A 56,047-nucleotide genomic window follows, 5' to 3' on the forward strand; every position below is an offset into this window, starting at 1 on the left:
GGGTGCGGGACCGCCGCGAGTTGACCGTGCTCGGCTGGATGCGTCCGGCGTCGATCATCACCGACTCGATCGGCGCGATGTCGCCGTTGTCGACGTCGGCGAGGTCCCAACCCTGCGCCATCGTCGGCCCGCTGAACGCCGAGGTGTCCACCTGCACCGCGGTCGGCGTCACGCCGCTGCGCCGGATCTGCTCGACGAGGTCGCTGATCCGCGCCGATCCCCGGTACCAGGTGGGCACGTCGGGCGGCGCCGCCGATAACGCCGGATCGCCCGCTCCCACCAGCACGACGGGGCCCTGGGCGTTCTGGCTGCCCGCCACCACCCGGGTGCTGATCCGCGCCTGGCGGTCCAGCGTCAGCAACGCCGCGGCCGCCGTGAGCACCTTATTGGTGGACGCGGGCACCAGCGGCAGGTCGTCGGCCACCTGCCACAGCTCTTTCCCGGTGATGGCGTCGGTGACCCGGCCGCCGAGGCGGCCCAGGTTGGGGTCGCCCGCCACCGGCGCCAGCATGGCGGCCACACCGGGTCCGCTGGGCAGCTCGGCGGTGTCGCTCACCGGGACCATGCCCGGCTTCACCGTCGGCGCGTGCGGCGGCGGGATCGGGGCATGCGCGCTGTTGGCGCCGTGCCCGGCCGTGGTGAAAAACGCTGCCGCCACCACGACGGCGACGACAAACGCCAGCACGCCCAACCCGATGAACACTGGGGTGGATTTTTGCCAGCGAGTACGGGCCATGACTCTCCTGACTGTCTGCGACCCATTCTGCCGAATCGGCGCCGATGCGCTCGACTAGGGTGTAGCAGAGCAAAATTGGCCTGCCTAATCAGACAAGGAGCCGACGCGGTGGAATTCGACGTGACCATCGAGATTCAAAAAGGCCAGCGGAACAAGTACGAGGTCGACCACGAGACCGGTCGGCTACGTCTGGACCGCTACCTCTACACCGCGATGGCCTACCCGACCGACTACGGCTTCATCGAGGACACCCTCGGCGAGGACGGCGACCCGTTGGACGCGATGGTGCTGCTGCCGCAGTCGGTGTTCCCCGGCGTGATCGTGGAGGCTCGCCCGGTGGGGATGTTCCGGATGACCGACGAAAAGGGCGGCGACGACAAGGTTTTGTGCGTGCCGGCCGGCGACCACCGCTGGGACCACATCCAGGACATCGGCGACGTTCCCGAGTTCGAGCTGGACGTGATCAAGCACTTCTTCGTGCACTACAAGGACCTGGAGCCGGGCAAGTTCGTCAAGGCCGCGGACTGGGTCGGCCGCGAGGACGCCGAGGCGGAGATTCAGCGCTCGATCGAGCGGTTCAAGGCCCAGGGGCACTGACGCGCGGAGGCGCGCACTGATCACGCTCGGCGCGGGCGACGCGCCGATTGCGCAGGATGCTCCAGCCCAGGGCGGCCGCGATGAAGACCACCCCGACCGAGCCGGTGATCGCCTCGGGGATCTCGAACCGCGGCTCGATCGAGGCCAGCATGATCACCGCCAGCGCCCCGATCGCCCAGTGCGCGCCGTGTTCCAGGTACACGTACCGGCCCAGCGCTTCCTGACGAACCAGGTAGATGGTGATCGACCGGACGAACATCGAGCCCACCAGGCCCAGCCCGAGCGCGATGACGACGGGGTCCGAGGTGATGGCGAACGCCCCGGTGACACCGTCGAATGAGAAGGCGGCGTCGAGGACTTCCAGGTAGAGGAACAGCGTGAGGCCGGCCCAGCCGGTCGCGGGGCTGGGGGCGGTGCCGGCCTCGGGGTCGGACGGCCGAAAGGCTCGGCTCAATCCGTTCACCACCAGGTAGGTCACCATGCCCAGCAGCCCGGCGGTCAGCACCGTCGCCGCCTCGTCCCCCGAGTGCGTCAGCCGCGTGCCCACCGTGACCAGCGCCAGTCCGGTGACCACCAGCGACACCTGCCCCAGCCGGCCGATGCGTGCGAACGGGATCTCAATCCACTTGAGCCACTTGATGTCTCGGTCATAAAACAGGAAATCCAGGAACAGCATCAACAGGAAGATTCCGCCGAACGCCGCGATCTGCGGGTGAGCCGCGATGACGAGCTTTTCGTAGCTGGGCGACCCGTCCGGGAACTCCAGCGCGCCGTGCGGCGGTGGATGCAGCGCCAACGACATCGCCCGCACCGGGTCCAGGCCCGCGGTCGCCCACACGATGAGCAGCGGGAAGAGCAGCCGCATGCCGAACACGGCGACGAGGATCCCGATGGTCAGGAACATCCGCTGCCAGAAGCGGCTCATCCGCTTCAGGATCGAGGCGTTGATGATCGCGTTGTCGAACGACAACGACACCTCGAGGGCGGCCAGCACCAGCAGCAGGTAAAGACCCTTGAAGCCGCCGTAGGCGTATCCGAGGCCGAGTGCCGCCGCGGTGACCAACAGCGAGACCCCGAAGGTGCGCAAAGCGGACATGGATCCTTTCCGGCCGCCGCCCACACTAGCGAACCGGATCGTCGCGGCCGGCGTCCGCTGCGGGCCGCATAGAATTTTCAAATTGTGGCGAAACATCGGGGCAGTCGGCCGAAAGCGCCGCCGCCCCGATGACCGAGATCAGCGCCTCGCAGGGGCCGGTGGCGCGCGGCAGCATGGCCAGGGTCGGCACCGCCACCGCCGTGACCGCGCTATGCGGTTACGCGGTGATCTATTTGGCCGCTCGCGACCTGGCGCCGAGCGGCTTTTCGATATTCGGGGTGTTCTGGGGGGCGTTCGGGCTGGTCACCGGCGCCGCCAATGGCCTGCTGCAGGAGACCACCCGCGAGGTCCGCTCCACCCCCTATGTCAGCGACCTGGCCGCGCTGCCGGTGCCCGGCGAACCGCGCACCCACCCGATGCGGGTCGCCATGCTGGTGGGCGTGGCCGCGGCCGTCGTGATCGCCGGCAGTTCGCCGTTGTGGAGCGGGCGGGTGTTCGTCGAGGCGCGGCTGCTGTCGGTGGCGCTGCTGTCGGTCGGCCTCGCCGGATTCTGCGTGCACGCCACCCTGCTGGGCATGCTGGCCGGCACCAACCAGTGGACCCGCTACGGCGCGCTCATGGTGACCGACGCCGTCATCCGGGTGGCGGTGGCCGCGGCCACCGTGGCGCTCGGGTGGCGGTTGGTCGGCTTCCTGTGGGCGACGGTGGCGGGGGCGGTCGCCTGGCTGATCCTGCTGGTGGCCTCGCCGGCCACCAGGGCCACCGCCCGGCTGCTCACCCCGGGCGGGACGGCGACCTTCCTACGGGGCGCGGCACATTCGATCACCGCGGCCGGCGCCAGCGCCATCCTGGTGATGGGATTTCCGGTGCTGCTGAAGCTGACCAGCGCCGAGCTCGGCGCGCAGGGCGGGGTGATCATCCTGGCCGTCACGCTGACCCGCGCGCCGCTGCTGGTTCCGCTGACGGCCATGCAGGGCAACCTGATTGCGCATTTCGTCGACGAGCGCAGCGATCGGATTCGCGCGCTGCTCGCCCCGGCCGCGATCGTCGGGGCGATCGGCGCGGTCGGCGTGGCGGCCGCGGGCGTGCTGGGCCCCTGGCTGTTGCGGGTGGCCTTCGGGCCGCAGTACCACGCCAGCAGCGCGCTGCTGGCGTGGCTGACCGCGGCGGCGGTGGCGATCGCCATGCTGACGCTGACCGGGGCTGCCGCGGTGGCCGCCGCGCTGCACCGGGCCTACTCGCTGGGCTGGGTGAGCGCCACGGTCGCCTCGGGGCTGCTGCTGTTGCTGCCGTTGTCCCTGCAGACCCGGACCGTGGTCGGGTTGCTGTGCGGCCCGGTGGTGGGCATCGGCGTCCATCTGGTGGCGCTGTCGCGCGCCGCGCGCTCTACCGGCTGATTCGGCCTGCACCAGCGTGTACCTTGTGGGCTTAGATGGGTACTGAAACGCATTATTCGGTCGTCTGGGTCGTCATTCCCGCCTTCAACGAAGCAGCTGTCATCGGCGAGGTGGTGGCCGATGTGCGCTCGGTATTCGACAACGTCGTCTGCGTGGACGACGGCAGCGCCGACGACACCGGTGAGATCGCCCGGCGGGCCGGGGCTCACCTGGTGCGTCACCCGATCAACCTCGGGCAGGGCGCGGCAATCCAGACCGGCGTGGAGTACGCCCGCAGGCAGCCGGGCGCCCAGATCTTCGCCACGTTCGATGCCGACGGCCAGCACCGCGTCAAGGACCTGGCGACCATGGTCGACCGGTTGCGCGCCGGGGACGTCGACGTCGTGATCGGCACCCGGTTCGGCACGCAGCGGGGGGCCCGGCCGCCGCTGGTGAAACGGATCGTGCTGCAGACCGCCGCGCGGCTGAGCCGGCGCGGCCGCCGACTTGGCCTGACCGACACCAACAACGGGCTGCGGGTGTTCAACAAGAAGGTCGCCGACGGGCTGGACATCACCATGAGCGGCATGAGCCACGCCAACGAATTCGTCATGCTGATCGACGAAAACCATTGGCGCGTCGCCGAAGAGCCGATCGAGGTGCTCTACACCGAGTACTCGAGGTCCAAGGGGCAGCCCCTGCTCAACGGTGTCAACATCATTTTCGACGGATTCCTGCGAGGGAGGACTCCATGAACTGGATTCAGGTGCTGCTGATCGGGTCGATCGTCGCGCTGCTGGTCTATCTGCTGCGCTCGCGGCGCAATTCGCGGTCAAAGGCCTGGGTGAAGGTCGGCTACGTGGTGTTCGTGCTGGGCGGCATCTATGCGGTGCTGCGCCCCGACGACACCACGGTGGTGGCCCAGTGGTTCGGGGTGCGCCGCGGCACCGACCTGATGCTCTACGCGCTGATCATGGCGTTCTGCTTCACCACGCTCAGCACGTACATGCGGTTCAAGGACTTGGAGCTGCGCTACGCGCGGCTGGCCCGTGCGGTGGCTCTGGAATCCGCGCAGGCTCCCGAAACGACCTAGCGGGCCTGCGCCCGGCGGAAGTACTCCACCGTGCGGGCCACCCCGTCGGACAGCTCGACCTTCGGCTTCCACCCCAAAACCTCTGCGGCAGAAGCGATGTCGAGGCAGGACCGCTTGAGGTCACCCAGCCGCGGTGGCGCGAACTCCGGGTCGTCGGGCGCCCCGACGGCGGCCGCCACCGCCGAATGCAGTTGGCGGTCTGAGGTTTCGATGCCGGTGCCGACGTTGAAGCGCTGCCCGCCGCCGGCGTCACCGGAGGCCTTGACGAAGGCGTCCACGACGTCGTCGACGAAGACGTAGTCGCGGGTGTTGCCGCCGTCGCCGAAAACCTTGGTGGGCTTGCCCGACAGCAGCGCCTGGGCGAAGATCGCCACCACCCCGGCCTCACCGTGCGGATCCTGGCGCGGCCCATAGACATTGGCCGGCGCGATGTGCGAGCAGTCCAGGCCGTACAGGTGCCGGAAGGTGTTCAGGTAGATCTCGCCCGCCACCTTGCCCGCGGCATACGGCGACGCCGGGTCGGTCGGCACGCTCTCGGGAGTCGGGTAGCGCGGCGGGATGCCGTAGATGGACCCGCCCGAGGAGGTGTGCACGATCTTGCGCACCTGCGCCCGGCGAGCGGCCTCGGCCAGGCGCACGGTGCCGATCACGTTGACCGACGCGTCGAACTGCGGGTCGGCCACCGAGTGCCGCACGTCGATCTGGGCCGCCAGGTGGAACACCACCTCCGGGCGGTGCTCGTCGAGGATTGCCTGCAGGTCGGCGGTCACGATGTCGGCCTCGACGAAGACGTGGGCCGGGTTGTCGGCCAGATGCTCGAGGTTGGTCGCGCGGCCCGAGGCGAAGTTGTCCAGCCCCACCACCGCATGACCGTCGGCTAACAGACGGTCGACTAGCGTCGAGCCGATGAATCCGGCTGCCCCGGTAACCAGTGCACGCACCGGCCCACCATACATAGCGGTCGTGGCGGTCGCGCTCATCGCGGTGCAGCTGGCCGTGCGCGCGGTGCTGGCCTTCGGCGGCTACTTCTACTGGGACGACCTGATCCTCATCGGCAAGGCCGGCACCCACCACCTGCTGGCGCCCTCGTACCTGTTCGACGACCACGACGGGCACGTCATGCCCGGGGCATTTCTGCTCGCGGGCACCATCATCCGGCTCGCGCCACTGGACTGGACCTGGCCGGCGGTCAGCCTGCTGGTGCTGCAACTGCTGGCCTCGCTGGCGTTGTTGCGCGCGCTGCACGTCATCTTGGGCTGGCGGCCGGTGCTGCTGATCCCGTTGACGTTCGGGTTGTTCATCCCGTTGGCGGTGCCCGGCTTCGCGTGGTGGGCGGCCGCGCTGAATTCGTTGCCGATGCTGGCCGCGCTGGCCTGGGTGAGCGCCGACGCCGTCGCGCTGGTGCGCACCGGCAAACAGCGCTACGCGGTGACCGGCGTGCTGGTCTACCTCGGTGGGCTGTTGTTCTTCGAGAAGGCCGCGGTGATCCCGTTCGTCGCGTTCGCGGTGGCCGCGCTGCTGGGCCACGTGACCGGCGATCGCAGCCTGGGATCGGCGGTGGCGACGGTGTGGCGGGCCGGCCTGCGATTGTGGATCGCCGCGCTGGCGCTCACCGCCGCCTGGATCGCGCTCTATCTGGCCGTGGTCAATCAGCAGCGGTGGAGTTCGGACCTGTCGATGACGGGCCGGCTGCTGGCGCGGTCGATCACGCACGGCATCGTGCCGGGGCTGGCCGGCGGGCCGTGGCACTGGGACCGTTGGGCGCCCGCCTCGCCCTGGGCCACGCCCCCGCCGTCGGTGATGGCGCTGGGGTGGCTGGTGCTGGCCGCGACGCTGGCGGTGTCGCTGGTGCGCAAGGAGCGCATCGGGCCGGTGTGGGCGATCGCCGTCGGCTACGCCGTGGCCTGCCAGGTGCCGATCTATTTGATGCGGTCGTCAAAGCAAACCGCGCTCGAGCTGGCGCAGACGCTGCGCTACCTGCCCGATCTGGTCGTGGTGCTGGCGCTGCTGGCCGCGGTGGCGTTGTGCGCGCCCAACCGGCAGGCCGGGCCGCGCTGGCTCGACGCTTCACCGAAACGCGCCGCGGCGGTCGCGGTTTTGGCGGTGCTGTTCGTGGCCAGCAGCCTGTACTCGACGGCCACGTTCCTGACCAGCTGGCGCGACAACCCGGCCCAGCCCTATCTGCGCAACGCCCGGGCGTCGCTGGCCGCGGCCCACGCGGCCTCGGACGCGCCGCTGCTGGATCAGGAGGTCGACCCGTTCGTGTTGCAGCGGGTGGCCGCGCCGGAGAATCTGGCCAGCCACCTGTTCGCCCTGCTGCGGGACAGGCCCGAATTCGCGCCGGCCACAACACAATTGCGCATGTTCGACCCCTCGGGGCGGCTGATCAACGCGCGGGTCACCTGGGTCCGGGCCATCGCGCCCGGGCCGATGCCGCAGTGCGGCTACTTCGCCCAGCCGGACCGCCCGGCGCGCCTGGCCCTCGACGGCCCGCTGCTGCCCGCCGACTGGACCGTCGAACTGAACTACCTGGCCAACAGCGACGGCTCGATGACGTTGTCGATGACGCAGGGTCCCGAGGTCAAGGTTCCGGTGCATCCCGGACTCAACCGGGTCTTCGCGCGGCTGCCGGGCGCCGGCGACGCGATCACGGTGCGCGCCAACACGACCGCGCTGGCGTTGTGCCTCGCGTCGGGCCCGGTGGGGTTCGTCGCGCCGGCGTGAACGCGTCGGGTGAAAAAGATGGAGCCGCCTGGGGGAATCGAACCCCCGACCTATTCATTACGAGTGAATCGCTCTACCGACTGAGCTAAGGCGGCATACCCGCACGCCGGGCGGCACGAGTCTACGGCAGGCGGGCGGGCAGACCCAAGCCAGGCGGTTAGTCGCGCAGTTGCTGGCCGATGGTGGCGACCATGGCGTCGACGGCGAACTTGGGCTTGACGTTGATCGCCAGCGCCTCGCGGCACTCCAGCACCGCTTCGATGCAGCGCAGCAGCCGCGCGGGCGGGGCGTGGGCGGCCAGCGCGGCCACCCGCTCGGCCATGTCCGGGTGGTTGGCCCGCACCGCGGCTCCCCCTTGCAGGGCGGAGGCCATCAGCGCGTCGCGGAAGTAGGTCGCCAGGTCGATCAGCGCGCGGTCCAGCGCATCGCGCGAGGCCCGGGTCTGACGCGACTTCTGGCGTCGCTCAAGGTCCTTCATCGCCCCGGCCGCGCCGCGCATGGCGCCCGCGGTGCCCTTGCCGGTGCCGCCCGCGCCCAGGGCCGTGCGCAGCTCTTCGGTCTCGGCCTCGGCGCGGTCGGCGGTCAGCACAACGGCCTCGGCCTCGGCCGCCGCCACCAGCTCCTCGGCTGCGGCGTAGGCCCGCGACGGGGTCGCGGCGTCGCGCACCAGCGTCAACGACCGCTCCCGGCGCGCCCGGGCCTCGGGATCGGTGGCCAGCCGTCGCGCCCGGCCCACGTGCCCGCCGCTGACCGACGCCGCCCAGTTCGCCGTGTCGGGGGTCAGGCCGTCGCTGTCGACCAGCACCCGCGCGATCGCCTCGGCCGAGGGCGTCACCAGCGCCACATGCCGGCACCGGGAACGCAACGTGATCGCGATGTCCTCGGGATCCACCGACGGCGCGCACAGCAGGAACACCGTCGACGGCGGCGGTTCCTCGACCACCTTCAGCAGGGCGTTGGCGGCGCCCTCGGTCAGCCGGTCGGCATCTTCGATCACCACGATTTGCCAGTGCCCGGTGGCCGGGCGCCGCGCCGCGATCTGCACGATCGCGCGCATCTCGTCGACGCCGATGGACAGGCCCTCGGGGATCACCCGCCGCACGTCGGCGTGGGTGCCGGCCATGGTCGTCGTGCACGCGTGGCAGCGCCCACAGCCCGGCTCGCCGTCGTCAGAGGCCGACGTGCATTGCAGGGCGGCCGCGAAGCACAGCGCCGCCACCGAGCGCCCGGAGCCCGGCGGGCCGGTGATCAGCCACGCGTGTGTCATAGTCCCGGCGCCAGACCCACTGTGGTCGGCGTCACCACGGGCGGCTCGGGCGGCGGCCAGCAGCTCGGCCGTCACCGCGTCCTGGCCTACCAGCCGCGTAAACACCCCGGACATCACCGGTAACAGTAGTGGCGGTGCCGACAGATACCGAACGGCCACCGTACCGCGACCCTTCCGTTATCTTCGGCGCCGGTTGGGCATCGCGGGCAACCTGCCGAGATCGCTATTAAGTTTCCGAGAGGTCGCCGCCGCCCGATACGGTGGGTAAGTGACTACGGCGGCGGCACTACCGGGGCGGATCAGCGCATTCGTCCGCTGGGTGATGCGCACGCCGTGGCCGCTGTTCTCGCTCAGCATGCTGCAGGCCGACATCATCGGCGCCCTGTTCGTGCTCGGCTTCCTGCGCTACGCGCTGCCGCCCGAGGACCGCATCCAGTTACAGGACCTGCCGGTGCTGAACGTGGCGATCTTCGCCACCGCGCTGGTCGTCGTGTTCCTCACCGGTTTGGCCGTCACGCTGCGGCTGCTGCTGCCCGTGTTCCGGTGGCAGCGCCGCGACAACATGCTCGCCGAGGCCGACCCCGCCGCCACCGAACTGGCCCGCAGCCGCGCGCTGCGAATGCCGTTCTACCGCACCCTGATCAGCATCGTGGCCTGGGCCATCGGCAGCGTGGTGTTCATCATCGCCAGCTGGTCGGTGGCGCGGTACGCCGCACCCGTGGTGGCGGTGGCCACCGGGCTGGGCGCCGCGGCCACCTCGATCATCGGCTACCTGCAGTCCGAACGGGTGCTGCGGCCCGTGGCGGTGGCCGCCCTGCGCAGCGGGGTGCCCGAAAACGTCAAGGCGCCCGGCGTCATCCTGCGCCAGATCCTGACGTGGATGCTGTCCACCGCCGTGCCGGTGCTGGCGATCGTGCTGGCGGTGGTGGCCGACAAGACCTCGCTGCTGCACGCCACACCGGAGAAGCTGTTCACCCCAATCCTGTTGCTGGCGGTGGCGGCGCTGGGCATCGGCGGAGTCAGCACGCTGCTGGTGGCCATGTCGATCGCCGACCCGCTGCGCCAGCTGCGCTGGGCGCTTTCCGAAGTGCAGCGCGGAAACTACAACGCGCACATGCAGATCTACGACGCCAGCGAGCTCGGCCTGCTGCAGGCGGGCTTTAACGACATGGTGCGCGACCTGTCCGAGCGGCAGCGGCTGCGGGACCTGTTCGGCCGCTATGTCGGTGAGGACGTGGCCCGCCGGGCGCTGGAGCGCGGCACCGAGCTGGGCGGCCAGGAGCGCGACGTCGCGGTGCTGTTCGTCGACCTGGTCGGGTCCACCCAGCTGGCCTCCACCCGGCCACCCGCCGAGGTCGTCCACCTGCTCAACGAGTTCTTCCGGGTGGTGGTGGAAACCGTTGGCAAGCATGGCGGTTTCGTCAACAAGTTCCAGGGTGACGCCGCGCTGGCCATCTTCGGCGCGCCGATCGAACACCCCGACTCGCCCGGCGGAGCGCTGGCCGCGGCCCGGGAATTGCACGACGCGCTGCTGCCGGTGATCGGTTCGGCGGAGTTCGGCATCGGGGTGTCCTCCGGGCGGGCCATCGCCGGTCATATCGGCGCGCAGGCCCGCTTCGAGTACACGGTGATCGGCGACCCGGTCAACGAGGCCGCCCGGCTGACCGAACTGGCCAAGCTCGAGCCCGGCCACGTGCTCGCGTCGGCGATCGCGGTCAGCGGCGCGCTGGACGCCGAGGCGCTGTGCTGGGACGTCGGCGAGGTGGTCGAGCTGCGCGGCCGCCGCGCGCCCACCCAGCTGGCACGCCCGGTGCACCTGGCCGGAACGACCGACCCCGCGCCCACCCGGCCGCGGACCGAGGAGATGTCCGGCGAGGCCATCGGCCCGGGCTACTGAGAGCCGGGCTCAGCTGCGCTTGGCGGCCTTCTTCGCCGGCGCCTTCTTGGCCGGCGCTTTGCGGGTCGTCTTCTTGGCCGGACGCTTGGCCGGGCCACGAGCCCGGCGATCGGCCAGCAGTTCGGCGGCGCGCTCGTCGGTGATCGATGCGACGTCGTCACCCTTGCGCAGGCTGGCGTTGGTCTCACCGTCGGTGACGTACGGACCGAACCGGCCGTCCTTGATCACCATCGGCTTGCCCGTCGCCGGATCGGCGCCCAGCTCACGCAGCGGCGGCGCGGCGGCACCCTGCCGGCCGCGGCGCTTGGGCTCGGCGTAGATCTTCAGCGCTTCCTCGAGGGTGATGTCGAACATCTGCTCCTCGGTCGCCAGCGAGCGAGAATCGGTGCCGCGCTTGAGGTATGGGCCATACCGGCCGTTCTGCGCGGTGATCTCCTCGCCGGTGGCGGGGTCCACACCGACCACGCGCGGCAGCGACAGCAGCCGCAGCGCGTCCTCGAGCGTGACCGTCTGCAGGTCCATCGTGCGCAGCAGCGAACCGGTGCGGGGCTTGGGGCCGGTCGGCTTCTTGCCCTTCTTGGCCGGCGCGGCGCTGCCGTCGTCGTCGGGCGGCGGCTCCGGCAGGACCTCGGAAACGTAAGGGCCGTACCGGCCGTCCTTGGCGACGATCTCGTGTCCGGTTTCCGGGTCCACCCCCAGCACGCGGCCCTCCTGCGGCGTGGCGAACAGCTGCTCGGCCACCTCCAGCGTGAGCTCGTCGGGGGTCAGCGAGTCGTTGAGGTTGGCCCGCTGCGGCTTGGGCTCGCCGTCATCACCGGTCACCATGCGTTCCAGGTAAGGCCCGTTCTTGCCCACCCGGACGTAGACCGGCCGGCCCTGTTCGTCATCAAATAGCCTGATGGAGTTGACTTCTCGGGCGTCGATGCCTTCCAGGTTGACGCCGACGAGCTTCTTCAGGCCGCCGGAGCGGGCCACCGAGTCGGCCACCCCGTGCTCGCCGCCGAAGTAGAAGTTGTTGAGCCAGTCGGTGCGTCGCTCCTGCCCCGAGGCGATCGCGTCGAGCTCGTCTTCCATCGCCGCGGTGAAGTCGTAATCGACCAGGCGGCCGAAATGCTGTTCCAGCAAACCGGTTACGGCGAACGCCACCCAGGACGGCACCAGGGCGCTGCCCTTCTTGTGCACGTAGCCGCGGTCCTGGATGGTCTTGATGATCGACGAGTACGTCGACGGGCGGCCGATGCCAAGCTCTTCGAGCGCCTTGACCAGTGACGCCTCGGTGTAACGCGCCGGGGGATTGGTGGCGTGGCCGTCGGGGGTGAGTTCGATGGCGTCCAGCCGCTGGCCCTTGGTCAGCTGCGGCAGCCGGCTCTCGGCGTCGTCGGCCTCCCCGCCGGCCAATTCGTCCACCGTCTCCACGTAGGCCTTCAGGAAACCCGCGAAGGTGATGGTGCGACCGCTGGCCGAGAACGTGACGTCGCGGCCCGCCGACTGACCGTTGATCCGCAGGCTCAGCGTGGTGCCGCGGGCGTCGGCCATCTGCGAGGCCACCGTGCGCTGCCAGATCAGCTCGTAGATGCGGAATTCGTCGCCGTCGAGCTCGCGGCGCACCGCGTCCGGGGTCGCGAAGGTCTCGCCCGCGGGGCGGATCGCCTCGTGCGCCTCCTGGGCGTTCTTGACCTTGCGCGTGTACTGCCGCGGCGACGGGGACACGTATTCCGCGCCGTAGAGCTGGCGGGCCTGCGTGCGGGCGGCGTTGATCGCGGACTCCGACAGCGTGGTGGAGTCGGTACGCATATAGGTGATGTAGCCGTTTTCGTAGAGCCGCTGGGCGATGCTCATGGTGCGCTCGGAGGAGAACCGCAACTTGCGGCCGGCCTCCTGCTGCAGCGTCGAGGTCATGAACGGCGCGTAGGGGCGCCGCGTGTAGGGCTTCTCCTCCACCGACGCGACGGACAGCTGCGCCCCGCGCAGGCCCGCGGCCAGCTGCGTGGCGCTCGCCTCGTCGAGAACGGTCACCTCGTCGGCTTTGCGCAGCTGACCCAGCGAGTCGAAGTCGCGGCCGGAGGCCACGCGCAGGCCGTCGACGCCGGTCAAGCGGGCGGTGAAGGTGGGCGGCGAGGCCTGCGGGTCGGACACGCTCGCGTCGAGCTGGGCCACGATGTCCCAGTAGGAGGCGCTCCGGAACGCCATGCGGTCGCGTTCGCGCTGCACGATGATCCGGGTGGCCACCGACTGGACCCGGCCCGCCGACAGCTTGGGCGCGACCTTCTTCCACAGCACGGGGCTGACCTCGTAGCCGTACAGCCGGTCCAGGATGCGCCGGGTTTCCTGCGCGTCGACCAGATCGATGTCCAGGTCGCGCGGGTTTTCGGCGGCCTCGAGGATGGCCGGCTCGGTGATCTCGTGGAACACCATCCGCTTGACCGGGATGTTCGGCTTCAGGGTTTCCAGCAGGTGCCAGGCGATGGCTTCGCCCTCGCGGTCACCATCCGTGGCCAGGTAGAGCTCGTCGACCTCCTTGAGCAGGCCCTTGAGTTCGGTGACCGTGCTCTTCTTCTCGGGGCTGATGATGTACAGCGGTTCGAAGTCCGCGTCGACGTTGACCCCGAGGCGGGCCCAGGGCTCCGACTTGAACTTCGCCGGCACGTCGGCGGCGGCCCGGGGCAGGTCGCGGATGTGGCCGCGCGAGGACTCGACGATGTACCTGGAGCCCAGGTAGCCGGCCAGTTTGCGCGCCTTGGTGGGCGACTCGACAATCACGAGTCGCCGGCGGCTGCCATTCCCGCCGCTACTGGTGTCCTTTAGTTTCGGGTCAGCCAACTGCCCTTACGCTCCATCCGTGATTGGTCCCCCCTGCGAGACCACCTGCAGGAAGAATGACAGGTCGGCATCGAAAATTCCGGTGAAATTCAGGTACGCGACCGTTCCTTCGCCCTGCGGCACCTGACAATTTCGCACCCTTGGGCGGGCCTGCGCAAACTGACCTTCGCGAAAACGGCGGAATTTCGGCCGCCATCCGCCGGCTAGACGCGCGGCCAGCGGGCGGACGCGTCGGCGCCGTCGGGCGGTTCCCCCACGTTTTCTACCAGGCGCGATAGCCTGCGGCGTCCGCTGATCCGCAACGCCGGGCGCCCGCCGCGGGTGCCGATCAGGGTGGGCGCGATCCCCACGCGCATCAACGCCGACGCCAGCGGCGAGTGCGTGTCCGGCGCGTGCGGGTCCAATGCCAGCAGGTAATGCTCGCCCTCCGGGTTTCCGGCCGCCAGCGTCCACGCCCGCAGCTCGCGCGGGCCGGGCAGCCAGCGCGGCGGCACGGTCTTGACCGCCCCGCGCGTCCATTCGGCGGCCAGCGTGCTCAGCGAGGGGTCCACGGCGGTGCGTACCAACGGGGTGTCCTCGTCGGTACGGCCGATCTCGGCGATCAGGCCCGCCTCCCGGATCATCTCGGCCAGCGCCGAGGCCCGCCAGGGCTGGTCCACGACCACCGACAGCCGAGCACCCGCAACGGCGTTTTCACCGGTGGCACCGACGGTGACGATCTGCCCGGACGCCGCCAGCACCCCGGAAAGATCGGCGACCGCAGGCGGCACCGACTCCGCTGTAAAGAAGGAAAGCTGGCTCACGCCACCGACAGTAGGCCAGGGGGCCCGCCCGCGTCTTGAGGCAACCGGCGCGCCGCGGGGCGTCGACGGGCATGCACGCCTGGTTGCCGCAGTAAAAGAGGAAACCCCCCGGCTGAACCCGCTTTGGGCGGGTCTGCACGGGGGGTATCCGTTCAGGTCTGCTCTCGTTTAGACGGAGCGGACTCCGGTGGCCTGGGGGCCCTTAGGGCTATGGCCGATCTCGAACTCGACCTTCTGGTTCTCTTCGAGGGTGCGGAAGCCCGAACCCTGGATCTCCGTGTAGTGGACAAACACATCCGCGGAACCGTCTTCAGGGGCGATGAACCCGAAGCCCTTCTCCGCATTGAACCACTTCACAGTTCCCTGTGGCATCTCTCGATCTTTCCTTTTCTTCTGGGTGCGGGGCATCGCTTTTCGATGCCCCGGGCCTGGTACGACCGCCATACCTCGCTGAGTCGCCGGAACTTCACCCGACCGATTAACCTCGCAGGAACCGCGGCCGCAACGTCGATCCTGCGAAAGTTTGACACGAACACAGAAGCTGCGACCGCAAATAGTCAACCATGTTCATCGCGTCGGCGACAGACTTGTGTCATCCGCCGATTCGAAGGCCGATTCGCAGGCCGATTTCACAATCGGATCCCGGAGGAAGTGAGATGGCGAGTTTCGGCAGCGAACTGCTGGCCGCCGCACTCGCCGGAACCGCGGCCGACGAACATCCGCTGCGTCACGTCGCCGAACTGCCGGCGCGCAGCGGCCGGCCGCACGATTGGCCGGACTGGGCCGAGTCCGACGTCATCGGCGCGTTCGCCGAGCGCGGGATCAAATCACCGTGGTCGCATCAGTTCGCGGCCGCCGACCTGGCGTACTCGGGCCGCCACGTCGTGCTCAGCACCGGTACCGCCTCGGGAAAGTCACTGGCCTACCAGCTTCCGGTGCTCAACGCGCTGGCGACCGATCCGCGCGCCCGGGTTCTCTACCTGTCACCGACAAAAGCGTTGGGCCACGACCAATTGCGCGCCGCGCACGCGCTGACGGCGGCGGTTCCACGGTTGCACGATCCCGGTTTCGGGGTCGCCCCCACCGCGTACGACGGTGACAGCCCGACGGAGGTCCGCCGCTTCGCGCGGGAACGCTCGCGGTGGTTGTTCTCCAACCCCGACATGATCCACTTGTCGATCTTGCGCAACCACGCCCGCTGGGCCGTCCTGCTGCGTGGCCTGCGGTTCGTGGTGGTCGACGAATGCCATTACTACCGTGGGGTATTCGGCTCGAACGTGGCGATGGTGCTGCGCCGCCTGCTGCGGTTGTGTGCCCGCTATTCGTCGTCACCGACGGTGATCTTCGCCAGCGCCACAACGGATTCGCCGGGCGCGACGGCCGCCGAGCTGATCGGGCTGCCGGTCGAGGAGGTCACCGAGGACGGGTCACCGCAGGGCGCCAGGACCGTGGCGTTGTGGGAGCCCGCACTGCGGGCCGACCTGACCGGCGAGAACGGGGCGCCGGTGCGTCGGTCCGCCGGTGCCGAGGCGGCGCGGGTGATGGCCGACCTGATCGCCGAGGGCGCTCAGACGCTGACGTTCGTGCGGTCCCGCCGCGCAGCGGAACTGACCGCGCTCGGCGCGCAGGCGAGGCTGGATGACATCGCTCCGGAGCTGTCCCGCACGGTCGCGTCGTATCGGGCCGGCTACCTTGCCGAGGACCGCACCGCGCTGGAGCGCGCGCTGGCCGAGGGCCGGCTGCGGGGGCTGGCCACCACCAACGCGCTGGAGCTGGGCGTGGACATCGCCGGCCTCGACGCGGTGGTGCTGGCCGGTTTCCCCGGCACGGTCGCCTCGTTCTGGCAGCAGGCCGGCCGGTCCGGGCGGCGCGGCCAGGGTGCGCTGGTGGTGCTCGTCGCCCGGGACGATCCGCTGGATACCTATCTGGTGCACAACCCCGCGGCGCTGCTGGACAAGCCGGTCGAACGGGTCGTGATCGACCCGGGCAATCCGTACATCCTGGGTCCGCAGCTGCTGTGCGCGGCAACCGAACTTCCGCTGGACGAGGCCGAGGTGCGCACCCTCGGCGCCACCGAGGTGGCCGACGGCCTGGTCGATGACGGGCTGCTGCGCCGGCGCAGCGGAAAGTACTTTCCGGTGCCCGGCCTGGAACCTCATGGCGCGGTGGACATCCGGGGCTCGGCGGGCGGCCAGATCGTCATCCTGGAGGCCGACACCGGAAGGTTGCTGGGCAGCGCCGACACGGGTCGGGCGCCGGCCACCGTCCACCCCGGCGCGGTGTACCTGCACCAGGGCGACAGCTACGTGGTCGACTCGCTGGACACCGAGGAAGGCATCGCGTTCGTGCACGCCGAGGACCCCGGTTACGCGACGTACGCACGGGAGATCACCGACATCGCCGTCACCGGCACGGGCGAGCGCCTGACGTACGGGCCGGTCACCCTGGGCCTGGTGCCGGTACGCGTCACCCACCAGGTGGTGGGGTACCTGCGCCGCCGGCTCTCCGGGGAGGTGATCGACTTCATCGAACTCGACATGCCGGAGCACACCTTGGCCACCATGGCGGCGATGTACACCATCACCGAAGATGCGTTGCAGCGCAACGGTATTGAGGCGATCCGGATCCCGGGCGCCTTGCACGCCGCCGAACACGCGGCGATCGGGTTGCTGCCGCTGGTGGCCAGTTGCGATCGCGGCGACATCGGCGGCCTGTCCACGGCCGTCGGGCCCGATCCCCCTGGCCTGCCCAGCGTCTTCGTCTACGACGGCTATCCCGGCGGCGCGGGTTTCGCCGAACGGGGCTTTCACCAGGCCCGCATCTGGCTGGGCGCGACGGCCGCCGCCATCGAGGCGTGCGAGTGCCCCAGGGGATGCCCGTCGTGTGTGCAGTCCCCCAAGTGCGGCAACGGCAACGACCCCCTCGACAAGGCGGGCGCGGTGCTGGTGCTGAAGCTGGTTCTCGCGGAACTGGCGCGGGGGCCACGGAACGGCGAGCCCGGCGGGGGACGACCGCCCCCCGGGTGATGTGGCGAAGCCCGCACTCCCACTGATCCATGCCCTCACCGTAAAATCGGCCGCATGGCCCACGACTGGTTGCTCGTGGAGACGCTCGGGGGTGATCCCACCGTTGTGGCGCAGGGCCGCCAACTCAAGAATCTCGTCCCCATCACCACGTTCCTGCGCCGAAGTCCCTATCTGGCCGCGGTGCGCACCGCGATAGCGGAGTCGGTGCAGACCGGCCAGGCGCTGACCAGCATCACGCCCAAGCGAGACCGCATCATTCGCACCGAACCGGTGGTGATGTCGGACGGATTCATCCACGGCGTGCATGTCTGGACCGGCCCCGCCGACGCCGAACCACCCGAGCGGCCGGTCCCGGGGCCGTTGAAATGGGACCTGACGCTCGGCGTGGCCACCGATACCCGCGAATCGCTGATCAACAGCGGCAAGAACCCCGAGGTCGAGGTCACCTTCGGCAGGGCGTTCGCCGAGGACCTGCCGTCGCGGGAACTCAACCCGAACGAAACCAAAGTCCTGGCCATGGCGGTCAAAGCCAAGCCGGACCAAACCCTGTGCAGCACCTGGGATCTCACCGACTGGCGGGGAGAGTCGATCCGGATCGGTTTTGTCGCGCGCACGGTTCTGGAACCGGGGCCCGACGGCCGGGAGCATTTGGTGGCGAGGGCCATCAACTGGCAATCCGAACTCAAGGGCCCGGAGGTGTCGACCGACGATCTCGCGCAGCGAATCCTCAGCGGCCTGGCCCAGGCCGGGGTGCACCGCGCGCTGATCGACCTCAACACCTGGTCGCTGCTGAAATGGCTCGACGAGCCCTGCACCTTCTACGACTGGCGCAGCAGCGAGACGGGCAAGCCCCGGGTGCACCCCGACGACCAGGACCTGATGTCCACCATGACAAGGGAATTCAGCGGCGGTGCCACCAGCCGGGTGTTGCGGATGCCCGGGCACGACGGGGATTGGGTGCCGGTGCACGTCACCGTCAACCGGGTGGAACTGGAACCGGATACCTACGCCGGACTGGTCTCCCTGCGCCTGCCCACCGACGACGAGCTGGCCTCCGCGGGATTGTCGCCGACGCCGGACGCCGCGCCCTAGTCGGATCCCCCGGCCGCGGGCCCCGCCCGTGCGGCGGCCTTTGCCGCGCCGCCGAGCGCGACCGCCACCCGCGCAGTGACGACGACATCGAGACCGTCGACCACACAGCCGATGTCGTCGACTCGCATCCGGTGGGCCACCACGCTGGCGCCCGCGCACGCCGTGTCCGCTCCCGAGCTCAGCCTTGCCGCCGCGGCCAAGGCGGCCAGGTCGGCCACCGCCTGCGCGCGGTGGCGGGCCACCACCGCCGAGCCCAGGTACACACCCGCGCCGGTCGCCGTCAGCAACACCACGATCATCCAGGCCGCGACCAGCGTGGCCGAGCCTCGATCACCGCGACGGCTCGGCCGCCGAGACCGCACTGGCCGCAATGTCGATGGCGGGCAACACCTTCGAATGCGCGACGACCGTGACCACCAGGAATTCCCCGTCGCGCCGCAGGTCCACTCGCGCACCGGCCGGCGCGAGCCGACGAGCGGCAGCCGCGGCGGAGCGTTCGTCGCCACGGGCCGCCAACCGGGCGGCCTCGCGGGCGGCGTCGATGCAACGAACCTGCATCGACACCGCGGTGACACCGGCCAGGCACAGCACCAGCACCACAACCAGGGCGGCGATGCCCAGTGCCGCCTCGACCGTGCTGGCACCGGCACTTCCGGTCAGACCTTGGTATTGAGCGCGCGACCGATGATGTTGGTCAGCGCCGAGACGATGGAATCGCCGGTGACGACGGTGTACAGCACGGCGCCGAACGCGGCCGCCGCGATGGTGCCGATGGCGTATTCCACCGTCGACATGCCCGACTCGTCGGCGGCCAGCACGGCCAGCCGCGCGGAGATTTCGCGAAACAGGTTGAGTATCAATGACTTCCTCTCTTTTCATAGCAGACCCGATTGCAGAACCTGACCGGCCAGACCGGCCACCACCGGGACGATGCCCAGGCAGACGAACGCCGGCAGAAAGCACAGGCCCAACGGTCCGGCGATCAGTACGCCCGCCCGCTCGGCAGCCGCACTCGCCGCGTGCGCGGCGCCGTGGCGAGAGTCCTCGGCCAACTCGGCGACGCCACCGGCCAGCGCCGCACCCGAGGACGCCGAACGTCGGGCCAACCGCAGCAGCGCATCGATCTGCGGGTCGGTCGCATCCTGCGCGCCGGACGGAACGGACCATGCGACAGCGGGATCGGCGCCGAGCGCGAGCAGAGCGGCAGCGCGGCGCAGCACCCTGGCCAGATTCGGCGGCGCCGACGGGGCGGCGGCGGCCGCGGCGCTCGACACCGCCATGCCCGCCACCAGGCACACGGCCAGCACATCCAGACAGGAAGCGACGACCAGCGGATCCGGGCCGCGCGGCGACCCGGTGCTTCGCCGCAGCCGACCGCCGCGCAGCGGCACTCCGGCGCGACCGCGCACCAGGGTTGGCCCGGGTCCGATCCACAGCGCCGCCGCCAGCAGCACCGCCGCCAGATTCATGCGCCGCCACCCGATCGGTTCACGACGCCACCCGATCGGCGATGCGGTCCGACCACAGCAGACCCACGCAGGCCAGCGTCGAGCCGATGAGCAACAACCAGCCGCCCGCGCGCCCGCCCAGCAGGAAGCCCAGCGGCTCGGCCCCGATCAGCTGGCCCAACAGCACGCCGAGCGCGGGCAGCGCGGCCAGTATCGCCGCGGTCGCGCGGGCACCGGCCATGCTCGAGGTCACCCGGTCCGAGAACCGTTGCCGCTCAGCGATATCGCGTTGAGCGGCGCGCATCAGGGTGGCGATGCCCAACCCGTTGTCGCTGGCCAACCGCCAGCACAGTGCGAGCCGCTCCCAATGCCCGGGCAGCGCCGAGGCGCGGCCCGCCACGACCAGACCGGCCGCGACGTCGGCGCCCAGGCGGGCGCGCGCCGCCACCGACCGCAGCGACACCGCAACCGCGCCGGCGGTGTCGTCGGCGGCGACGCGGAACGCACGCACCGGATGCGAGCCGGCCCGCAATTCACCGACGAGCACCTCGAGCGCGGTCTGCAGCGCGCGGCCCTCGGCCGTCGCGCGCCGGATGCGCCGGCGGCGCCGATAGCGCAGCAGCGCGGTCGCCCCGACGACCGCGCTGCACAGCACGGTGGTCGGCGGCAGCGCAATGGCGACGGCGCAGCCGATACCCGCGGCGGCGCAGCCCGCCGCACGAAGCCCGGCCGCCGGGAACCGCCGGTGCCGGGACGTCGACAGCCGCCGTCGCGGCGAGGGCCCGGCGACGACGAGCGCCAGCGACAGCAGCAGCGCACCCGCGGCTGGGCCGTTCATGCCGGCATCCGGCTGCGCACCAGGCGCTGCAGCTGCGGGGCGGCATCGGTCATGCCCCGGTCCGCATGCCAAACGGTGACCGCCCGCACTTGGCCCTGATCTTGTTGCAGCGCAGCGATTTCGCCGAGTCGCCGCCGCCCGGCGGGGCCGCGCTCGACGTGCAGCAGCACCTGCACGGCGGCGGCGAGCTGGCTGTGCAGCGCGGCCCGGTCCAGGCCGCCGAGCGCGCCCAATGCCTCGAGCCGGGCGGGAACCTCACCGGGCTTGTTGGCGTGCACGGTGCCCGCGCCGCCGTCATGGCCGGTGTTCAGCGCGGCCAGCAGGTCCACCACTTCGGCACCCCTGACCTCGCCGACCACGATGCGGTCGGGCCGCATCCGCAGCGCCTGCCGGACCAGCTGGCGGACCGGAACCTCGCCGACGCCTTCGATGTTGGCGCAGCGTGCGACCAGCTTCACCAGATGGGGGTGCCGCGGCGCGAGCTCCGAGGCGTCCTCGACGCAGACGATCCGTTCGGCCGGCGACACCGCGCCCAGCATCGCGGCGAGCAGTGTCGTCTTTCCGGCGCCGGTGCCACCACTGACCAGGAACGCCAGCCGGGCGTCGATGATGTCGGTGACCAGCGCGGCCGCCGCCGGCTCGATCGCCCCGGCGGCGATCAGCGCCGCCAAATCCTGGCTGGCCGGCCGCAGGACACGCAGCGAAATGCAGGTGCCCCCGGCCGCCACCGGCGGCAGCACGGCGTGCAGCCGCACCGCGAACCCGCCGGCGCCGACGCCGGTCAATTCGCCGTCCACCCAGGGCTGCGCGTCGTCCAGGCGGCGGCCGGCGGCCAGCGCCAGCCGCTGCGCCAACCGCCGCACCGCCGCGTCGTCGGGGAAGCGAATCTCGGTGCGCCGCAGACCGGTGCCGTCGTCAACCCACACCGCATCCGGGGCGGTGACCAGGACGTCGGTCGTCCCGTCGGCGCAGAGCAGCGGATCGAGGATGCCGGCACCGGTGAGCTCGGTCTGCAACACCCGCAGATTGGCCAACACTTCGGTGTCTCCGAGCATCCCGCCGGACTCGGCCCGGATGGCCGCGGCCACCACCGCCGGTCCGAGCGGGCCGGGCTCGCCGGCCAGCCGCTCACGGACGCGGTCGATCAGCGAACCGCTCACGCCGCCTTGCCCTTCGGCACGCCGGCCGCCGGCAGCACGCCGAGCACCTGGCCGGCCGCCGCGGCGAGCGGTGAGCGTCGCCCCAACCGCAGGCCACCGCGGTCGGCCTGTTCGGCGAGTTGCGGCTGCGCTTTGACCGCGGCCAGCAATGGCAGCCCGGCGAGATCGGCGATCTCGGCCGCCCGCAGTCCTCCCGGCGACGGGCCCCGCACCACCAGGCCGACGTTGGGGTTGACGGACGCCAGCACCGGGGCCAGCGCCCCGGTCGCCGCGCACGCGCGCACGTCACAGCGGGTCACGACGACCACCAGGTCGGCCGCGCTCAGCGCCGCTTGAGTCGCGTCGCTGAGACGACGGGGAAGGTCGCAGATGACGCTGACCGACCCACGCCGGCCGGCGTCGACGACGGCGTGCACCGGCGCGGCCTCCAGCTCGTAGCCGCGGCGAGTGCCCGACAGCACGCTGACTCCGCGGTGGCGTGGCAGCGCATCACGCACCGCCGACCAGGTGAGCCGCCCGCCCTGCAACGCGAGGTCCGGCCAGCGCAACCCCGGAGTGGTCTCGCTGCCCAGCAACAAATCGAGGCCGCCACCCCACGGGTCGAGGTCCACCAGCAGCGCATCGCCGGCGGTCCGGGCCAGGGCGACCGCCAGCGAGGAGGCGCCCGCCCCACCGCAGCCGCCGATCACGGCGACCGCGTGGCCACGCGACCCGTCGTCGCGCATGGATTCGGCGGCGTCGGCCAGCGCGCCGACCAACTCCGCTTCCTGCCCGGGCAGCCGCAACACGTGCGCGGCCCCGACCTCGACGGCGGCCGCCCACGTCGCCGTGTCGGGTTCGGCCGGGGTCAGCACCGTCACGTAATCGCGACGCGGCAGCGCCCATCGCGCGCAGCGAGCGGCCGCCCCCGCGTCCAGCACGACGGCCGCGGCCGCGGCCCACGTCTTGCGGCTGACCGGAGACGCGTCGCCGGCGTGCACCACGCGAACGCCGGCGGCCGCGGCCACCCGATCCAACTCGGCGCGCAGGTCGGGGTCCGCCAGTACCGCCAACACTCCCGCCGAATCGGCCGCTCCGGAGACGCTGGTCATCCGACCACTGTGCGGGGCCGTGACCTTGGCACAACAGTCCCAAACGGGGATTTGTGGATAGAGACGCGAGTGTGCACAAACGCGTCGCGGGGCCATGCCGCCAGCGACGACGCACGCGCTTTCCCGCAACGCACGCAGAGCCGAGCCCGACGCCGCGAAGCGAGAAAACTGACCGTAGAAAAGGGACGACCCCCGCCAGGGGGGGAGGAGGCGAGGGTCGTCGTGCATCAGCCCCGGGGGGTCGGGCTGATACACCCTCGGCTCAAGGCCGAGTAATGCTTACTATACACATGACAAGCCGGAGTAACGCAAGAGATCATTTTCTGGAAAACCAGCTTGAGCCGCGTAAACACCGCTTCGCCCGCGTCCCGAACCCCCTGAGCGGCCATTTCCGGTGCGGGATGGCGGCCTTGCCGGACCACCGACCTATGCTGGTTCCGTGACCGTCTTCGACCCCACCGCGGAGCAGTCGGCCTCGGATCAATCGGCGTCAACCACCGCTTCTCATGCCCGCACGGCGGCCTTCTTCGACCTGGACAAGACGATCATCGCCAAGTCCAGCACCCTGGCTTTCAGCAAACCGTTTTTCAACCAGGGCCTGCTCAACCGCCGCGCCGTGCTCAAGTCGAGCTACGCGCAGTTCATCTATCTGCTCTCCGGTGCTGATCATGACCAGATGGATCGGATGCGCGCCCACATGACCAACATGTGCACCGGCTGGGACGTCGAACAGGTCAAGTCGATCGTCAACGAAACGCTGCACGACATCGTGACTCCGTTGGTCTTCGCCGAAGCCGCCGACCTGATCGCGGCCCACAAGTTGTGCGGGCGCGACGTCGTGGTGGTGTCGGCCTCCGGGGAAGAAATCGTCGCGCCCATCGCCCGCGCGCTCGGCGCCACCCACGCGATGGCGACCCGGATGGTCGTCGAGGACGGTCGGTACACCGGCGAGATCGCGTTCTACTGCTACGGCGAGGGCAAGGTCCAGGCGATCCGCGAGCTGGCCGCGCGCGAGGGCTACCCGCTGGAGCACTGCTACGCCTATTCCGACTCGATCACCGACCTGCCGATGCTCGAGGCCGTCGGCCATCCCAGCGTGGTCAATCCCGACCGCGGGTTGCGCAGGGAGGCCGTGGAGCGCGGTTGGCCGGTGATCTCGTTCTCCCGGCCGGTGTCGTTGCGTGACCGCATCCCCGCGCCCTCCGGTGCCGCTATCGCCACGACGGCCGCGGTGGGCATCAGCGCGCTGGCCGCCGGCGCGGTGACGTATTCGTTGTTGCGCCGCTACGCCTTTTAGCCCGTTTTAGCGACCCAGCAAACGGGCGCCTGGCGCCATGGGATTTCCTTCGCAATTGGGCCTTGCTGTGCTAGGGGTCTAGTAGTACAAAGGAACCACGGAAGCCCGGTAAGGCCAAGGTCGAGCCGGAAGAGAAGGTTCGTTCTCCCGACCCGGGCGCCCAGCACGGTGCTCGGCACCCACGCGGAGTCATAGCCGCGAAGATGGCAGAAGTGTTGCGGGCCTGCGAAATTGCGAAAATGCGGAAGGTATCGACGGCCCTTTGGGTGGGGTTGCAACCATAAGCGTCGCGAGATCGCCGAGGCCAACCCACGCAGCCCCGAGATGCACGCTTGGTAACCGAGCCCCGTGCTAGCGGGCGGCGGACCGAACATTCGGAACGTCGCCCGCTCTACCTTTTTGTGCCCGTTTTCCCGGCGTCGGCAACCGGTTCAGCTACTTGTTCGACATCGCGTCGGCGATCGACACCGCCTCCTGCGCACCGGCTTTCATCGCCCGGCAACACAGCACCAGCCACGCCCCCACCCCCTCGGGCGTGCCGTCGGCGAATCCTTGCGCGGCGTCGCGATACGCGGCGGGCTGACGCATCCAGCTGACCTCGGGCACGCCCAGCCCGTGCGGGTCCAGCCCGCTGGCGATGGTCACCAACCTCGACACCGCGCGGGCCACCACACCGTCGGAGCTGCCGAACGGCTTCAGCGTCAGCAGCTCGCCGTGGGCGACCGCGGCCAGCACCGGCGCCGGCACCTGGGTGCGCCCGTTCACCAACTCGGCCAACAACTCCAGTCGCGGCCCCACCCCGGCATCGGTGCGCGGGCGGCCGAGCCGCTCGTCGTCGACCTGCTCGGCCGCGGCCAGCACGTGCAGGCGGGCCAGCGCCTGCAGCGGCGCCCGCCGCCAGATGGCGACGACGGGCCCTTCGCCACCCTCGAGCGCCTGGGCCACCCGAAGCGCCCCCGCGAACACCGGGTCGCTGATCTGCCCCGCGTCGGCGAGGTCCTCCAGCCGGACCGGGCCGCCGTCCAACACCGACGACGCGCGCGCGGCCCGCAGCGCCGCCTCGGCGGCGGTCACCGGCCAACCGCGCAGGTTGGCGCGGTGCCGGTGGGCACGGCCCAACGCTTCGCGGGCGCGGTCACTGGCCTCGGCGACGCCGGGCAGGTCCATCAGGGGGGCCAGCGGATCTGCTGTCACAACCTCACAACCTATCCCCGCCGGATTCACCGCAGCCGCGGGATGGCGTCGAGCAACTGCTGGGTGTATTCGTGCTTGGGGTCGGTGAACAGTTCCTCGGTGGGCGCCTGCTCCACCACGCGGCCCGCCCGCATCACCAGGACGTCGTCGGCGATCTGCCGGATCACCGCCAGGTCATGGCTGATGAACAGATAGGCCAACCCCAGTTCGGCCTGCAGCTCGGCCAGCAGGTCGAGTATCTGCGCCTGCACTAAGACGTCGAGCGCCGACACCGCCTCGTCGCACACCAGCACGTCGGGCCGCAGCGCCAGCGCCCGGGCGATGGCCACCCGTTGCCGTTGGCCACCCGACAGCTCACGGGGCAACCGATCCAGCACCGACGACGGCAGCGCCACCTGGTCGACGAGGTCGTGCACCGCCTGGGCGCGTTGCCTGCGGTCGCCGACGCGGTGGATGCGCAGCGGTTCCTCGATCGCGCGAAACACCGAGTACATGGGATCCAGGCTGCTGTAAGGGTTTTGAAACACCGGCTGCACGCGGCGGCGGAAGGCCAGCTGCCGATCCCGGGGCATCGCGTCGTCGATCCGGGTGCCGTCGAAATCGACGGTGCCCGAGGTGGATTGGAGCAGGCCCAGCACCATGCGGGCCAGCGTCGATTTCCCCGAGCCCGATTCGCCGGCGATGGCCAGCGTGCTCGCGCGGCGCAGCCGAAACGACACCGCGTCGACCGCACGGAATTCGCTGCGCCGCCACGGCGCCCCGTGTGACTCCCGGTAGACCTTGGTGAGATCCGAGGCGACGAGGATGTCCTCGGTCGGGGTGGAGGCCGGCCGGCTCCGGCGCGTCAGCGACGGGGCCGCCGCCACCAGCCGCCGGGTGTACTCGTGTTGCGGCGCGCGCAGAATCGACTGTGCGGCACCGGATTCCACCACGACCCCGCGGTGGACGACGACCACGTGCTCGGCCCGTTCGGCGGCCAGCGCCAGATCGTGGGTGATCAGCAGCAGCGCGGTACCGAGTTCGGCGGTGAGCCGTTGCAGATGGTCGAGGACCTGGCGCTGCACCGTGACGTCGAGCGCGGACGTCGGCTCGTCGGCGATCAGCAGCCGCGGCCGGCCCGCCAGCCCGATCGCGATCAGCGCGCGTTGACACATGCCGCCGGACAGCTGATGCGGGTAGCGGCCCGCCTGCCGGGCCGGATCCGGCATGCCCACCGCGGCGAGCAATTCCACCGCCCGCCCCCGCGTTCCCCGATCACTCATGTTGGCGCGCAGGGCTTCCCGGATCTGGAACCCGACCTTCCACACCGGGTTGAGGTTGGTCATCGGGTCTTGCGGGATATAGCCGATGTGCCGGCCCCTGATCGAGCGCAGCGCTCGGCGATCGGCGGTCGAGATGTCGACGCCGTCGAACATGATGCGCCCGCCCGTGATTCGGCCTCCCGGCGGTAGCAGCCCGAGAATCGCGGCGGCGGTGGTGGATTTGCCCGATCCCGATTCGCCGACCACCGCGACGGTCTGGCCGGGCAGCACGCGCAGATCCACCCCGCACACCGCGGCGTGCTCACCGAAGCTGACCTCCAGGCCCTCGACCGACAGCAGCGGGGACGCCGCGCCGCTCACTTTGCGCCGCTCTCCCCCGCAAGCGGGAGGTGCCCCCGCCTCATCGCCGCGCTCTACATCGTCGCCGGCGGTCACGCCCGCCACGCCCTCGAGGCCGGATCGAGCGCGTCGCGCAGCGCGTCGCCCATCATCATGAATGCCAGCACGGTCATGGCCAGCGCGCCGGCGGGGTAGAACAGGATGGGTGAGCCGGCCCGCAGCCGGGTCTGAGCGAGGTTGATGTCGCCACCCCACGACACCACCGACGGCGGCAATCCGACGCCGAGGTAGGACAGCGTCGCCTCGGTGACGATGAACAGGCCCAGGGCAATCGTGGCCACCGCGATCACCGGCCCCAGCGCGTTGGGCAGCGCGTGCCGCAGCAGGATCTGAAACCTGCTCATTCCCAACGCTTTAGCGGCGAGCACGTAGTCGCTGCCCCGCACCGCCAGCACCGCACCGCGGGCGATCCTGGCCACCTGCGGCCAGCCGAACAACGCGAGGATGGCGATCACCGTCCACACCGTGCGGTGGTGCAACACCTGCATGAGGACGATGGCGGCCAGCAACAGCGGCAGGCCGAAGAAGACATCGGTGAGGCGGGAGACCACTGCGTCGATCCAGCCGCCGTAGAAACCGGCCAGCGCACCCAGCGCGCCGCCGACGACGAAGACCAGCAGCGTCGCGCCCAGCCCGACCGTCACCGAGGCGCGCGCCCCGTAGACGGTGCGTGCGTAGATGTCGTGGCCCTGCAGGTCGGTGCCGAACCAGTGCGCGGCCGACGGGCTGCGCAGGCTTTGGCTCGGGTCGGCGTAGCCGGGGTCGGCGTGAGTGAACAACGCGGGAAACAGCGCAACCGCAAGGATGAGGAGGATCAGCGCGGCGGCGATGACGAACTTCGGACGCCGGTGCAGTTTGCGCCAGGTCTCGCCCCAGAAGCCGGAGTGCTCAGCCATAGCGGATCCGAGGGTCCAGCGCCGCGTAGAGCAGGTCCACCATCAGATTGGTGATCAGATAGATGAGCACCAGCACGGTCACGATCGAGACCACCGTGGGAGCCTCCTGCCGGGTGACGGCTTGATAGAGCACGCCGCCGACGCCGTGAATGTTGAAGATGCCCTCGGTCACGATGGCGCCGCCCATCAGCGCCCCCAGGTCCGCGCCCAGGAAGGTCACCACCGGGATCAGCGAGTTGCGCAGGATGTGCACGGTCACCACCCGCGGCCGTGACAACCCCTTGGCGGTGGCGGTGCGCACATGGTCGGCGTGCGCGTTGGCGGCCACCGCGGATCGGGTCAACCGCACCACGTAGGCGAATGACACCGAGCCCAGCACGATTCCGGGTAGCAACAGCCGCGCGAAGGTCGCCCGCTCCCCGACCGTCACCGGCGCGATGCCCAACCGCACCCCGAACACGAACTGCGCCAGGAAGCCCAGCACGAAGATGGGGATCGCTATGATGACCAGACCGGTGATCAGCACGCCCGCGTCGAAGAGGCCGCCCTGGCGCAGCCCGGCGATCACCCCGAATCCGATGCCCAGCACCGCCTCGACGGCCAGGGCGATCACCGAGAGCCGCAGGGTGACCGGAAAGGCATGTGCGAGAACGTCTCTGACCGGAAGCCCGGAATAGGCGCGGCCCAGGTCGCCGTGCAGGACGCCGCCGAGGTAGCGCAGGTACTGCACGATGAACGGATCATCCAGGTGGTACCGGGCGCGCAGCGCCGCGGCCACGGCCGGCGTCAGCGGCCGGTCCCCCGCGATGGCGGCCAGCGGGTCGCCTGGCAGCAGGAACACCATGCCGTAGATCAGCAACGTGGCACCCAGGAAGACGGGCACGATGACGGCGATCCGACGTGCGATGTACCAGCCCATGTTCAAGCCTTGACGAGATTCTCGTAGTCGGGCAACCCGTTCCAGCTGACCTTGACGGCGCTGACCTGAGGCGACCATCCGAGCACGGCGATGTAATACCACAGCGGCACGGCGGGCATGTCGTGCAACAGGATTCGTTGCGCGACGTTGACCAGCGCGTCGGCCTGCCGCAGGTCGGCGGCCGCCTCGGCGGCGGCCAGGCCGGCGTCGAACTCGCGGCTGGAATAGCCGACGTCATTGGATCCCGCGCCGGTGGCGTACAGCGGGGCGAGGAACTCGATCATCGACGGGTAGTCACCGATCCAGCCGGCCCGGAACGCGGTGTCGATCGTGCGGTTGGTGATCTGGGTGCGGAATCCGGCGAACGTGGGCTGCGGCGCGCCGACGGCGTCGATGCCCAGCACGTTCTTGATGCTGTTGGCCACCGCGTCCACCCACTCCTGATGGCCGCTGTCGGCGTTGTAGGCGATGGCGTAGCGCCCGCTCCACGGCGAGATCGCGTCGGCTTGGGCCCAGAGTTGGCGTGCCCGTTCGGGATTGAAGTCCAACGCGTCGCTGCCGGCGATGTTGGGATCGAATCCCGGCAGCGAGCTGGCGGTGAAGTCGCGGGCCGGACTGCGGGTGTTGTTGAAGATCTGCCGACAGATCTGCGGGCGGTTGATGGCCGCCGACAACGCCAACCGGCGTAGCCGGCCTTCCTCACCGCCGAAGTGGGGCAACCGCAATGGCGTGTCGAGCGATTGACTGACGGCGACGGGCCCGCTGGCGGAGTTGCCGCCCAGGTCGCGCTGATAGATCGTCAACGCGCTGGACGGAATGGTGTCCAGGACATCGAGGTTGCCGGAGAGCAGGTCGGCGTAGGCGGTGTCCAGGTTGGCGTAGAACTCGAACCTGAGCCCCTTGTTGCGTGGCTTGCGGTTGCCGTGGTAACCGGGGTTGGGCCGCAAGTCGATTCGGACGTTGTGCTCCCATGCGGGCCCGCCTGGACCGTCGGCGAGTTGGTAGGGGCCGTTGCCGATTGGGTGCTGCCCGAACGCGCCCATGTCCCGAAAGGCCTTCTGCGGCAAGGGATAGAACGCGCTGTGGCCCAGCCGCAACTTGAAGTCGATGGTGGGGACCTTAAGCCGGACGGTGAACTCCCGGTCGTTGAGCACCCGCAGGCCGGACATGGTGGTGGCCGCCGGTTTTCCGTCACCGGCCGGGCCGGCGAGGGCATCGAAGCCGTCGATCGGGCTGAAGAAGCTTTGCTGCAGTTGGGCGTTGGTGCTCGACGCTCCATAGTTCCACGCGTCGACGAACGAATGGGCCGTCACCGGTGAGCCGTCGGTGAACGTCCAGCCGGGCTTGAGGACGATGCGGTAGTTGACGTTGTCGGTGGTGTCGACCGATTGGGCGACCTCCGGCGACGGGTTGCCGGCGGCGTCGTAGGACATCAACCCGGCGAAGAGCCGATCGAGGATCCGGCCGCCCAGGCTGTCGTTGGTCCCGGTGGGGATCAGTGGGTTCGGCGGTTCCCCGCCGTTGACCACCACCAGATCCGGGCTGAGCACGCCGCCACCGCATCCGGCCAGCGAGGCGACCACGAGCACCGCGACGATGACCGTGGCCAGCAAGGCCAACGCGGTCCGCATCGCACGCATGACACCCGACCCTAGGGCCTGAAGCCGTGCGGCGGTGAAGTGCCCGGGCCGGCCCGCACGACTTAAACTCGGGCGGTGACCGTCGCCTCCCTGGCCTCCGAGGGGGCCGCCTATGAGGCGGGCCGTCTGGTGGCGGCGCTCGGCATCCCCGCGATCGGTTTGCTCTGCCTGATCATCGGGCTGGTGACGCGCTCGCGCGGCCGCCGGCGGCCGCCGGCTTACCCGCAATACCCGCCGAGCTTCCCCGCCGGCCCCGGCTACCCCTACCCGCCGCCGGGTTACCCCGCGCCGCCCTATCCGGCTTATCCGGGCTACGCGCCGCGACCGCGGACGCCCAAGTCGGCCACCACCCTCATCACCATCGGCGCCGTGCTACTGGCGTTCGGGATCTTCGGGAACCTCGCCGTCACCGCCGCGAGGCTGGGTAAGTCGCACCGGGCCGACACGTCCCTGCGGGTTGGCGATTGCATCACCGAAAGCGACTATAAGGCACAGCGTTTCGATTCAACCCCGAGTCGCGGCTGCGCCGACCCGGCGGCGACCTATGAACTCGCCTTCAAGGGCGGCGCCTCGGACAGTTGCCCCGACGGCAAACGAGAACACTCCGTCTATGACCGCTTCACCACCGACACGAGGATCCTGTGTTTTGCCGTCAACCTGAAAGAGGGCCAGTGCTATTTGATGCTCAGTGATGGTGAAGCGATGACGATCAGGTTGGGCGACTGCGGCAGGTCGAACAGGGTGCAGGTCAGAGTGAGTCGGCGCATCGACGGCAGCACCGACAGAACCCAATGCGCGACGGACGAAAAGGGCGTCGGCTACCCCGTTCCCGCGCGGGTCTATTGCCTCGTCAGAGCCGATTGACCCCCGCTCAGACCGCGGTGATGGGATGCACCTGCAATTCGCAGGCGTCGATGGTGGCCGCCACCGTCAGCACCATTTCGGTGTCGGGTGGGTTGACGCGCAGGTCGGTGTAGGTAGGGCACGCGCCGCCACTGCCGTCCAGCGCCATCCCCTCAACGATGGCCTGCCCCTGCGCCGATATCGACAGCGGCACGGTGGGCGGGACGTCGGTGCCGGCCGGCAGCCCGCCCAAGTAGCCGCGCGGCGTGGGCCGCGCGTGAATCAGTGGGCCCCCCGCGCCCGAATCGACCCAGGCGTATCCGGTGAGCGTGCACGGTTCGGCGCCGCCGGCGAGGGTGAACAGCAGCGTCACCGCGCGATGACCCACCGCCCCTTCCGCCGGCGAGGCGGTCACGGCGACCTGCTCCGACCGGCACGGCGTGGCCTGGTCGCCGCTCTCCAGCGGCATGGCCGACGCGGGCCAACCCGGCACGGCGGCCACCGCGTAAATCGTTGCGGCCGTGGCAAAGCTGGCAAGTAGTCGGCGGCTGCCCCGCTCATGACCCGGCACAGGAGGTGATTATCCGGCACGGGCGCACTTTTGACCCCGGATTCGCGCGCACGGCTACCACTCGCACAGCTACGCCTCACCCGGCTAGGCTCGCACTCGGCCACCAGCGCACGGCCGCCGAACGGCGAAGTCTCGACTACAGGAGAGAACTTAGTGACCGCCACCAATTCCGCAGGCCCCTCGTCCTATCCGCCGCCGGCGCCGTTCGCCGAGCAGGCCAACGCGGGTGAGGAGCTGTACCGCGAAGCCGAGCAGGACCGGCTGGCGTTCTGGGCCAAGCAGGCCAATCGGCTGTCGTGGGAGACGCCGTTCACCGAGGTGCTGGACTGGTCGCAGGCGCCGTTCGCCAAGTGGTTCGCCGACGGCAAGCTCAACGTCGCCTACAACTGCGTGGACCGCCACGTCGAGGCCGGCCACGGGGATCGGGTCGCCATCCACTGGGAGGGCGAACCCGTCGGCGATCACCGCAGCCTGACCTACGCCGAACTGCACGCCGAGGTGTGCAAGGCCGCCAACGCGCTGACCGACCTCGGTCTGGTCGCCGGTGATCGGGTCGCGATCTACCTGCCGCTGATTCCCGAAGCGGTGATCGCAATGTTGGCCTGTGCGCGCCTGGGTTTGATGCACAGCGTGGTGTTCGCCGGCTTCACCGCCAAGGCGCTGGCGGCCCGCATCGCCGACGCTTCGGCCAAGCTGCTGATCACCAGCGACGGCCAGTTCCGCCGCGGCAAGCCGGCCCCGTTGAAAGACGCCGCCGACGAGGCCGTCGCGCCCGGTCCCGACGGGGACAGCCCCATCGAGCACGTACTTGTGGTGCGGCGCACCGGAATTGACGTGTCCTGGAACGACGACCGCGATCTGTGGTGGCACGACGTCGTCGGCGCCGCATCCGACGAGCACACCCCGGAGCCCTTCCACGCCGAGCAACCCCTGTTCCTGCTGTACACCTCGGGAACCACCGGCAAACCCAAGGGCATCGTGCACACCAGCGGCGGCTACCTGACCCATGCCGCCTACACCCACTACTACGTCTTCGACATCAAGGCCGAGACCGACGTGTTCTGGTGCACCGCCGACATCGGCTGGGTCACCGGGCACACCTACGGCGTGTACGGTCCGCTGGCCAACGGCGTCACCGAGGTCCTGTACGAGGGCACGCCCGACTCGCCCAGCCAGCACCGGCACTTCGAGATCATCGAAAAGTACAGCGTGACAATATATTACACCGCGCCCACGCTGATTCGCACGTTCATGAAGTGGGGCCGAGAGATCCCCGACGCGCACGACCTGTCCAGCCTGCGGCTGCTGGGTTCGGTCGGCGAACCGATAAATCCCGAAGCGTGGCGCTGGTATCGCAAGGTGATCGGAGCCGACCGCCTTCCCATCGTCGACACCTGGTGGCAGACCGAGACCGGCGCCACGATGATCTCGCCGCTGCCCGGAGTCGCTGCGGCCAAACCGGGTTCGGCGATGCGGGCGCTGCCGGGCATCTCGGCAAAGATCGTCGACGACCATGGCGAGCAATTGGTCCCGGGCATCCACCAGGGTGAGCACGTCACCGGCTACCTGGTGCTCGACCAGCCGTGGCCGTCCATGCTGCGCGGCATCTGGGGTGACCCCGAGCGGTACGTCGAGACCTACTGGTCCCGGTTCGCCGAGCACGGCTGGTATTTCGCCGGCGACAGCGCCTATTACGACCGCGACGGCGCCATCTGGGTGGTGGGCCGCATCGACGACGTCATGAACGTCTCGGGGCACCGGCTGTCCACGGCCGAGGTGGAGTCGGCGCTGGTCGGCCACGCCTCGGTCGCCGAGGCGGCGGTGGTCGGGGCGACCGACGCGACCACCGGCCAGGCCATCTGCGCGTTCGTCGTCCTGCGCTCCGATTCCCAAGTGCACGACGGGATCGTCGACGAATTGCGCGTCGAGGTGGCCCGGGAGATCTCACCGATCGCCCGCCCGCGCGAGGTCCACGTCGTACCCGAGCTACCCAAGACGCGCAGCGGCAAGATCATGCGCAGGCTGCTGCGGGACATCGCCGAAAACCGCGAACTGGGCGACACCTCGACGCTGCTCGATCCCGGCGTGTTCGACGCGATCAGGGCGGCGAAGTAGTCGCCGCGGTTCAGCCCGGCAGCGGGCTGAACCCCGCGCCGGGCCGGTGTTTGGAGTTGATGTCGGCCAGGATCGCGTTGAACGACTGGACCACGGCCGGCGTGTGCAGCGGAATGTACTTGATGACGCAGGTCGGCAGGTTGTCGCTGAAGGCCCCGTGGATCATGCCGACCAGCTGATTGTTGACGGTGACCGGCGCACCGGAGTCGCCCGGTTGACCACAGACCTGCATGACGATGGTGCCCGGCGCCTGGCCCATGCCCCAGGTGACGCCGCACGAATTGCCGGTCGTGCGGCCCTGTTTGCAGGCGATCTCGCCGAAGGCGGGGTCCGGCCCGATGCCGCTGATCAAGAAGCCGTTGAAGTTGGCCACCGGCGTCACCTTGGCGGGGTCGAACTTGATCACCGCGTAGTCGAGGTTGTCGTTGCCGGCGACCATGGTGCCCAGCACGCCGGCGTTTTCCGCGCCCTCGGCGGTGACCTGGGCGCCCGGGCCGCCGCAATGCGCGGAGGTGAAACCGATCAGCTCGCCGGCGGCGTCGCCGCCGATCGTGGTCAGGGTGCACATGGTGTCGCCGTTGATGACGATGCCGGCCCCGCCGCCGATCGGAATCCGGACGTCAGCGGCGGCGGCGCGGGCAGGCGAACCCAGCACAGCCGCGAGCAGGGCGACCATCGCCAGTAAGAAGCATCGGTGCGCCCTCCGCACGGCCCCACTCCCATCGGTCGGCCGGACATCGCGACCGGCTTGGCCGAGTCTAATCGGCAACCATGTGATGGTCGCTTTGCAAAGCGCGTCGCCCGCGCGGCGTCGCCGACCGCCTTCTGTGCGAAGCGAACTGGCCTCGGCACTCTCGAACCCCGCGCCGCAGTGCCCGGCCGGCCTCGTCTGGCTTCTCCTGTCCAGGCACCGCATGGCAACATGAACCGCGACGACAGCGAGCCGGGCAACGACGAAAGAGGACCGTCTGTGAGCAAAGCCGATGGCAAGAACGGTGTGCCCAGCACCCTGACCACCATTCCGTTGACCGACCCGCATGCCAAATCCGCCGAGCCGTCGATCGGTGACCTGATCAAAGACGCCACCACCCAGGTGTCCACGCTGGTGCGCGCCGAAGTCGAACTGGCGCGCGCCGAAATTACCCGGGACGTCAAAAAGGGGCTGACCGGGAGCGTCTTCTTCATCGCCGCGCTGGTGGTGCTGTTCTACTCCACCTTCTTTTTCTTCTTCTTCATCGCCGAGCTGCTCGACACCTGGCTGTGGCGCTGGGCGGCGTACCTCATCGTGTTCGGCGTGATGGTGGTGGTCGGCGCCCTGTTGGCGCTGCTGGGCTTCCTCAAGGTCCGCCGGATCCGTGGACCGCGCCAGACGATCGAATCGGTCAAGGAGACGCGCACCGCGCTCACCCCGGGCCACGACAAGGCCCCCGGCGGTGCCCGGCAGCTCCCCGAGTCGCAGGGCAAGCACGCGAAGGCCGCAAACGGCGCCGCCGCCGATCCATCGGGTTGGTAGATGGCGCCGCCCGATCCGTCGGTAACCCGCATCGACGGGCCGTGGCGCCATCACGATGTGCACGCCAACGGCATCCGCTTCCACGTCGTCGAGGCCTCAAGCGATGCCGACGCCCGGCCGGCGACGTCGCGCCCGCTGGTGATGCTGCTGCACGGTTTCGGATCGTTCTGGTGGTCGTGGCGTCATCAGCTGCGCGGGCTGCGCGGGGCGCGGGTGGTGGCCGTCGACCTGCGGGGTTATGGCGGCAGCGATAAGCCGCCCCGCGGCTACGACGGCTGGACGATGGCCGGCGACGCGGCCGGACTCATCCGGGCGCTGGGCCACGCCTCGGCGACTTTGGTGGGCCACGCCGACGGCGGGCTGGGCTGCTGGGCCACCGCCCTGCTGCATCCGCGGCTGGTGTCGGCGATCGCGCTGATCAGTTCGCCGCACCCGGCGGCGTTGCGGCGATCGACGTTGACGCGACGCGACCAGGGTTACGCGCTGTTGCCGACGCTGCTGCAATACCAGATACCGTTGTGGCCCGAGCGCCTGTTGACCCGCGACGACGCCGCCGAGATCGAGCGCCTGGTCCGCAGCCGCAGCTGCGCCAAATGGCTTGCCTCCGAAGACTTTTCCGAAACAATCGGCCACCTGCGCACGGCCATCCAGATCCCGGGGGCCGCGCACAGCGCACTGGAATATCAGCGCTGGGCCGTCCGCAGCCAGCTGCGCGACGAGGGCCGGCGCTTCATGAGATCGATGAGCCAGCAGCTCAGCGTTCCGCTGTTACACCTGCGCGGCGACGCCGATCCCTACGTGCTGGCCGACCCGGTCGACCGAACGCAGCGCTACGCACCTCAGGGACGCTACGTATCCATCTCCGGCGCAGGGCATTTCAGCCACGAAGAGGCGCCCGAGGAAATCAACAGGCACCTGACGAAGTTCCTCGAACAGGTGCACCCGACCCGGGCGAGGTGAGCGCGGTGGCTCAGCCGACGCAGGACCCGGTGCCCACCAGCTGGGTATCGCCGACCCGGGCAAGCTGACTGGCCACCTCGTCGGCGGTAAGCACGAACCCGGTGTCGGGGTCGTCGACCGCCGCGCCGAACACCACCCCGAGCACATGCCCGTCGAGATCGATCAGCGGCCCACCCGAATTACCTTGCTCCACACTGGCTCTGATCGTGTAGACGTCACGGGTGACCGGCGCCGGATCGCGGTAGATGTCGGGACCGCTCAGCTTGATCAGCTCGCGGATCCGGGCCGGGGTCGCGGTGAAGTTCCCACCACCGGGATACCCCAGGACCACGACGCTGGCGCCGGTCTTCGCGTCGCCCTGGGCGAAAGTCAACGGCGGCGGGGGCAGGTTGGGAACGGACAGGATCGCGATGTCGACCGCCGGATCGTAGGACACCACCGTGGCGTCCAGCGGATTGCCGCTGGCGTAGATCTGAACGCTGTTGGAACCGGCCACCACGTGCGCGTTGGTCATCACCCGGTCGGGCGCGATGACAAAACCACTGCCCTCCAACACTTTCTGGCAGCTGGGGGCCAGGCTGCGCACCTTGACCACGCTGGGCGCGGTGGCCTGCACCACCGGGTTGCCGGCCAGCTCGGGATCGGGCGAGGCGACCGGGATGACGGGGGTGCGGCTGAACGGCTCCAGCACCGCGGGCAGACCGGAGGTGTTCAGCAGCGCCGAAAGCCGCTTGGGCACCGTCTTGAGCCAGGGCGGCGCTACGTCGTTGACCTGAGCCAACACCCGCGAGCCGCGGACCGCCGCGGCCAGTTCCGGCTGGTCTTTGGACTGGGTCAACGGCGTGGCCAGCAACCACGCCGCGGTCAACACCACGACCAGCTGGACCGCCACCCCGATGACCGAGTCGACCGTTCGGATGGAACGGCTGCGGATCGCGCCCCGGACGGCGCGTCCCAGCACCACACCGGCGACCTCACCGATGACCACCAGCGCGAGGATCAGGAACAGTGCGGCAAACAATTTCGCGCGCGGGGCGGCGATGTGGCTGACCAGATGCGGCGCCAGCAGCACCCCCGCGATGGCGCCCAGCAACACCCCCACGAACGACAGCAACGAGCCCAACGCGCCCGACCGCCAGCCCGAGACCGCCGCGATGAACGCGACCGCCAGCACGGCGACATCCAGCCACTGCGATGGGGTCATCGAATTCACCGCAGCCCGCCCCCCTCGCCGACCAACGCCATCGCGGCGTCCAACTCCCGCTCGTCGGTGGTGTCCCACGGCTGGGCCCAGCCCGCGACGTCGAGCAGCGCAGAAATCACCTGGCCAGTGAATCCCCAGACCAGCATCTCGTTGAGCAGAAACGCCGGGCCGGCCCACCGGCGGCCGAGATCGCCGCGGTACACCATCAGCCGGTTTTCGGGGTTGACGAAGGCGCGCAACGGAACTCGCGCCACGATCGCGGTTTCGGCCTCGTTGACGACGGCCACCGGACCGGGATCAGGCGAATAGGCCAGCACCGGGACGACGTGGAACTGCGACGGCGCGATGAACATCTTCTCCATCGTCGCCAGGGGATAGAGTCGGCTGACGTCGATCCCCGTTTCCTCGCGGGCCTCGCGCAGCGCGGTGTCCACCGGGCCGTCGTCGGTGGGATCGGAGGCGCCGCCGGGAAACGCCGCCTGGCCGGCGTGGTGGCGCAGGGTCGAGGCCCGCACGGTGACCAGCAGGTCGGCGTCGTCGGGGAAACCACCATCGGGCGGGCCGGATTCCGAACCGGAGAACAACACCAGCACTGCGGCTTCCCGGCCGCCGCCGCGCAGGGCCGTCACCGCGGACGCGGCCTTGCTGGTGATCATCGCCAGCACATCGGCCGGCAGTCGGCGCCGGGCCGCATCGGGAACGTCATCGACATGGTCGAGCAGCGGACGCAGCCAGGACGGGCAGGCGTCAGGCCGCAACGGAACGGCCCCGCGCGCCGGGGCGGGGTCCCCATTCCGCAGGGGCGAACCCCCAGCACTCACGGCCCCTCCAGTCGGTTCAATTTTTCCGCTTATCCCCTGTCTTTGCCGATCGCGGCCGCGATCTCATCGGCAGTGGTGAAAGCTCGTGGCAGCGTCTGGGCAACGCTACCGTCCGGCCGCAGGACCACCGTCGCGGGCATCACATTAACCACCCGCAGCGCGGCCGCGACCCGGCGACGACCGTCCTGCAGGGTCGGCAGGCGCACCCCGAGCTCGGCCAGCCGCAGCAGGGCGGCCGTCTCGTTCTCGTCTTGATGCACCGTCACCACCGTCACGTCCGAACCGGCCCGACGTTGATACTCGGCCATCGCGGGCAGTTCGGCGGCGCACGGCGCGCACCAATACGCCCACAAGTTGAGGACCACCCGGCGTCCGGCCACCGCGCGGCCGACGTCGACAACCGAACCGTCGGCGGCGCACTCCGCCGTCACGCCGCGCAGCGCCTCGGGGCCGGGACCGTTTCCCGCGCCGGGGCACGGCGGCAGGTTGGCGCGCTGCCGCGGCCCCGCCAACGCGGCGGGCGTATCGGCGTCGCGGTGTTCCCGGTCGGCCACCGGCCGGTTGCCCGCGGGCGTGGCAGTCCTGTCGGAGTCGTCGCGCAGCTGGGCGACCAGCGCCGCGATCAGCGCCACCACCACCGCCAGGATCGCGATGTGCCAGCGGGCCCTGCGGGTCAGCGTCGGCCTCCAGGTAGGCATTGCGTCCCTGCGCGTCGGTCGCGGACCGGCTTACAGCCCGGCCAGGGCGAGCAGGTGCTCGGTCTCCGGCCCCTTCACCAGGGGCGCGGCCAGCGCCGCTTCGGTGGGCCCCAGGCCGAAGGAGGGGCAGTCTTTGGCGATCAGGCAGACGCCGCACGCCGGTTTGCGCGCGTGACACACGCGGCGGCCGTGAAAGATCACCCGGTGGCTCAGCATGGTCCACTCACCGCGTTCGATGAGCTCGCCCACGGCGTGCTCGATTTTGACCGGGTCCTTGTCGGCGGTCCAGCGCCACCTGTGCACCAGCCGCGCGAAATGGGTGTCGACGGTGATGCCGGGGATCCCGAAGGCGTTGCCCAGGATGACGTTGGCGGTCTTGCGTCCCACCCCCGGCAGCGTGACCAGTTCCGCCATGGTCGACGGCACCTCGCCGTCGAAGCGTTCGACCAGGGCCTGCCCCAAACCGATCAACGAGGAGGCCTTGTTGCGAAAGAAACCGGTCGGGCGGATCAGGTTCTCCAGTTCGGCACGGTCGGCTTGCGCGTAGTCCAGCGCCGAGCGGTACCGCTTGAACAGCGCCGGGGTGGTCAGGTTGACCCGCTTGTCCGTGCTCTGCGCCGACAGGATGGTGGCGACGGTCAGCTCCAGCGGCGTCGTGAAATCCAGCTCGCAGTGCGCATCCGGAAATGCTTGCGCCAGAGCACGATTCATCCGTCGCGCCCTTCGCACCAGGCCCACCCGGGTTTCCTGCGACCACCGTCGCGCATCGGCGCCGCCGGACGGGGCCGGAGCCGATTTCGAACGCCCGGACGACTTCGCCGCTGTCACCTACGACAGAGTACTGATTTCGTGATCTGGCCGAGACCCCGTGTTGATTCAAGGCCATGTTTACTCTTCGTGTGTCGTGGTTGCTGGTGGCCGGCGTTCCGGTGCTGCTGATGCTGGCGGCGCTCGGTCTTGGGCGGCTCGAATCGGAGCTCGCCCCCCACGCCACGGCGGTGGCCGACGTCGACGAATTCCTCGAGCTTGCCGGCGGAGTGGACATGCACACGCTGGCGTCCGAAGGCATGCCGGAGGCGTTGGAATACCTGCGTCGGCGCGAGCTCGCGCAGCTGCCCACGGCCCCGACGAGCGGGCGCACCGGCGGCCCGCGTCACGCCGCGCCGTCGTTCGCCGTCGGCTTCGTCGATCGCGACGAGATGACATTACCGACGCGGATACACGGCCATTCGCACGTCAATCCGCAGTTTAGGGCACCTCGACACGCCAATCGTGTGTAGCGTTGGCACGTTGGACACAACGGCGTACCTCTAGACTCGTCACGCGAGCAAGGGGTTAGCCTGCCCGTATCACATTAATTTTCTGGGAAAGTTGAAGAGGCAACGTGGACGAGATCCTGGCAAGGGCAGGAATCTTCCAAGGGGTTGAACCCGGCGCAGTCACAGCACTGACCAAGCAGCTGCAACCCGTCGACTTCCCCCGCGGACACACGGTCTTCGCCGAGGGGGAACCCGGTGATCGGCTGTACATCATCGTCTCGGGGAAGGTGAAGATCGGTCGCCGTTCCCCCGATGGACGCGAGAACCTGCTGACGATCATGGGCCCGTCGGACATGTTCGGCGAATTGTCGATCTTCGACCCGGGGCCTCGAACGTCCAGCGCCACCACCATCACCGAGGTGCGGGCGGTGTCGATGGACCGTGACGCGCTGCGGGCGTGGATCGCCGACCGCCCCGAGATCGCCGAACAGCTGCTGCGGGTGCTGGCCCGACGCCTGCGCCGCACCAACAACAACCTGGCTGACCTCATCTTCACCGACGTGCCCGGCCGGGTGGCCAAGCAACTGCTGCAGCTCGCCCAGCGGTTTGGCACCCAGGAGGGTGGCGCGATGCGGGTCACCCACGACCTGACGCAGGAAGAGATCGCGCAGCTGGTGGGGGCGTCCCGCGAGACGGTGAACAAGGCGCTGGCCGACTTCGCCCACCGCGGCTGGATCCGCCTGGAGGGCAAGAGCGTGCTGATCTCGGACTCCGAACGGCTCGCGCGCCGAGCCCGCTAATCCGCGCGGCGCTTCACCGTTCCCCGCCTCACCAGCCCCATGGGCACCGTCTGGGCACCATGCGGTTACTTCACAACGTGTTAGCGCCGGCGCTATCGCATTTCAGAAAAACTGTGCGCTCCCAGAGCCGGAACCGATGCGGCGGTAGTGACTGGCGGGGACGCCCTACGCCGACGACTCGGCGCGCAGGAAATTGAGCTGCACCTGCACCGACCATTCGGCGGCATCCCAGAGCTTCTCGTCGACATCGACATAGACGTGTTCGACGATGCGGCGGGCGCTGGCGTCCTCCCCCAGCTCCCGCAACGCAGAACGCACCTGATCGAGGCGCTCCCGCCGGTGCGCAAGATAGCCCTCGGCGACGCTCGCCAGGTCGGTCAGCTCGGGGCCGTGTCCGGGCAGTACTCCCCGTCGGCCCAGCCCGCGCAGGCGCCGCAGGGATTCCAGGTAGTCCGTCAGGCTGCCGTCCTCCTTGTCGAGAACGGCGGTCCCGCGGCCCAGCACGGTATCGGCGGTCAGCAAGGCATCGTCGAGCAGGAACGACAGCGAATCGGCGGTGTGGCCGGGCGTCGCCATGACCTTGATCTTGAGGCCGGCGGCGTCGATCACCTCGCCGTCGGTCAGCTCGCCGCCCAGGCCGCGCAGAAAACCGCTCCCCGCCGAGCGCACGGTCGCGCCGGTCAGCTCGACCAGCTTGTCGATGCCGTCGGTGTGATCGCTGTGCCGGTGGCTGATCAGGACCAGGGCGATACGGCCCAGCGCGGCGACCCGCGCGATGTGGTCGTCGTCGTCGGGCCCGGGATCCACGATGACCAGTTCGTCGCTGCGCGGGCCGCGCAACACCCAGGTGTTGGTACCCTCGAGCGTCAGCAGACCGGGGTTGTTTGCCAACAGGACCGACGCGGTGTCGGTGACCGCCCGCAGCTTGGCGTACGCGGGGTGGGTCAGCGACTCGGCGGCCTCGGTCACGGGCGTCAGCCGACCTCGACGATCAGCTCCACTTCCACCGGCGCATCCAGTGGCAGCTCGGAGACGCCGACCGCCGACCGCGCGTGCGCGCCATGCTCGCCGAACACCTCGCCGAGCAGTTCGGAGGCCCCGTTGATGACGCCGGGCTGGCCGTTGAACCCCGGGGCCGACGCCACGAACCCGACGACTTTCACCACCCGGGTCACCGCGTCGATGCCCACCAGCGAGTTGACGGCCGCCAGCGCATTGAGCGCGCAGATCCGCGCCAGCGCCTTGCCGTCGTCGGGGCTGACGTCGGCGCCGACCTTGCCGGTTCCCAACAGCTTTCCGGCCTGCATCGGCAACTGCCCGGAGGTGTAGATCAGGTTGCCGGTGCGCACCGCCGGGACGTAGGCGGCCAGCGGCGCGACCACCTCCGGAAGCTCGAGGCCGAGCTCCCCGAGCCGGGCCTTCCAGGAAGGCTGAGCGCTCATCGAGAAAGGCCTTACTTGGGGCGCTTCAGGTACGCGACGTGCTGCTCGCCGGTCGGCCCTTGCAGCACGGACACCAACTCCCAGCCGTCGGCACCCCACTGGTCGAGGATCTGTTTGGTGGCATGCGTCAGCAGCGGGACCGTGACGTACTCCCATGCGGTCGGTTGGCTCATGCCGCGAGCTTATCGGGTCGGGCTAGCATGCGAAGGTGGCAACCACATCGAGCGGCGGAGCTGCCGTCGGCTGGCCTGCGCGCTTGACGAAGGCCCGTTTACATTTCGTGACCGGCAAAGGCGGTACGGGCAAGTCGACCATCGCGGCGGCGCTGGCACTGACGCTCGCCGCCGGGGGCCGCAAGGTCTTGCTCGTGGAAGTCGAAGGCCGCCAAGGGATTGCGCAACTCTTCGACGTCCCGCCGCTGCCATACCAAGAGGTGAAGATCGCGACCGCCGAACGCGGCGGTCAGGTCAACGCCCTGGCGATCGACATCGAGGCCGCCTTCCTGGAATACCTCGACATGTTCTACAACCTGGGCATTGCGGGTCGCGCGATGCGCCGCATCGGCGCGATCGAGTTCGCGACGACGATCGCGCCCGGCCTGCGTGACGTGCTGCTGACCGGCAAGATCAAGGAGACGGTGATCCGCGTCGACAAGAACCGGCTGCCGGTTTACGACGCGATCGTCGTCGACGCCCCGCCGACCGGACGGATCGCGCGCTTCCTCGACGTCACCAAAGCCGTGTCCGATCTGGCCAAGGGCGGCCCGGTGCATTCGCAGGCCGACGGCGTGGTGAGGTTGCTGCACTCCGAGCAGACGGCCATTCACTTAGTCACTCTGTTGGAGGCGTTGCCGGTCCAGGAAACGCTGGAAGCCATCGAGGAGCTCGCCGAGATGCAGCTGCCGATCGGCAGCGTGATCGTGAACCGCAACATTCCGTCTTATCTGCAGCCTGCCGACCTGGCGAAGGCCGCCGAGGGTGACGTTGATGCGGACTCGGTGCGGGCCGGATTGGAAAAGTCCGGAATCAGCTTGAACGACAAGGACTTCGCAGGTCTGCTGACCGAGACCATCGAGCACGCGACGGTCGTCGCGACCCGCGCCGAGATCGCACAACAGCTCGAGGCGCTGAAGGTGGCGCGACTGGAACTACCGGCCATCTCCGACGGGGTCGACCTCGGTAGCCTCTACGAGCTGTCGGAATCACTTGCGCAGCAGGGGGTTCGATGAGCACCACGCCCAAACAGCTTGACATGGCCGCCATCCTGGCCGACACCACCAACCGTGTGGTGGTGTGCTGCGGCGCCGGCGGGGTGGGCAAGACCACCACCGCGGCCGCGATCGCGCTGCGCGCCGCCGAATACGGGCGCAACGTCTGCGTTTTGACGATCGATCCGGCCAGGCGGCTGGCCCAGGCGCTGGGGGTCAGCGACCTCGGCAACACGCCGCAACGCGTCCCGCTGGCGGCGGAGGTTCCCGGCGAGCTGCACGCGATGATGCTCGACATGCGCCGTACCTTCGACGAGATGGTGGTCCAGTACTCGGGACCCGGTCGCGCGCAGGCGATTCTGGACAACCAGTTTTATCAGACCGTCGCCAGTTCGCTTGCCGGCACGCAGGAGTACATGGCGATGGAGAAGCTGGGCCAGTTGCTGGCCGAGGATCGCTGGGATTTGGTGGTCGTGGATACGCCGCCGTCGCGCAACGCCCTGGACTTCCTGGACGCGCCGAAGCGACTGGGCAGCTTCATGGACAGCCGGCTGTGGCGGCTGCTGCTGGCGCCGGGCCGCGGCATCGGGCGGTTGGTCACCGGCGCAATGGGTTTGGCGATGAAGGCGATGTCGACGATCCTGGGTTCACAGATGCTCGGCGACGCCGCGGCGTTCGTGCAGTCGCTGGACGCCACGTTCGGCGGCTTCCGCGAGAAGGCCGATCGCACCTACGCGCTGCTGAAGCGGCGCGGGACGCAGTTCGTCGTGGTGTCGGCGGCCGAGCCCGACGCGCTGCGCGAGGCGGCGTTCTTTGTCGACCGCCTGTCGCAGGAAGGGATGCCGCTCGCCGGGCTGGTGTTGAACCGCACCCATCCGCCGTTGTGCTCGCTGCCGGCCGAGCGGGCAATCGATGGCAGCGAAATGCTGGACCAGGACGGCGATTCCGAGTCCGCGTCGCTGGCGTCGGCGGTGTTGAAGATTCACGCCGACCGTGCGCAGACCGCCAAGCGGGAGATCAGGCTGCTGTCGCGGTTCACCGGGGCCAACCCGCACGTGCCGGTGATCGGGGTTCCGTCGCTGCCGTTCGATGTTTCGGACTTGGAGGCGCTGCGGGCGCTCGCCGATCAGATCACTTCGGTCGGTGACGATGCGGGCCGGGCAACGGCCCGCTGAGGAACCGACCGGAGCCCGTCGTAACAGAAACGTAATGACGAATGGCGGGACGTCGGCCCTACCCGCGCCGATCGACCGGCGGCCCGTCGGGCCGGTGAAGATCAGCCGACGCTGCGGGTCCGCCTCTTGTCGAAGAAGTCCGCCCAGGAAACCACCTCGGGGTGCTGCTTGAGCAGGGCGCGGCGCTGCCGCTCGGTCATGCCGCCCCAGACCCCGAACTCGACCTTGTTGTCCAGCGCGTCTGCCCCGCATTCCTGCATCACCGGGCAATGACGGCAGATCACGGCCGCTTTACGCTGGGCCGCTCCGCGGACAAACAGTTCGTCGGGATCGGTGGTCCGGCAGAGCGCCTTCGAGACCCAAGCGATCCGTTCTTCGGCATCGACACTGCGGAGTACCCCTTGTGCGGCTGCAATGTTTGTCCTACGCGCCGCCGGCCGTATTGGTGACACGAACTGTTCCCTTTCCCTACCGGCCGCCCGTCACGGCCGCCCTCCTCGGGTGCAGATCCTGACCTAGCGATCTACGCCACACTATGTACGTCGGTGTTACCTGAATCTCACCGTGTGTCTAAGTTAGGTGGTCAGGTGCCAATTGCGCAACAGTCCGATAACGCTTTTTTTGGGACGGGCGTGCCGTCTCGTACCAAACGATAGGCGAAGAAGTGATCTTGCACACTCTGTTGCACGTCTGACCTGTGACGCAACTGCAAATTCAGACCCGCCGCCACCGGTCTCAAGATGACGCAAATTTTGGAAGAACGTGCAGCGTGGCGGCGTGACTGGGGGCCGCTACTGTAGTAGCCATGTCAGACCGCCCCCCGGCCGCGCTCACGATCCTCAAGCTTGCGGGGCTTTGTTTGTTGGCCAGCGTCGTCGCCACGGCTCTGCTGTTCCCGTTCGCCGGCGGAATAGGACTGGTGTCCAATCGCGCCTCGGAAGTGGTGGCCAACGGCTCGGCCCAGCTGCTCGAGGGCGAGGTGCCCGCCGTGTCGACGATGGTCGACGCCAAGGGCAACACCATCGCCTGGCTGTATTCGCAGCGCCGGTTCGAGGTGCCCAGCGACAAGATCGCCAACACGATGAAGCTGGCCATCGTCTCCATCGAGGACAAGCGGTTCGCCGACCACAACGGCGTGGACTGGAAAGGCACCCTGACCGGCCTGGCCGGCTACGCCCGCGGCGACGTGGACACCCGGGGTGGCTCGACCATCGAGCAGCAGTACATCAAGAACTACCAACTGCTCGTCACGGCGAAAACCGACGCGGAGAAGCGCGCGGCGGTGGAGACTACCCCGGCCCGCAAGCTGCGCGAGATCCGCATGGCGTTGACGCTGGACAAAACCTTCACCAAGCCCGAGATCCTGACCCGCTATCTGAACCTGGTGTCGTTCGGCAACGGCTCGTTCGGCGTGCAGGACGCAGCCCAGACCTACTTCGGCATCAACGCGTCCGACCTGAACTGGCAGCAGGCGGCGCTGCTGGCGGGCATGGTGCAGTCGACCAGCGCGCTCAACCCGTACATCAACCCAGAAGGCGCGCTGGCACGGCGAAACCTGGTGCTGGACACCATGATTCAGAACATTCCGCAGGAGGAGGAAGCACTGCGCGCCGCCAAGGCCGCGCCGTTGGGCATCCTGCCGCAGCCCAACGAGCTGCCCCGCGGCTGCATCGCTGCGGGCGACCGCGCCTTCTTCTGCGACTACGTCCAGGAGTACCTGTCGCGGGCCGGGATCAGTAAGGAACAGGTGGCCCGGGGCGGCTACCTCATCAAGACGACGCTGGACCCGGATGTGCAGATCCCGGTCAAGGCGGCCATCGACAAATTCGCCAGCCCGACCCTGCCGGGGATATCGAGCGTGATGAGCGTGATCCAACCCGGCAAGACGTCGCACAAGGTGATGGCCATGGCCAGCAACCGCACCTACGGCCTCGACGTCGACGCCGGCCAGACCATGCGCCCGCAGCCGTTCTCGCTGGTCGGTGACGGCGCGGGATCCGTCTTCAAGATCTTCACCACGGCCGCGGCCCTGGACATGGGCATGGGCATCAACGCCACGCTCGAGGTGCCGGGCCGGTTCCAGGCGAAGGGCATGGGTAGCGGCGGGGCGAAGGGCTGCCCTAAGGACAACTGGTGCGTGGTCAACGCCGGTAACTACCGCGGGTCGATGAACGTCACCGACGCGTTGGCCACCTCGCCCAACACCGCGTTCGCCAAGCTGATCCAGCAGGTCGGTGTGACGCGCACGGTGGACATGGCCATCAAGCTGGGGCTGCGGTCCTACGCCGACCCCGGCACGGCCCGCGACTACAACCCCGACAGCAACGAGAGCCTGGCCGACTTCGTCAAGCGGCAGAACATCGGCTCGTTCACGCTGGGCCCCATCGAGGTGAACGCACTGGAGCTGTCCAACGTCGCGGCCACCCTGGCCTCGGGCGGCACCTGGTGCCCGCCCAACCCGATCGACAAGCTGGTCGACCGCAAGGGCAACGAGGTCGCCGTCACCACCGAGACCTGCGACCAGGTGGTGCCCGACGGTCTGGCGAACACGCTGGCCAACGCGATGAGCAAGGACGCCCTGGGCGGCGGCACGGCGGCCGGTTCGGCGAGCGCGGCGGGCTGGGACCTGCCGGTGTCCGGGAAGACGGGCACCACCGAGGCGCATCGCTCGTCGGGCTTCGTGGGCTTCACCAACCACTACGCGGCGGCCAACTACATCTACGACGACTCGACGAACCCCACCGATCTGTGCTCCGCCCCGCTGCGCCACTGCGCCGAGGGCGACCTGTACGGCGGTAACGAGCCGGCCCGCACCTGGTTCACCGCGATGAAACCGATCGCCACCAATTTCGGACCCGTGCAGTTGCCGCCCACCGATCCCCGCTACGTCGACGGGTCGCCCGGGTCACGGGTGCCCAGCGTCGCCGGCCTGGATATCGACGCGGCACGCCAACGCATCAAGGAGGCCGGCTTCCAGGTCTCCGACCAGAACAACTTCGTCAACAGCAGCGCGAAGCAGGGCGAAGTGGTCGGCACGACGCCGAGCGGCGCGACGATCCCGGGCTCGATCATCACCATTCAGGTCAGCAACGGCATCCCGCCGGCCCCGCCGCCGCCACCGGAAGGTGCACCGCCGCCGGTCGGTTCGCAGGTCGTCGAGATCCCGGGCCTGCCGCCAATCACCATTCCGCTGCTGGCGCCGCCACCACCGGCGCCCGGCCAGCCGCCGCCGCCATAAACGTCGTGACGTCAAGAGATACGCTGCCAGTCCCCGACCGGCAGTAGGCTGCCAGCATGGCTGATGCTCAAGTCCCGATAGCCCGGCTCCTCCCCGGGCCGCCTCGCGGCCCGCATCCTCGCCGAGCCGTGCCCGTCCTGATACGTGCCGGCGCCGCCACCCTTGCTTCGAGCGTCGCCGGCCTCGGCTATGCCGCGGTCATCGAGCGCAACGCGTTCGTCCTACGCGAGATCACCATTCCCGTGCTGTCCCCCGGCTCGACTCCGTTGCGGGTGCTGCATATCAGCGACCTTCACATGACGCCCGGGCAGCGCCGCAAACAGGCGTGGCTGCGCGAACTGGCCGGCTGGGAACCGGACCTGGTGGTCAACACCGGCGACAACCTGGCCCACCCCAAGGCGGTGCCGTCGGTCATCCAGGCCCTGGGTGACCTGCTTTCTCGCCCGGGTGTCTTCGTGTTCGGCAGCAACGACTACTTCGCGCCGAAGCTGAAGAATCCGCTGAACTACGTGACCAATCCGTCGCACCGGGTCCGCGGTGAACCGCTGCCCTGGCAGGACCTGCGGGCGGCGTTCACCGAGCGCGGCTGGCTCGATCTCACCCACACCCGCCGCGAGTTCGAAGTCGCCGGCCTGCACGTCGCGGCCGCGGGCGTGGACGACCCGCACCTGGACCGGGACCGCTACGAAACCATCGCCGGCCCGGCCAGCCCGGCGGCGAATCTGCGGCTGGGACTGACCCATTCGCCCGAGCCCAGGGTGCTGGACCGGTTCGCCGCCGACGGCTATCAACTGGTGATGGCCGGGCACACGCACGGCGGCCAGGTGTGCCTGCCGTTCTACGGCGCGCTGGTGACCAACTGCGGCCTGGACCGCTCGCGCGCCAAGGGACCGTCGCGCTGGGGCGCGAACATGCAGTTGCATGTGTCCGCCGGCATGGGGACCTCGCCGTTCGCGCCGGTGCGATTCTGCTGCCGCCCGGAGGCGACCCTGCTGACGTTGATCGCCACCCCGATGGGCGACCGCGACACGGCCAGCGACCTGAGCCGTTCGCAGCCAACAGCATCGGTGCGTTGACCGGCCAGACCCGGATCGCGGTCCGCAGCCGCTCGCGTTGCTGGACCGACAATGCGATCCGGCTGATCCAGGCCGACGCCCGGCGCAGCGCCGACACCCATCTGCTTCGCTATCCGCTGCCGTCGGCGTGGAGCATGGGCGGTCCCGGCGCCCAGGTCGCGCTGTACCTCAAAGACGAGACCACGCACATCACCGGCAGCCTCAAGCACCGGCTGGCCCGCTCGTTGTTCCTCTACGCGCTGTGCAACGGCTGGATCGACGAGGGCACCACCGTGGTCGAGGCGTCGTCGGGTTCGACGGCGGTGTCCGAGGCCTATTTCGCCGCCCTGCTGGGGCTGCCGTTCGTCGCCGTGATGCCGGCGGCGACGAGCGCGTCGAAGGTGGCGCTGATCGAAGCCCATGGCGGCCGTTGCCATTTTGTGCAGAGCGCCAGCGAGGTCTACGCCGAGGCCCAGCGGATCGCCCACGAGACCGGTGGCCACTACCTGGACCAGTTCACCAACGCCGAACGCGCCACCGACTGGCGGGGCAACAACAACATCGCCGAGTCGATCTTCGAGCAGATGCGCGAGGAGGAGCACCCCGTCCCGGAGTGGATCGTGGTCGGGGCGGGCACCGGCGGAACCAGCGCCACGATCGGGCGCTACATCCGGTACCGGCGCCACGCCACCCGGTTGTGCGTCGTCGACCCGGAGAACTCCGCGTTCTTCCCCGCCTACGCCGAAGGCCAGAACGACCTGAACGACCTGGTGCTGCCCGGCTCGTCGCGCATCGAGGGCATCGGCCGGCCGCGGGTGGAGCCGTCGTTTCTGCCCGGCGTCGTCGACCGGATGGTGGCCGTTCCGGACGCGGCCTCGATCGCGGCCGCGCGGCACGTCAGCGCCGTGTTGGGGCGCCGGGTGGGGCCGTCGACGGGGACCAACCTGTGGGGTGCGTTCGGCCTGCTCGCCGAGATGGTCGCCGAGGGCCGCAGCGGTTCGGTCGTCACGCTGCTCGCCGACAGCGGCGATCGCTACCGCGACACCTATTTCAGTGACGAGTGGGTGCGGGCGCAGGGATTGGATCCGACCGGCCCGGCCGAGGCGCTGGTCGAGTTCGAGCGATCGTGCACCTGGACGTGACCTCGCGCACCGCGGTTTGGCCAGCCGACGGCCCGGTGCGATAGGCTGTCGGAGCTTCAAGCGGGGTGTGGCGCAGCTTGGTAGCGCGCTTCGTTCGGGACGAAGAGGCCGTGGGTTCAAATCCCGCCACCCCGACCAGTTGGACATCCGTCGCTCGTCAGCCGCGGCGGAGGGTCGCGACCGGCGTCTGGCCCCCGTCAACCGGGGTCCGTCCAGAGTCGGTATCGGGCGCAATCGGCGGAAACCCGGCCGATATAATGGATCTCACCGTCATGCTAAGCAGACAGCATCGACTTTCGTCGCCGTCATAGCTAATCAGTGATCGCCTCGCGAGACCGCAGGCTGCAGAAAACGGCGCGGAATTGCCTGTAACCGGTCTCGAAGCATGAGGGCGACATTCAGTGACCAATTTTGACGATCTGACCCTGTTCACCGACGTTCTGCGCGCCATCTATTCGGCGGACGCGTCTGACTTCCCCCAGGTGCTCGACGACCTGACCAGCGCGGCCGCGCGCTGGGTGCCGGGGGCTCAGGAAGCGGGGATCACCGTCACCAGCCGGCAGAACGAGATCAGCACCCCGTCGGTCACCCACGACAGCGCCCGCCTGCTGGACGAGTTCCAGCAGCGCCACCTGGAAGGGCCGTGCGTGCACGCCGCGTGGACCCGCAAGGTCGTCGTCATCGACGACCTCGAGATGGACCAACGTTGGCCGAAGTATCAGGCCGACGCGCTCGCCCACACGCCGATCCGCAGCGTTCTGTCGCTGCCGATGTTCGCCGACGAGCTGAGCATGGGCGCCCTGAACTTCTATGCCGATCGCCCGCAGGCCTTCTCCGAGGACTCCCGTCGGATCGCCGCCATCTTCGCGACGCTGGGCGCCCTGGCGTGGAGCAACGTGGTGCGCACCCAACAGTTCAAGGAAGCCCTGAGCACCCGCGACATGATCGGCCAGGCCAAAGGCATCCTCATCGAGCGCTACGACCTCGACGATCAGACCGCCTTCAACACGCTGATCAAACTCTCGCAGAGCATGAACACCCCGCTGCGGGACATCGCGCGCCGGGTGATCGATGACGCCACCCGGCGCTGACACCGGCGTGACGGCCCGAACATGCTGTGGCGCAGAGGCTCTCGTTAGGCGTCCCACTCCGGTTCCAGCCGCTGCGGCCGGGCGTGGGGAGCGACCCCGGGTGTGCGCCGCGGGCCCCGGCCGGGAACGGTGGCGATTCGCGTCCAGCTGTGCAATTGGGTGCGCGCCACCAGACGGCAGTGATGGGTGCTGGCCAGCCGGCGAGCCGCCTTGGTGAAGGTCTGGTTGGTCACCACGACCGTCCGGTTGCAGCCATGGTGCAGCGCCCCGGCCACGACCTGCTGGACCGCGGCCACGCCCACCGCCTTCGCCAGCCTTTTGCATTGAACGGCCATGCGGGCACCGTCCTTCTTGGCGATCAGGTCCACGCCGTAGTCGCCGGTGCTCGCCGTCGGGGTGACGCTGTAGCCCGCGATCCGAAGCTGTGCCGCAACGAATTCCTCGAACTCGGTGCCCGACATCCGATCGATGGTCCGCAGCCCGGCTTTCGCGCATTTGAGGTCGCGGCGTCGCTGCGCGTCGGCCTGGTGGCGATCCCGTTGCAGCGAAAGCCACCACAGGATGGCCACCGCGGCGGCCAGGCCGACCAGGCCGGCCGCGCATCCCGCCGGCAGGCTACCGGTGGCCCGCTGCGTGAAATACCAAGGGAGCGCTAACCCCAGCGGCAGGAGCGACCCGAGCACCTTCTCCATCGTCCGCTGAACCTAGTGGATGCCACCGACAATCCAGCGCAGGTTCGCGGTCGCGGCGCGGGGCTCACGCGGGCCGGGGAGTCTTCCGGAAGAGCCGATCTCAGGCGCAGTCGGCGCACACCGGAAGGCCGGCGCTCGACGTGCGCATCCGGCTACGGTGCTGGACCAAAAAGCAGCTGGAGCAGGTGAACTCGTCGGCCCGCTGCGGAATCACGGTCACCGACAGCTCTTCCCCGGACAGGTCGGCGCCCGGCAGCTCGAAGAAGTGCACATCGTTGGGGTCCTCGTCCACCACGGTGGTGGCGGCTCCCTGCAGGGTCGGGGCCAATTCGCGTAGCGAGGACTTGTCCGGGGTGTCCGCGTCGGATATACGGCGTGCGTCGTAGTCAGTGGTGGTCGCCATCGGTGTTCCTTCCTGCTCCGGAACGGGTTGACGCACTTTCCTGTACTCACCCGTGGCGCAGGCAGTACCCCGTTCGGGGGTGTGCTACACCATTGCGACCGAAAAAATGTGCCCAATTCACCCGCTCGCCGCGGGATCAGGCGCGTACCGATTCCGTCAGCTGCTGGGCGGTGGCGCCGGCTGGTCGGAATGCTTGGCATGCCAGCGCAGTTCGGCATCGCGAACCTTGCGGTGGGTGCGCAGCAGCCAGGTCGCGCTCAGCGCGCCCAATATGACGGCGGCGATCAGGGCGACGGCGCCGACCACCAGATGGCCGGCGGCCACGGCGAACAGCCCGACGGTGAGGGCGATCACCGCGAGGGCCGACCCGGCAAGCCCGGGTGCGTTGGCGCCGTTCTGGAGGGATTCGCCGGCGTGCGCACGGGTGGTACGGGCATGGTCGACTGGGGCGTTCTTGCGGTAATCCAACGTCATTCCTCGTCGAAAACTATTGTGTGCCAGCGTCATTCAATACATACGGCTAGGTCGGATCCGCTGGCAAGCACGGCACAGCCGTCCCGGCGCAGCGGATCATCACCCGGGGTACCCGTCGGCCCAGGGACCAAACGAAGGGTGGACCGTGTCAGTCACGCCCTGCGTGGGTATGCCGGGCACATGATTTCACGATCGCATGCGGGCGGGTGCCCCGGCACCGGCGCCGGGAGCCTGCCCTGACGGCGCGCGGCGGCCGCCCCGCCGTCCTGTTCGACGTCGACGGAACCCTGGTGGATTCCAACTACCTGCACGTGCACGCCTGGCAGCGCGCGTTCGACGCCGAGGGCATGGTGGTGGCGTCCTGGCAAATCCATCGCTGCATCGGTATGGACGGATCCACGCTCGTGCGCAAGCTCTCCGACGACGCCCCGGCCGACGTCCAGGAGCGCCTCAGCGACAAGCACAGCGAGTACTACCGGGAGATCACGCCGCTGCTGCAACCGCTGCCCGGCGCCCGCGACCTGCTGCGCCGCGTCGCCGAGCTGGGCTTGCAGGTGGTGCTGGCCAGCTCGGCGCCCGAAGACGAGCTGGAGATCCTGCGCAAGGTGCTCGATTGCGACGACGTCATCTCCGAGACGACGTCGTCACGCGACGTCGACACCGCCAAGCCCGAACCCGGCATCGTGAACGTGGCCCTGGAACGCGCCGGTGTGGACGCTGAACACGCCGTGTTCGTCGGGGACGCCGTATGGGACGCACGCGCCGCGTCCGGCGCGGGAGTGCCGTGCATCGGGCTGTGCAGCGGCGGCATCGCCCGCGCGGAACTGCAGGAGGCGGGGGCCGACCCCGTCTTCGCCGATCCGCGTGACCTGCTCGAACACCTGACGTCCACCCGGATCGCGGCGCTCGCGCCCGGTCGCTGACCGGCGGGGTCGCGTCACTCGCCGTGCGTCCGCAGCATCAGTGGCAGCACCCACCAGAAGAAGGTGAACAGCGGCAGCGCACACCCTCCGGCTATCAGGCCCACGGTCCGCCCGGCCACCGCGGCGAAGATGATCGTGGTGAGGCCGATGACCGCCAGACCGAGCAGGGCCAGCCCGGCATAGGCACACCGGTGTGCGGCCGAGACCAGGACTTGTAGCCGATGACGCCGGAAGAGCATCCGGTGCATGGCCACCGGCGCGATCAGCAAGACGGTCGCGCACACCGCGCACACCACACTGGCCAAATAGACCACCCGCATCGGCGGCCCCAACACGTCGAAGCGCTGCTGGAACGGCAGGGTCAACAGGAATCCGGTCAGCAGCTGCACCCCGGTCTGGACCACGCGCAGCTCCTGCAGCAGGCTGTTCCAATTGCGGTCCAGCCGTTGAACTTCTGTCTCGCCGCGCGCACGGCGATCCCACCGCTGGTCCGATTGCGGATGGTCGACGTCCATAGCCCCGATCATCGCACCTGCGCCGGGCGCGCAGACCGCTTCAGGCCGGCGGTGTCCTCGAGAAAAAACGCAGAATAGGCGCCGAAATCGACGAGATGCGAAATTGGAATTGCCGCATCCGCGCCAAAGGCGTTGTCAGGCAAGCGATGGGTAAAGCGCGGCGCTAGCTGTTGAGTGTGCCGTCCCGCACGCCGGTCAGTGCGTCGTCGAGCGTCGGATACAGCGGGAAGGTCTTGTCCAGACCGGTCAGGTGGATCGGCCTGCGGGTGGCCGGACCGCGTGCGACCACGCCGAACCCGGTCTGCTTGCCCAGCTTCTCATACGTCGCGGCCAGGATCTTCAGGCCGACCGAGCCGAGAAACTCCACCGCCGAGAGATCGATGACCAGCGCCGTCGGGCTATCGGCGACGACAGCGCTAATGGCTTGTTCCAGCGCGGGCGCCGTGACCAAATCGATTTCGCCGCTGACACTGACCACGGACACCCCGTCGTGGTCTTCAACCAACGTGGTAATCGAATCAGGAGCTGACAATGGCAATCCTTTGTCCTGGGCCTTGAGTGCCTTAAGCGTGGTTCAACCCTAGCCTGCCGTTACGAACTGCGAGAAGAATATGCCCTCTACACGTGCCCCGCGACAACCCAGGCTAGTCTCGCAAAAGGAACTGCAGACCGCAGGGCGCGACGTGGCTACTCGGGAGGCCAGATGTCAGATTCGCCGTCGGATTTCAACAGTACCGGCGCCGCCGCGCAGACCGTGGGTATTTCCAGCGAGGGCCTACTGCCGCAGCTAGTTCAGCATCTACGGCAGAATCGGACGATTTTGCGCGAGGAATGGGCCCGCCGCATCACCGAGGCGCAGTTGCTCACCGCGATGACCCCGGAGGAGATTTTCTCCGAGGCGACGACGGTGTACGACAGCTACGTCGAGGTGCTCGAGACCGGTAGCGTCGAGGCACTGCAGGACTACGCGCGCGACCTGTCCGAACGCATCATCCCGCGCGGTGTGGAGACCGACGAGGTACTCGGCATCGTCCTGCTGCTGCGCGACGTGCTCGCCCGCTCGCTGTTCGAGAAGTACCAGACCGACTTCGACATGCTCAATCGGGTGCTGGACGCCTACGAGCCGGCGGCAAACCGCATCGCCAACACGGTGGGCGTGTCGTTCGTGCAGGAACGCGAGCGCATCATCCGCCAGCAGCAGGAGGCGATCCGCGAGCTGTCGACGCCGGTGCTGC

Annotated in this window: 57 protein-coding genes and 2 tRNA genes (1 of these 59 cut by a window edge); 24 read left to right on the plus strand and 35 right to left on the minus strand. The window is 69.3% G+C overall.

Annotation, left to right across the window (positions count from 1 at the left end):
* Nucleotides 1-736 (minus strand): D-alanyl-D-alanine carboxypeptidase/D-alanyl-D-alanine-endopeptidase (dacB, locus tag A5624_RS15195; protein ID WP_156749031.1); only part of this gene is annotated, 736 nt, incomplete at its 3' end.
* A gap of 108 nt (nucleotides 737-844) precedes the next feature.
* Here dacB and A5624_RS15200 point away from each other — a divergent pair.
* Nucleotides 845-1,333, plus strand: a complete 489-nt coding sequence (locus A5624_RS15200) for an inorganic diphosphatase (protein WP_066867566.1) — start codon at nucleotides 845-847, stop codon at nucleotides 1,331-1,333.
* On the opposite strand, the gene A5624_RS15205 is transcribed toward A5624_RS15200, so the two are convergent.
* Complete coding sequence (locus A5624_RS15205) at nucleotides 1,314-2,429, minus strand: DUF475 domain-containing protein (protein ID WP_066867569.1); 1,116 nt, start codon at nucleotides 2,427-2,429, stop codon at nucleotides 1,314-1,316. The genes A5624_RS15200 and A5624_RS15205 overlap by 20 nt on opposite strands.
* A gap of 128 nt (nucleotides 2,430-2,557) precedes the next feature.
* Here A5624_RS15205 and A5624_RS15210 point away from each other — a divergent pair, with 128 nt between their 5' ends.
* From A5624_RS15210 to A5624_RS15220, 3 genes are read left to right on the plus strand one after another with little or no spacing between them, the layout of a single operon-like run.
* The gene (locus A5624_RS15210; protein ID WP_066867572.1) at nucleotides 2,558-3,826 is read left to right on the plus strand and encodes a hypothetical protein; all 1,269 of its coding nucleotides are present in this window, start codon (nucleotides 2,558-2,560) and stop codon (nucleotides 3,824-3,826) included.
* Between the two features lie 35 nt (nucleotides 3,827-3,861).
* On the plus strand, nucleotides 3,862-4,560 hold the full coding sequence (locus tag A5624_RS15215) for a glycosyltransferase family 2 protein (RefSeq protein ID WP_066867575.1): 699 nt from the start codon (nucleotides 3,862-3,864) through the stop codon (nucleotides 4,558-4,560).
* The gene (locus tag A5624_RS15220) at nucleotides 4,557-4,898 is read left to right on the plus strand and encodes a DUF2304 domain-containing protein (protein WP_066867579.1); all 342 of its coding nucleotides are present in this window, start codon (nucleotides 4,557-4,559) and stop codon (nucleotides 4,896-4,898) included. Before A5624_RS15215 ends, A5624_RS15220 begins: the two co-directional genes overlap by 4 nt.
* Here A5624_RS15220 and A5624_RS15225 read toward each other — a convergent pair.
* Complete coding sequence (locus A5624_RS15225; protein WP_156749032.1) at nucleotides 4,895-5,839, minus strand: NAD-dependent epimerase/dehydratase family protein; 945 nt, start codon at nucleotides 5,837-5,839, stop codon at nucleotides 4,895-4,897. The genes A5624_RS15220 and A5624_RS15225 overlap by 4 nt on opposite strands.
* Here A5624_RS15225 and A5624_RS15230 point away from each other — a divergent pair.
* Complete coding sequence (locus A5624_RS15230) at nucleotides 5,805-7,622, plus strand: hypothetical protein (protein ID WP_156749033.1); 1,818 nt, start codon at nucleotides 5,805-5,807, stop codon at nucleotides 7,620-7,622. The genes A5624_RS15225 and A5624_RS15230 overlap by 35 nt on opposite strands.
* A gap of 19 nt (nucleotides 7,623-7,641) precedes the next feature.
* On the opposite strand, the gene A5624_RS15235 is transcribed toward A5624_RS15230, so the two are convergent.
* Nucleotides 7,642-7,717, minus strand: a tRNA-Thr gene (locus A5624_RS15235).
* Between the two features lie 62 nt (nucleotides 7,718-7,779).
* Nucleotides 7,780-9,003, minus strand: coding sequence for a DNA polymerase III subunit delta' (locus tag A5624_RS15240; protein WP_066867582.1), 1,224 nt, complete (start codon nucleotides 9,001-9,003; stop codon nucleotides 7,780-7,782).
* 208 nt (nucleotides 9,004-9,211) lie between these two features.
* Here A5624_RS15240 and A5624_RS15245 point away from each other — a divergent pair, with 208 nt between their 5' ends.
* Nucleotides 9,212-10,786 (plus strand): adenylate/guanylate cyclase domain-containing protein, encoded by a 1,575-nt coding sequence (locus A5624_RS15245; protein WP_231998023.1) that lies wholly within the window; start codon nucleotides 9,212-9,214, stop codon nucleotides 10,784-10,786.
* Between the two features lie 9 nt (nucleotides 10,787-10,795).
* Here A5624_RS15245 and topA read toward each other — a convergent pair whose 3' ends face one another.
* From topA to cspA, 3 genes are all read right to left on the minus strand, one after another.
* A complete protein-coding gene (gene topA / locus A5624_RS15250; protein ID WP_066867589.1) occupies nucleotides 10,796-13,606 on the minus strand; it encodes a type I DNA topoisomerase in 2,811 nt (936 codons plus the stop codon).
* 203 nt (nucleotides 13,607-13,809) lie between these two features.
* Entirely contained in the window at nucleotides 13,810-14,409 is a 600-nt protein-coding gene (locus tag A5624_RS15255; protein ID WP_066867591.1) for a hypothetical protein, read from the minus strand.
* A 168-nt stretch (nucleotides 14,410-14,577) separates the two neighbouring features.
* Nucleotides 14,578-14,781 (minus strand): cold shock protein CspA, encoded by a 204-nt coding sequence (gene cspA, locus A5624_RS15260; protein ID WP_007166602.1) that lies wholly within the window; start codon nucleotides 14,779-14,781, stop codon nucleotides 14,578-14,580.
* Between the two features lie 284 nt (nucleotides 14,782-15,065).
* Between cspA and A5624_RS15265 the strand changes: the two genes are divergently transcribed.
* Both A5624_RS15265 and A5624_RS15270 read left to right on the plus strand, forming a co-directional pair.
* Nucleotides 15,066-17,435 carry a DEAD/DEAH box helicase gene (locus A5624_RS15265; protein WP_066867594.1) on the plus strand — a complete coding sequence of 790 codons (2,370 nt, stop codon included), beginning with the start codon at nucleotides 15,066-15,068 and terminating at the stop codon, nucleotides 17,433-17,435.
* A gap of 54 nt (nucleotides 17,436-17,489) precedes the next feature.
* Nucleotides 17,490-18,527 (plus strand): PAS domain-containing protein, encoded by a 1,038-nt coding sequence (locus A5624_RS15270; protein WP_066867597.1) that lies wholly within the window; start codon nucleotides 17,490-17,492, stop codon nucleotides 18,525-18,527.
* Here the strand turns inward: A5624_RS15270 and A5624_RS15275 are convergent.
* From A5624_RS15275 to ssd, 7 genes are read right to left on the minus strand one after another with little or no spacing between them, the layout of a single operon-like run.
* Nucleotides 18,524-18,889, minus strand: a complete 366-nt coding sequence (locus tag A5624_RS15275; protein WP_369827492.1) for an Rv3654c family TadE-like protein — start codon at nucleotides 18,887-18,889, stop codon at nucleotides 18,524-18,526. The genes A5624_RS15270 and A5624_RS15275 overlap by 4 nt on opposite strands.
* Nucleotides 18,858-19,187: a TadE family type IV pilus minor pilin gene (locus A5624_RS15280; RefSeq protein WP_197498239.1), complete on the minus strand. Its 330-nt coding sequence runs from the start codon at nucleotides 19,185-19,187 to the stop codon at nucleotides 18,858-18,860. Before A5624_RS15280 ends, A5624_RS15275 begins: the two co-directional genes overlap by 32 nt.
* The gene (locus tag A5624_RS15285) at nucleotides 19,184-19,384 is read right to left on the minus strand and encodes a DUF4244 domain-containing protein (RefSeq protein WP_066867734.1); all 201 of its coding nucleotides are present in this window, start codon (nucleotides 19,382-19,384) and stop codon (nucleotides 19,184-19,186) included. The genes A5624_RS15280 and A5624_RS15285 overlap by 4 nt, the downstream gene beginning before the upstream one ends.
* A gap of 18 nt (nucleotides 19,385-19,402) precedes the next feature.
* The gene (locus tag A5624_RS15290) at nucleotides 19,403-19,996 is read right to left on the minus strand and encodes a type II secretion system F family protein (protein ID WP_197518970.1); all 594 of its coding nucleotides are present in this window, start codon (nucleotides 19,994-19,996) and stop codon (nucleotides 19,403-19,405) included.
* Between the two features lie 19 nt (nucleotides 19,997-20,015).
* Nucleotides 20,016-20,813, minus strand: a complete 798-nt coding sequence (locus A5624_RS15295) for a type II secretion system F family protein (RefSeq protein ID WP_066867601.1) — start codon at nucleotides 20,811-20,813, stop codon at nucleotides 20,016-20,018.
* Nucleotides 20,810-21,973, minus strand: a complete 1,164-nt coding sequence (locus A5624_RS15300) for a TadA family conjugal transfer-associated ATPase (RefSeq protein ID WP_066867604.1) — start codon at nucleotides 21,971-21,973, stop codon at nucleotides 20,810-20,812. Before A5624_RS15300 ends, A5624_RS15295 begins: the two co-directional genes overlap by 4 nt.
* Entirely contained in the window at nucleotides 21,970-23,064 is a 1,095-nt protein-coding gene (gene ssd / locus A5624_RS15305) for a septum site-determining protein Ssd (protein WP_066867607.1), read from the minus strand. Before ssd ends, A5624_RS15300 begins: the two co-directional genes overlap by 4 nt.
* Nucleotides 23,065-23,503: 439 nt before the next feature.
* Here ssd and A5624_RS15310 point away from each other — a divergent pair, with 439 nt between their 5' ends.
* Complete coding sequence (locus tag A5624_RS15310; protein ID WP_066867610.1) at nucleotides 23,504-24,361, plus strand: HAD-IB family hydrolase; 858 nt, start codon at nucleotides 23,504-23,506, stop codon at nucleotides 24,359-24,361.
* Between the two features lie 435 nt (nucleotides 24,362-24,796).
* On the opposite strand, the gene A5624_RS15315 is transcribed toward A5624_RS15310, so the two are convergent.
* The 5 genes from A5624_RS15315 to A5624_RS15335 all read right to left on the minus strand — a co-directional run bounded on the left by A5624_RS15315 (nucleotide 24,797) and on the right by A5624_RS15335 (nucleotide 30,662).
* The gene (locus A5624_RS15315) at nucleotides 24,797-25,555 is read right to left on the minus strand and encodes an oxidoreductase (protein ID WP_066867614.1); all 759 of its coding nucleotides are present in this window, start codon (nucleotides 25,553-25,555) and stop codon (nucleotides 24,797-24,799) included.
* 26 nt (nucleotides 25,556-25,581) lie between these two features.
* Nucleotides 25,582-27,177: an ABC transporter ATP-binding protein gene (locus A5624_RS15320; RefSeq protein ID WP_066867617.1), complete on the minus strand. Its 1,596-nt coding sequence runs from the start codon at nucleotides 27,175-27,177 to the stop codon at nucleotides 25,582-25,584.
* A gap of 71 nt (nucleotides 27,178-27,248) precedes the next feature.
* Nucleotides 27,249-28,112 carry an ABC transporter permease gene (locus A5624_RS15325; protein ID WP_066867621.1) on the minus strand — a complete coding sequence of 288 codons (864 nt, stop codon included), beginning with the start codon at nucleotides 28,110-28,112 and terminating at the stop codon, nucleotides 27,249-27,251.
* Nucleotides 28,105-29,031: an ABC transporter permease gene (locus A5624_RS15330; protein WP_066867624.1), complete on the minus strand. Its 927-nt coding sequence runs from the start codon at nucleotides 29,029-29,031 to the stop codon at nucleotides 28,105-28,107. Before A5624_RS15330 ends, A5624_RS15325 begins: the two co-directional genes overlap by 8 nt.
* A 2-nt stretch (nucleotides 29,032-29,033) precedes the next feature.
* Entirely contained in the window at nucleotides 29,034-30,662 is a 1,629-nt protein-coding gene (locus A5624_RS15335) for an ABC transporter substrate-binding protein (RefSeq protein WP_197518971.1), read from the minus strand.
* Between the two features lie 84 nt (nucleotides 30,663-30,746).
* Here A5624_RS15335 and A5624_RS15340 point away from each other — a divergent pair, with 84 nt between their 5' ends.
* Nucleotides 30,747-31,535 carry a hypothetical protein gene (locus A5624_RS15340; RefSeq protein WP_066867629.1) on the plus strand — a complete coding sequence of 263 codons (789 nt, stop codon included), beginning with the start codon at nucleotides 30,747-30,749 and terminating at the stop codon, nucleotides 31,533-31,535.
* Nucleotides 31,536-31,542: 7 nt separating this feature from the next.
* Here A5624_RS15340 and A5624_RS15345 read toward each other — a convergent pair whose 3' ends face one another.
* Entirely contained in the window at nucleotides 31,543-32,085 is a 543-nt protein-coding gene (locus A5624_RS15345) for a DUF4232 domain-containing protein (RefSeq protein ID WP_197499528.1), read from the minus strand.
* A 153-nt stretch (nucleotides 32,086-32,238) separates the two neighbouring features.
* On the opposite strand from A5624_RS15345, the gene acs reads away from it, so the two are divergent.
* Nucleotides 32,239-34,200 (plus strand): acetate--CoA ligase, encoded by a 1,962-nt coding sequence (gene acs / locus A5624_RS15350; protein ID WP_066867632.1) that lies wholly within the window; start codon nucleotides 32,239-32,241, stop codon nucleotides 34,198-34,200.
* A 10-nt stretch (nucleotides 34,201-34,210) separates the two neighbouring features.
* On the opposite strand, the gene A5624_RS15355 is transcribed toward acs, so the two are convergent.
* Complete coding sequence (locus tag A5624_RS15355; protein ID WP_156749034.1) at nucleotides 34,211-34,909, minus strand: serine protease; 699 nt, start codon at nucleotides 34,907-34,909, stop codon at nucleotides 34,211-34,213.
* 261 nt (nucleotides 34,910-35,170) lie between these two features.
* Here A5624_RS15355 and A5624_RS15360 point away from each other — a divergent pair, with 261 nt between their 5' ends.
* Nucleotides 35,171-35,713, plus strand: coding sequence for a phage holin family protein (locus A5624_RS15360; RefSeq protein ID WP_066867746.1), 543 nt, complete (start codon nucleotides 35,171-35,173; stop codon nucleotides 35,711-35,713).
* Nucleotides 35,714-36,673 (plus strand): alpha/beta fold hydrolase, encoded by a 960-nt coding sequence (locus A5624_RS15365; RefSeq protein ID WP_066867635.1) that lies wholly within the window; start codon nucleotides 35,714-35,716, stop codon nucleotides 36,671-36,673.
* Between the two features lie 10 nt (nucleotides 36,674-36,683).
* Here A5624_RS15365 and marP read toward each other — a convergent pair whose 3' ends face one another.
* Genes marP through nth form a run of 4 tightly spaced genes read right to left on the minus strand, consistent with a single transcriptional unit; the run spans nucleotide 36,684 to nucleotide 40,107 of the window.
* Entirely contained in the window at nucleotides 36,684-37,877 is a 1,194-nt protein-coding gene (marP, locus tag A5624_RS15370) for an acid resistance serine protease MarP (protein WP_066867749.1), read from the minus strand.
* A gap of 5 nt (nucleotides 37,878-37,882) precedes the next feature.
* On the minus strand, nucleotides 37,883-38,698 hold the full coding sequence (locus tag A5624_RS15375) for a CoA pyrophosphatase (protein ID WP_066867637.1): 816 nt from the start codon (nucleotides 38,696-38,698) through the stop codon (nucleotides 37,883-37,885).
* Between the two features lie 29 nt (nucleotides 38,699-38,727).
* On the minus strand, nucleotides 38,728-39,396 hold the full coding sequence (locus A5624_RS15380) for a TlpA disulfide reductase family protein (RefSeq protein WP_066867639.1): 669 nt from the start codon (nucleotides 39,394-39,396) through the stop codon (nucleotides 38,728-38,730).
* A 30-nt stretch (nucleotides 39,397-39,426) separates the two neighbouring features.
* A complete protein-coding gene (gene nth, locus A5624_RS15385) occupies nucleotides 39,427-40,107 on the minus strand; it encodes an endonuclease III (protein WP_066867642.1) in 681 nt (226 codons plus the stop codon).
* A 173-nt stretch (nucleotides 40,108-40,280) separates the two neighbouring features.
* On the opposite strand from nth, the gene A5624_RS15390 reads away from it, so the two are divergent.
* Nucleotides 40,281-40,676, plus strand: coding sequence for a hypothetical protein (locus A5624_RS15390; RefSeq protein WP_232002263.1), 396 nt, complete (start codon nucleotides 40,281-40,283; stop codon nucleotides 40,674-40,676).
* A gap of 104 nt (nucleotides 40,677-40,780) precedes the next feature.
* Entirely contained in the window at nucleotides 40,781-41,455 is a 675-nt protein-coding gene (gene crp / locus A5624_RS15395; protein ID WP_036465140.1) for a cAMP-activated global transcriptional regulator CRP, read from the plus strand.
* Nucleotides 41,456-41,620: 165 nt separating this feature from the next.
* On the opposite strand, the gene A5624_RS15400 is transcribed toward crp, so the two are convergent.
* From A5624_RS15400 to A5624_RS28230, 3 genes are read right to left on the minus strand one after another with little or no spacing between them, the layout of a single operon-like run.
* Nucleotides 41,621-42,424: an MBL fold metallo-hydrolase gene (locus tag A5624_RS15400; RefSeq protein WP_066867648.1), complete on the minus strand. Its 804-nt coding sequence runs from the start codon at nucleotides 42,422-42,424 to the stop codon at nucleotides 41,621-41,623.
* Between the two features lie 5 nt (nucleotides 42,425-42,429).
* On the minus strand, nucleotides 42,430-42,897 hold the full coding sequence (locus tag A5624_RS15405; RefSeq protein WP_066867651.1) for a RidA family protein: 468 nt from the start codon (nucleotides 42,895-42,897) through the stop codon (nucleotides 42,430-42,432).
* Nucleotides 42,898-42,908: 11 nt separating this feature from the next.
* Nucleotides 42,909-43,070: a DUF4177 domain-containing protein gene (locus A5624_RS28230; RefSeq protein ID WP_007772224.1), complete on the minus strand. Its 162-nt coding sequence runs from the start codon at nucleotides 43,068-43,070 to the stop codon at nucleotides 42,909-42,911.
* Nucleotides 43,071-43,105: 35 nt separating this feature from the next.
* On the opposite strand from A5624_RS28230, the gene A5624_RS15410 reads away from it, so the two are divergent.
* Together A5624_RS15410 and A5624_RS15415 are read left to right on the plus strand one after the other, a co-directional pair.
* Nucleotides 43,106-44,125 carry an ArsA-related P-loop ATPase gene (locus tag A5624_RS15410; protein ID WP_066867654.1) on the plus strand — a complete coding sequence of 340 codons (1,020 nt, stop codon included), beginning with the start codon at nucleotides 43,106-43,108 and terminating at the stop codon, nucleotides 44,123-44,125.
* A complete protein-coding gene (locus A5624_RS15415) occupies nucleotides 44,122-45,279 on the plus strand; it encodes an ArsA family ATPase (protein ID WP_066867657.1) in 1,158 nt (385 codons plus the stop codon). The genes A5624_RS15410 and A5624_RS15415 overlap by 4 nt, the downstream gene beginning before the upstream one ends.
* 101 nt (nucleotides 45,280-45,380) lie before the next feature.
* On the opposite strand, the gene A5624_RS15420 is transcribed toward A5624_RS15415, so the two are convergent.
* Nucleotides 45,381-45,731 (minus strand): WhiB family transcriptional regulator, encoded by a 351-nt coding sequence (locus A5624_RS15420; RefSeq protein WP_007772220.1) that lies wholly within the window; start codon nucleotides 45,729-45,731, stop codon nucleotides 45,381-45,383.
* 353 nt (nucleotides 45,732-46,084) lie between these two features.
* On the opposite strand from A5624_RS15420, the gene ponA2 reads away from it, so the two are divergent.
* The 5 genes from ponA2 to A5624_RS15445 all read left to right on the plus strand — a co-directional run bounded on the left by ponA2 (nucleotide 46,085) and on the right by A5624_RS15445 (nucleotide 51,805).
* The gene (gene ponA2 / locus A5624_RS15425) at nucleotides 46,085-48,517 is read left to right on the plus strand and encodes a transglycosylase/D,D-transpeptidase PonA2 (RefSeq protein ID WP_066867660.1); all 2,433 of its coding nucleotides are present in this window, start codon (nucleotides 46,085-46,087) and stop codon (nucleotides 48,515-48,517) included.
* Nucleotides 48,518-48,573: 56 nt separating this feature from the next.
* Nucleotides 48,574-49,593 carry a metallophosphoesterase gene (locus A5624_RS15430; protein WP_066867663.1) on the plus strand — a complete coding sequence of 340 codons (1,020 nt, stop codon included), beginning with the start codon at nucleotides 48,574-48,576 and terminating at the stop codon, nucleotides 49,591-49,593.
* Complete coding sequence (locus A5624_RS15435) at nucleotides 49,590-50,714, plus strand: PLP-dependent cysteine synthase family protein (RefSeq protein WP_066867666.1); 1,125 nt, start codon at nucleotides 49,590-49,592, stop codon at nucleotides 50,712-50,714. Before A5624_RS15430 ends, A5624_RS15435 begins: the two co-directional genes overlap by 4 nt.
* A 61-nt stretch (nucleotides 50,715-50,775) precedes the next feature.
* Nucleotides 50,776-50,852, plus strand: a tRNA-Pro gene (locus tag A5624_RS15440).
* 263 nt (nucleotides 50,853-51,115) lie between these two features.
* A complete protein-coding gene (locus A5624_RS15445; protein WP_066867669.1) occupies nucleotides 51,116-51,805 on the plus strand; it encodes a GAF and ANTAR domain-containing protein in 690 nt (229 codons plus the stop codon).
* Between the two features lie 44 nt (nucleotides 51,806-51,849).
* On the opposite strand, the gene A5624_RS15450 is transcribed toward A5624_RS15445, so the two are convergent.
* The 3 genes from A5624_RS15450 to A5624_RS15460 all read right to left on the minus strand — a co-directional run bounded on the left by A5624_RS15450 (nucleotide 51,850) and on the right by A5624_RS15460 (nucleotide 53,374).
* Complete coding sequence (locus A5624_RS15450; RefSeq protein WP_066867672.1) at nucleotides 51,850-52,497, minus strand: restriction endonuclease; 648 nt, start codon at nucleotides 52,495-52,497, stop codon at nucleotides 51,850-51,852.
* Between the two features lie 100 nt (nucleotides 52,498-52,597).
* A complete protein-coding gene (locus A5624_RS15455; RefSeq protein ID WP_066867675.1) occupies nucleotides 52,598-52,900 on the minus strand; it encodes a DUF4193 domain-containing protein in 303 nt (100 codons plus the stop codon).
* Between the two features lie 156 nt (nucleotides 52,901-53,056).
* On the minus strand, nucleotides 53,057-53,374 hold the full coding sequence (locus tag A5624_RS15460; protein ID WP_066867678.1) for a hypothetical protein: 318 nt from the start codon (nucleotides 53,372-53,374) through the stop codon (nucleotides 53,057-53,059).
* Between the two features lie 206 nt (nucleotides 53,375-53,580).
* Between A5624_RS15460 and A5624_RS15465 the strand changes: the two genes are divergently transcribed.
* Complete coding sequence (locus A5624_RS15465) at nucleotides 53,581-54,297, plus strand: HAD family hydrolase (protein WP_197505212.1); 717 nt, start codon at nucleotides 53,581-53,583, stop codon at nucleotides 54,295-54,297.
* A 14-nt stretch (nucleotides 54,298-54,311) separates the two neighbouring features.
* Here the strand turns inward: A5624_RS15465 and A5624_RS15470 are convergent, their stop codons facing one another.
* The gene (locus tag A5624_RS15470) at nucleotides 54,312-54,812 is read right to left on the minus strand and encodes a DUF6328 family protein (protein WP_066867681.1); all 501 of its coding nucleotides are present in this window, start codon (nucleotides 54,810-54,812) and stop codon (nucleotides 54,312-54,314) included.
* A 163-nt stretch (nucleotides 54,813-54,975) separates the two neighbouring features.
* A complete protein-coding gene (locus A5624_RS15475) occupies nucleotides 54,976-55,344 on the minus strand; it encodes an STAS domain-containing protein (protein ID WP_231997738.1) in 369 nt (122 codons plus the stop codon).
* Nucleotides 55,345-55,515: 171 nt separating this feature from the next.
* Here A5624_RS15475 and A5624_RS15480 point away from each other — a divergent pair, with 171 nt between their 5' ends.
* Nucleotides 55,516-56,047, plus strand: partial view of an STAS domain-containing protein gene (locus A5624_RS15480; protein ID WP_066867687.1) — the 5' portion only. 362 nt of this gene lie beyond the right edge of the window; only the first 532 of its 894 coding nucleotides appear in the window; it begins with the start codon at nucleotides 55,516-55,518; its stop codon lies beyond the right edge, outside the window.

Source organism: Mycobacterium sp. 1482292.6 (assembly GCF_001672995.1).
GTDB classification, from domain to species: Bacteria; Actinomycetota; Actinomycetes; order Mycobacteriales; family Mycobacteriaceae; genus Mycobacterium; species Mycobacterium europaeum_A.

What these genes read in the sequence shown, in the direction of transcription:
- A5624_RS15205 (WP_066867569.1), bottom strand. Translation starts at nt 2,429, where the DNA reads ATGTCCGCTTTGCGCACCTTCGGGGTCTCGCTGTTGGTCACCGCGGCG.
- A5624_RS15210 (WP_066867572.1), top strand. Translation starts at nt 2,558, where the DNA reads ATGACCGAGATCAGCGCCTCGCAGGGGCCGGTGGCGCGCGGCAGCATG.
- A5624_RS15215 (WP_066867575.1), top strand. Translation starts at nt 3,862, where the DNA reads ATGGGTACTGAAACGCATTATTCGGTCGTCTGGGTCGTCATTCCCGCC.
- A5624_RS15220 (WP_066867579.1), top strand. Translation starts at nt 4,557, where the DNA reads ATGAACTGGATTCAGGTGCTGCTGATCGGGTCGATCGTCGCGCTGCTG.
- A5624_RS15230 (WP_156749033.1), top strand. Translation starts at nt 5,805, where the DNA reads ATGAATCCGGCTGCCCCGGTAACCAGTGCACGCACCGGCCCACCATAC.
- A5624_RS15240 (WP_066867582.1), bottom strand. Translation starts at nt 9,003, where the DNA reads ATGTCCGGGGTGTTTACGCGGCTGGTAGGCCAGGACGCGGTGACGGCC.
- A5624_RS15245 (WP_231998023.1), top strand. Translation starts at nt 9,212, where the DNA reads ATGCGCACGCCGTGGCCGCTGTTCTCGCTCAGCATGCTGCAGGCCGAC.
- cspA (WP_007166602.1), bottom strand. Translation starts at nt 14,781, where the DNA reads ATGCCACAGGGAACTGTGAAGTGGTTCAATGCGGAGAAGGGCTTCGGG.
- A5624_RS15265 (WP_066867594.1), top strand. Translation starts at nt 15,066, where the DNA reads ATGGCGAGTTTCGGCAGCGAACTGCTGGCCGCCGCACTCGCCGGAACC.
- A5624_RS15270 (WP_066867597.1), top strand. Translation starts at nt 17,490, where the DNA reads ATGGCCCACGACTGGTTGCTCGTGGAGACGCTCGGGGGTGATCCCACC.
- A5624_RS15290 (WP_197518970.1), bottom strand. Translation starts at nt 19,996, where the DNA reads ATGAATCTGGCGGCGGTGCTGCTGGCGGCGGCGCTGTGGATCGGACCC.
- A5624_RS15295 (WP_066867601.1), bottom strand. Translation starts at nt 20,813, where the DNA reads ATGAACGGCCCAGCCGCGGGTGCGCTGCTGCTGTCGCTGGCGCTCGTC.
- ssd (WP_066867607.1), bottom strand. Translation starts at nt 23,064, where the DNA reads ATGACCAGCGTCTCCGGAGCGGCCGATTCGGCGGGAGTGTTGGCGGTA.
- A5624_RS15325 (WP_066867621.1), bottom strand. Translation starts at nt 28,112, where the DNA reads ATGGCTGAGCACTCCGGCTTCTGGGGCGAGACCTGGCGCAAACTGCAC.
- A5624_RS15330 (WP_066867624.1), bottom strand. Translation starts at nt 29,031, where the DNA reads ATGGGCTGGTACATCGCACGTCGGATCGCCGTCATCGTGCCCGTCTTC.
- A5624_RS15335 (WP_197518971.1), bottom strand. Translation starts at nt 30,662, where the DNA reads ATGCGGACCGCGTTGGCCTTGCTGGCCACGGTCATCGTCGCGGTGCTC.
- A5624_RS15365 (WP_066867635.1), top strand. Translation starts at nt 35,714, where the DNA reads ATGGCGCCGCCCGATCCGTCGGTAACCCGCATCGACGGGCCGTGGCGC.
- marP (WP_066867749.1), bottom strand. Translation starts at nt 37,877, where the DNA reads ATGACCCCATCGCAGTGGCTGGATGTCGCCGTGCTGGCGGTCGCGTTC.
- A5624_RS15380 (WP_066867639.1), bottom strand. Translation starts at nt 39,396, where the DNA reads ATGCCTACCTGGAGGCCGACGCTGACCCGCAGGGCCCGCTGGCACATC.
- nth (WP_066867642.1), bottom strand. Translation starts at nt 40,107, where the DNA reads ATGAATCGTGCTCTGGCGCAAGCATTTCCGGATGCGCACTGCGAGCTG.
- A5624_RS15390 (WP_232002263.1), top strand. Translation starts at nt 40,281, where the DNA reads ATGTTTACTCTTCGTGTGTCGTGGTTGCTGGTGGCCGGCGTTCCGGTG.
- A5624_RS15405 (WP_066867651.1), bottom strand. Translation starts at nt 42,897, where the DNA reads ATGAGCGCTCAGCCTTCCTGGAAGGCCCGGCTCGGGGAGCTCGGCCTC.
- A5624_RS28230 (WP_007772224.1), bottom strand. Translation starts at nt 43,070, where the DNA reads ATGAGCCAACCGACCGCATGGGAGTACGTCACGGTCCCGCTGCTGACG.
- A5624_RS15415 (WP_066867657.1), top strand. Translation starts at nt 44,122, where the DNA reads ATGAGCACCACGCCCAAACAGCTTGACATGGCCGCCATCCTGGCCGAC.
- ponA2 (WP_066867660.1), top strand. Translation starts at nt 46,085, where the DNA reads ATGTCAGACCGCCCCCCGGCCGCGCTCACGATCCTCAAGCTTGCGGGG.
- A5624_RS15430 (WP_066867663.1), top strand. Translation starts at nt 48,574, where the DNA reads ATGGCTGATGCTCAAGTCCCGATAGCCCGGCTCCTCCCCGGGCCGCCT.
- A5624_RS15450 (WP_066867672.1), bottom strand. Translation starts at nt 52,497, where the DNA reads ATGGAGAAGGTGCTCGGGTCGCTCCTGCCGCTGGGGTTAGCGCTCCCT.
- A5624_RS15455 (WP_066867675.1), bottom strand. Translation starts at nt 52,900, where the DNA reads ATGGCGACCACCACTGACTACGACGCACGCCGTATATCCGACGCGGAC.
- A5624_RS15460 (WP_066867678.1), bottom strand. Translation starts at nt 53,374, where the DNA reads ATGACGTTGGATTACCGCAAGAACGCCCCAGTCGACCATGCCCGTACC.
- A5624_RS15470 (WP_066867681.1), bottom strand. Translation starts at nt 54,812, where the DNA reads ATGGACGTCGACCATCCGCAATCGGACCAGCGGTGGGATCGCCGTGCG.